This window comes from Pseudomonadota bacterium (assembly GCA_041395565.1).
Classification (GTDB): domain Bacteria; phylum Pseudomonadota; class Gammaproteobacteria; order UBA9214; family UBA9214; genus UBA9214.
This window is the reverse complement of the sequence record JAWLAI010000003.1, coordinates 514,790-564,497: the sequence shown is the minus strand read 5'-3', so window position 1 is coordinate 564,497 and position 49,708 is coordinate 514,790. Positions and strand designations below refer to the sequence as shown.

Here is a 49,708-nt window from a genome sequence, read left to right as displayed (position 1 = left end):
GGCTGCCGTCGCCGCAGCGGCGGACGCCGGTGCCGAGGCCGTGCTGCATTGTGGTGACGTGGTCGCGCCCAGCACGCTGGAGGTGCTCCGTCCGTTCGCCCTCCCGGTGCATGTCATCCACGGCAACAACAGCGGCGACCTCTATATGATGGGCCGCATCGCCGCGCAGCCGGCCAACCGCACGCACTACTACGGCCAGGATGCCGGACTCGAACTGGCCGGACGCCGCATCTTCCTGGTGCACTACCCGCACTATGCCCAGGCCATGGCCGCCACCGGCGACTGGGACCTGGTCTGTTGCGGCCACGACCACCGCGCCGACATCCGCACGGTCGCCAACCTGGCCGGGGGGCGGACCTGGCTGGTGAACCCGGGCACAGTCGGCGGCATCAAGGCGCCGGCCACATGGGTGCTCGGGGACCTCGCCACCCTGACCTTTTCCCTGCATGACATCAGTCTGCCGGCAGGCAGACAACAGGTAGCCGAATGAAAGACGACAATCCGGAACACATGGTACTGGGCGACAAGAGCGGCATCGACCTCTCCGATTCACGCCCCTCGCTCAAGGCCCAGCTCAAGACCCAGCAACAGGCGCTCGCTGCGTTGCCCGCTGACACTGCCCCGCTCGCGCGCGCCCGCCTGCAGCTCGACATCGCCGAGACCCTGCTCGGGCTGCAGCAGTTCGACGACAGCTGGGCACAGGCGCGGGCGGCGTTCGACGTGTTCGCCGGGGGTGCGGCGTGGCAGGACGCCGTGGAGGCCTGCGACATCCTGTTCCAGTGCGACCGGCCGGAGTCGCTGGCCGCACTCGGCAACGGTGTGTGGCTGGCGGTCACCTTTCCGGTGCCGGCGGCACTGACCGTCGCCATGCTCCAGCACATCGTCGACGAAACCCCGGACAACTCCGACGGCGGCGCGGTCGCCGCCATGGCCGCCCACTACATCGCCGATCTGCGCAGTACGGGCGAGGAACACGACAGCCTGACCTTCTTCACCAACCAGTTGGTGGCCGGCGTGGCGAAACGCCATCGCGGCATCGACGACCCCGAGATGATCCGCATGTGGACCGAGATCCTGGGCCTCAACGATGTGCCGGAGCTGTTCGCGCGGCTGGCGGCCATCCTCGACACCATCGTCGGCGGCCGGTGGTGGATCGACCGTGACACCCTGCGCGCGCGGCTGCCGGAATAATGGGTGACTGTAAATTGGTGTCAGAGTAAATTTTTTGCTTATATTCCTGGTAAGGAAAATGTGCTCTGACCCCTGCTACAAGGGGTACCAGTGTCCGGCGCCCGCCGGATTGGAGGCCGTTTATGCGAACCCCTGCCCTGTGTGCGCTCGCGCTGCTGCTCGGCGCGTGCCAGTCACTGCCCGGTTACCAGCGCCCCACCGGACCGACCCCGCAACCGGAGCTGACCGGCGTCACGCTCAACCAGCCGCTGACCATCCGCGCGGATTACGCCAGCGTCTACATCCAGGCCGGCCGGGTCCGGCCGACCAACAGCGCCGCGGAATACCAGCCGCACTGCATTCTCGAGCTGCGCACGGTAGCGCCGGTCGAGCGTACGGTGCAAGCGGACAGATTCAGCGTGACCGGCATCCACCGTGACCGCTTCATGGCCGGCACGGCCGGCCTGCAGCTGGCCGCCCTCACGCTGGACGGCGGGGATTACAACCCCGTGATGTCGACCACCACGCTCATGCTGCACTCCGACCGGCAGCCGGAGGTGGTGCGCCTGAAATGCCAGCAGCTCGACGAGCCCTACTGGGCGCATCACGTGAGCGTGGCGGAAATGCAGCAGGCGCTGGGCCGGATCATGACCCTGGAGTAACCTGGACCCAGCGCGGGGCATTCGCAGGCGCGGGCCGTGTCCACGACCCGCATGCATCACGGCAGCGCCTCAGGTGCCGCTACTCCTGGTAGTAATAGTCGTAACTGGTCAGGATGTCCTGGGTGAACCCCCAGGCCTCGTTATAGGACAGCCCGCTGTCCTTGGGGATAACGACCTTGACGTAGAGCTGACCGGAGTACTCGTCCTTCAGGGCCGCAAGCCGCTTGTCCAGCTCCTGGCGCGTCAGCGTCTGGTACTCCTCGTTCTCCATCTCCTTGAACTCCAGGTGGTACTTGCCGTCATCCTTGCGGTAGCGTACCGATACCAGATACTTGCCGGCCGCGCTGCGTGCCGGCTTGATCAGTTTGTTGTACTTCACGCTGAGCTCGTCGTAACTGCCCTGCAGATTGGTCAGTTGCAGTTCCGAATCGGCGTACTGCGCGCGCAGCGCCTCGAGTTCGTCCTTGCGGACGAGTTCGAGCTGTTCGAGCTCCGACACCCTGGCCTGCTGTCGCGTCAGTTCCTCCTGGCGCTGGCGCAGGGTGTCCTGCGCCTGGCGCAGATCTGCGGCGGACTGCTGCAGGCGCGCCTGGAATCCCTTGCTCTCGCTCTCCAGCGTGCGCACCTGCTGGCGCACCTGGATCAGCTCGCGGCTGGTCGCCTTGTTGATCTCGCTGCTGCGCATCAGCTGCATGCGCAGCTCGGAGATCTCGCTCTGTGCCTGCGCCAGGCGCTCCTCCAGCGTCTCGCTGGTATGCGTCGCGGTCTCGGCCATGGCCTTGGCCTCGCGCTCCGAGGCGATGGTGGCGCGCAGTTCGCGCACCAGCTCCCAGTTGCGGATCATCAGGATGGTGCTGCTGATCATGAAGATCATCACCACCACCATCATGATGTCGGTGAAGGACGGCCAGAAGCTGTCGCTGCCGGACGTGTAGTCGCCGGCCTGGCGGAGATCGATGAAGCCCTCGTCCATAGCTACTTACCAGGGGCCGGCAGCCGGAAGCCCTCGCGCAGCAACTGTTTCATCTGGGCCAGGTCGCTGTTGACCCGACCGACATTCTCGGCGAGACCGCCGATGGTCGCATCCAGGCTGTCGCCGGCGGAGGCGAAATCCTGCTGGATCTGCTTCATGCCGGCGGCCGCTTCGCGTAGGCCGTTGACCAGGCCGGTGACCTCGTGCAGCAGGCTCTCGCTGTCGTGCGAGAAACGGGGCAGCAGGTAGACCGAGGTCAGTTCCTCCACCTTGCCCAGCACGTTGGTCTGCGCGTCACCCAGCTTGAGATAGAAGTAGCCGTAGAACATGTAGCAGAGGATGGCGGTAAAGGTGGTCGACAGCGCCGTGGACATGCCGTGGATCACCATGCCCATGCTGCTGGTGGCCTGGATGTCCTCCAGCAGGTTGGAGGCGCCGGCGAGTGCGATCGACAACGACACGATGGTGCCGAACACGCCGGTCAGGATCAGGATGTTGCTGACATACTTGGCGAAGCTGATGCGGGTGCTTTCGACCGCGAGGAGGGTGGATGCCAGCGCGCTGTGGTTGATCTTCGCGTACTGGTTGCTCAACCGCACCAGCGTCTGGTAGCGGCGCGCGATGATGGAACGCGTGTTGACGCCCTTGAGCGGGTTGTCGTGCCCGTTCTCCAGGTGCGAGCTGACGCGCTCGAGCGCGACCTCCTCGCGCATGTAACGCAGCAGCGACGACACGATCTTCACCAGGCCGAGCAGGAAAATCGCCACGATTCCGCCGTTGATCAGGTAGCCGGCCGCGGTCAGCTGGTGCGTGAAGTACAGCTCGCCGATGAATTTGTAGTTGGCGATCAGCGCGATCACCACGATCGCCCCGAGCACCATCATGCGCAACAGCATGCGGCCGCTGAAGTTGGTCCTGGTCTGGTTCATTGCCTGCCCTGTCTCAACAAGGTGATTCGGAATCCGCGCATCTTACCCGATTTTGCCGGCACCCGGTCACGGCGAATGCAGCGAGCTTGAAAAGCGCATACAACTTAAGCGCTTGAAACGCCGCCCGCGCACCGGCCAGCGGCGCGTCAATTTTTTGAAGGCAGTGCGGGCCGGGATGTATTGCGCGCGCGGCTAGGTCTTGCGGTAGATCTGCGCACCGCCGTCCTTGAACTCGGCGGCCTTCTCGGTCAGCCCCGTCTCGATGGCCTGGCCGATGTCACCGATGCCCTTGCCGGCGGCATAATCGCGCACGTCCTGGCTGATCTTCATGGAACAGAACTTCGGACCGCACATGGAACAGAAGTGCGCCACCTTGGCGGAGTCCTTGGGCAGCGTGGCGTCGTGGAACTCACGCGCCTTTTCCGGGTCGAGTCCGAGGTTGAACTGATCCTCCCAGCGGAACTCGAAGCGCGCCTTGGACAGCGCATTGTCGCGCACCTGTGCGCCGGGATGTCCCTTGGCCAGGTCCGCCGCGTGCGCGGCGATCTTGTAGGTGATGATACCCTCGCGCACATCCTGCTTGTCCGGCAGGCCGAGGTGTTCCTTCGGCGTCACGTAGCACAGCATGGCCGTGCCATACCAGCCGATCTGGGCCGCGCCGATGGCGGACGTGATGTGGTCGTAGCCGGGCGCGATGTCGGTGGTCAGCGGGCCCAGGGTGTAGAACGGCGCCTCGAAGCAATCGCGCAGTTCCTTGTCCATGTTCTCCCGGATGAGCTGCATGGGCACATGGCCGGGGCCCTCGATCATCACCTGCACGTCGTGCTCCCAGGCGATCTGCGTCAGTTCGCCCAGAGTCTCCAGCTCCGCGAACTGGGCGGCGTCGTTGGCATCGGCGATCGAGCCCGGCCGCAGGCCGTCGCCGAGCGAGAACGACACGTCGTAGGCTTTCATGATGTCGCAGATATCGGCGAAGTGGGTGTAGAGGAAGCTCTCCTGGTGATGCGCGAGGCACCACTTCGCCATGATCGAGCCGCCGCGCGAGACGATGCCGGTCACCCGGTTCGCGGTCAGCGGCACCCAGGCCAGGCGCACGCCGGCATGGATGGTGAAGTAGTCCACGCCCTGCTCCGCCTGCTCGATCAGGGTGTCGCGGAAGATATCCCAGGTCAGCTCCTCGGCGCGGCCCTCGACCTTTTCCAGCGCCTGGTAGATCGGCACGGTACCCACCGGCACCGGCGCGTTGCGCAGGATCCACTCGCGCGTCTCGTGGATGTTCCGGCCGGTCGACAGGTCCATCAGCGTGTCGCCGCCCCAGCGCACCGACCACACCATCTTCTCCACTTCCTCGGCGATCGAGGAGGTCACCGCCGAATTGCCTATATTGGTATTGATCTTCACCAGGAAATTGCGGCCGATGATCATCGGCTCCAGTTCCGGGTGATTGATGTTGGCGGGGATGATGGCGCGCCCGCGCGCCACCTCGTCGCGCACGAATTCCGGCGTGACGCGCGCAGGCAGGCTGGCGCCGAAACTGTGCCCCGGGTGCTGCTTCAGCAGGCCGGCGTCGCGCAGCTCGTCCAGGCGCAGGTTCTCGCGGATGGCGACGAATTCCATCTCCGGGGTGATGATGCCGCGGCGCGCGTAATGCATCTGGGTGACGTTATGCCCGGCCAGGGCCCGGCGCGGCGGACGGATGTGCTGGAAACGCAGCGCGGCGAGCGCCGGATCCTGCTGGCGCTGCCGGCCGTACGCGGAGCTCGGCCCGGGCAGCTGCTCGGTGTCGGCACGTCCGGCGATCCAGTTGCTGCGCACCTCGGGCAGCCCCGCGAGCAGGTCGATGCGGGCGTCCGGGTCGGTATAGGGTCCGGAGGTGTCGTACACCGTGATGGGCGGATTGTGCTCGACCCCGAGGCTGGCGGGTGTATCGGCCTGCCGAATCTCGCGCATCGGCACCCGGATGTCGGGACGCGATCCCGGTACGTAGATGCGGCGTGAATTCGGGAACGGCCGGGTGACGTCGGCGGACAGCCGTGCGGTCTGACTGATGAAATCTTCCGGGATAGCACTCATAACGGCCGTCCTCATTGCGATGAACAAAGGCAGTGCGCCGGCGAGTGCTCGAGCTTCCCTACGCCGGCATGACCCGGGTCAGGTTCCAAGGGTATGTCTCAGCCCGCAGCGGGCACCCCCAGCCGGGGATACACGGTAACGAAAGGTTTCCTGCTTTGCAACAACACTGCCGCCGCGGATTTATGCAACATGTTGTTTCCAAAAACATACCGCCCGCCTACCCCAGCCAGATTATTGCCAGCACGGGACAAAGTCCGTACCCTTGGCTGCCGTTGAATGCAACCGGCAGCAGGCATGATGGAACCGGCAGAAATCGAACAGGCACGCTTCAACATGATCGTGCAGCAGATCCGGCCCTGGGAGGTGCTCGACCCCCAGGTCCTGGAGGCCATGGCGCATGTCCCGCGCGAGGCCTTCGTGCCGGAGCGCTATCGCGGGCTGGCCTTTGCCGACACCAACATCCCGCTCGGCCACGACCAGGTCATGATGAAACCCAACGTCGAGGGCCGGCTGCTGCAGGCACTGGCCATCCGGGCGGAGGACAGCGTGCTCGAGATCGGCACCGGCAGCGGCTATCTGACCGCGTGCCTGGCCCGGCTCGGCCGCCATGTCACCAGCTTCGAGATCCTGCCGGAACTCGCCGCTGCGGCCGCTGCAAGCCTGGGCGAGCTCGCTGTCGACAACGTCACCCTGCACACGGGCGACGGCCTGCACGAGATCGGTACGGACCTGCGCTTCGACGTGATCGCCGTTACCGGCTCGCTGCCGTTGCTGGACCGGCAGTACTTCGACAATCTCGAGAACGGCGGCCGGCTGTTTGTCATCACCGGCCAGCTGCCGATCATGGAAGCGCGCCTCATCACCCGCATCAACGCCAACAACTGGATCAGCGAATCCCTGTTCGAGACCTGCATTCCACCCCTGATCAACGCCCCGCTACCCGAATCCTTCGACTTCTGACCGGTCCGGCAGTCCATGCGCGAGATGACCCCCGACGAGTGCAAGGCGTACCTCGAGAGTGCGCCGGCCAGGCCCCTGCTGCTGGATGTGCGGGAACCCTGGGAATACAACATTGTCCACCTCGAGGGCTCCCGGCTTATCCCCATGCGCCAGATCCCCGTCGAGGCCGCCTCGCTTGATGCGAACCAAGAGATCGTCGTAATCTGCCACCATGGCATTCGCAGCCGGCAGGTCGCCCTGTACCTGAAGGCCCAGGGCTTCGACAAGGTCATCAACCTGCGCGGTGGCATCGACGCCTGGGCGCGCCACACGGATACGAGTCTGCCGACCTATTGACCGGAACGCCGGGGGCAGGATCCCGCTACAGCAGGAACAAGGCTATGCTGCGCAAGATGCAATCGATCAAGGTGGTTCTCCTGTCCGGCGTCCTGCTGGGCGCGGGCCCGGCCTGCGCCGACGACCTCGCCACGGTCTATCGGCAGGCGCTGGCGGCCGACCCCCAGTACCTGGCCGCGAGCGCAGAGCACCGGGCCGCACTGGAGGTGAAACCGCAAAGCCGCGCCGGGCTGCTGCCCGAGGTGGGGCTCGGCGGCACCGTGACGCGCGACAGCTACGATCCGCGCTCCGGCGGTCCGACCACCTACGCAACCAACAAGCTCTACACGATCAGCCTGACCCAGCCCCTGTTCCACCGCGAACGCTTCATCCAGCTCAAGCAGGCCGACAGTCGCATCGCACAGGCGGATGCCACCTTCACCGCGGCCCAGCAGGACCTGATCCTGCGCGTGGCGAACGCGTATTTCGATATCCTGGGCTCACGCGACAACCTGGCCTTCGTGCAGGCCGACAAGGCGGCGCTGACGCGCACGCTGGACCAGGCCCAGCAGCGCTTCGAGGTGGGCCTGGCGGCCATCACCGACAAGCTCAAGGCCCAGGCGGCCTACGACATCGCGGTCAGCGACGAGATCACCGCCGAACAGCAGCTGGCCGACGCACACGAGGCGCTGCGCGAACTGACCGGATCGATGCCGGAAACACTGGCCCTGCTCGGCGAGCACATTCCGCTGCAGGCACCGGAGCCGGCCGACCAGGATCAGTGGGTGCGCTCGGCCATCGAGCAGAATCCGCTGATGCTGGCAGCGCAGGCGGCCGCCGAAACCGCCAAGCAGGAAATCCAGGTACAAAACTCCGGACACTTTCCTGCCCTCGACCTGACCGCGGATTACAGTTACAGAGACAGTAATTTCGGTGGACTGACCTCCACCCCGCTGGAGCGCAACGACGGCAGCGTCGGGCTGCAGCTCAACCTGCCGCTCTACCAGGGCGGCGCCGTCACCTCGCGCACGCGCGAACAGCGTCAACGCTACGAACAGGCGCGGGAAGTACAGGAGCAACAGTACCGCGCGACGGAACGGCAGACCCGCGACAACTACCGCGGCGTGGTCAGCGGCATCAGCCGGGTCAATGCCCTGGAGGTCGCGATCGAATCCAACCAGAAGGCCTACGAGGCCGCGAAATCGGGCTTCGATGTCGGTACGCGCGATATCGTCGACGTGCTCGACGCCCAGCGCGAACTGCTGCGCGCCCGCCGCGACCATGCCCGCTCGCGCTACGACTACCTGCTCAGCACGCTGCGCCTGAAACAGGCCGCCGGCATACTCGCCGAGGACGACCTGATGCAGATCAACGCGATGCTCGTGGCGGAGGGGCTTTAATTACCGTCTCGCGCAAAGGCGCCAGGAAAACCTGCATAAGACCAAAGCGAACGCGACAAGTCCAGGGTAGATATTACGGCAGGAGCTGACCGTGTCCGCGAACGTATGACAAATAGTTCGCGCTTGCGCGGCGCAGCTGTAGATATGTCAAGTAGCCGGGTTTCGCCATACATACGCTGTGTTCTCTGTGGCGTTCGTTTTCCTTTATGCCTTTACGCCAGACATTTTGATTCAGGATTCCTGCCATGACGAACAACGGCCTGCCCGAACAGCTGCCCGGTTTCGACGATCCGCTCGGCCTGCTGCGCGCGTGCCACAACAAGATGCTCGTACACTGCGGGCTGCTGGAGTCCCTGCCGGATACGCCGGATCCCGCCGTGGCACAGCAGGTGTTGCGCTATTTCTCCACCAACGCGGTGACCCACCACCGCGATGAGGAACAGGACCTGTTCCCGCGTCTGAACCGCCAGTCCATCAAGCTGGCGGAGCTGATCCATCGGCTCAGGCAGGAGCACACCGAGCTGGACCGGCTCTGGGCCACGATTGCCGCCGTCCTGCGACGTCCGGCAGCGGCCGGCACAGACCCGGATTTCAGGAGCACGGTAGCGCTGTTTTGCGCGCTCGCGCGCGACCACATCGCGCGCGAGAACGGGGAGCTGCTGCCACTGGCCGCCAGCAGCCTGAGCCGTGCGGCGCTGGGCGAGATCGGCGAATCCATGGCGGCGCGCCGCGGCGTTCCCTACTCGGCGCTCTGACAGGAAACCGCGACCTGGCGGTCGATCATCTCCAGCACCGCGGCCAGGGCGCCGCGGTTGCGCTGCACCACCGCCCGGCCCTGCTCGCCCACCTGATGGCGCGCGTTGGCATCGCCGAGCCATTCGCGCACCACGCGCTCCAGCCCGGCCACGCTTTCGACCTTGCGACACGCCCCGGCGACCAGCAGCAGATCGCAGATCTCGGTGAAATTGAAGACATGCGGACCGGTCACCACGGGCACGCCCAGCGCGGCCGGCTCCAGCAGGTTGTGGCCGCCGTGATGCACGAGGCTGCCGCCGACGAAGGCGACATCGGCGGCCGCATAGAACAGCGGCAGCTCGCCCATGGAATCACCGACGAACACCTGGGTCTGTGCCGTGCACGGCTCGCGGGTACTGCGCAGCAGCGTGCTGAAGCCGCGCTGGCGGCACAGGTCGGCGACCGCCTCGAAACGTTCCGGATGCCGGGGCACGAGGACCAGCAGGCAATCGGCAAACTGCCTGCGCAGCTGTCGGAACACGTCGAGGATGAGCTCGTCCTCGCCCTCGTGGGTACTCGCCGCGATCCAGACCGGGCGGCCGCTGCCCCAGTCGCGACGCAGCGCCTCGGCGCGTTCGAGCAGGCTGGGCGCGATACGCTGCTCGAATTTCAGGTTGCCGGTGACGGCCACGCGCGCGGGATCCGCGCCCAGGCTCACGAAACGCTGGGCGTCGGCCTCACCCTGGGCGGCGACCTGCGTCACCGCCGTCAGGGTCTGTCCGATCAGACTGCGCACGCGGCGGTAGCCCCGCAGCGACCTGCCCGACAGCCGCGCATTGAGCAGCAGCAGCGGCACGGACCGGCGCCGGCAGGCGGCGAACAGGTTCGGCCACAGTTCGGTCTCCATGACGATCGCCACGCAGGGTCTGACCCGGTCGAAGAAACGCGCCACCGCGCCGGGCAGGTCGTAGGGCGCGTAGACATGGGCGACCTCGCTGCCGAACAGCGACCGCACCCGTGCCGATCCGGTCGGTGTGACGGTGGTGACGAGCAGTGAGTGATCGGGATAGCGCTCGAGCAGTGCGCGCAGTACCGGTTGCGCTGCCTGCACCTCACCCACCGACACGGCATGCAGCCAGATCACGCGCGCGCCCAGCGGCGGCTCGATGAAGCCGAAACGTTCCGGCCAGCGCCGCAGGTAGGCCGGCGCGCGCAGTCCGCGCCACGCCAGACGCAGCAGCACCAGCGGTGCCAGCAGGTAGAGCAGGACGGTGTAGAACAGTCTCAAGGGTCGCGAATCCTGGCCATGACAGGAGCCGGCAGCACGTTCGCTGGCACGCCTGTCACCGGGTCAGGCCTGGCTGTTGTTCTTGACAGCGGCAAGCATAACACAGCCGCCCGCGCTGCCAGGGCCAACCCGTGCGCGGTGGCCGTGCAGCGGGCATGAACATCACCGCGGCGCGGCGTTACAATGCCAGCCGACAGAACCTGACCGGCAACAGGCATGAACCATCCCCCAGCAGGCAGCCTGCGACTCTTCGCGCCACGCCACTGGCCGACCTGGCTCGGTGTCGCGCTGCTGTGGTGTCTCAACCAGCTGCCGTTCCGGGCACAGCTCGGGGCCGGCCGCGCACTCGGGTACCTGCTGCGGGCCTTCGGCGGACGCCGCAAGCGCATCACCCGGACCAACATCGACCTGTGTTTCCCGGAACTGCCGGCACGGGAACGGGCGCGGATCGTGCGCGAGAATTTCGCCTCCATGGGCATCGCCATCCTGGAAATGGGCCTGAGCTGGTGGGCATCCGACCGCCGTCTGCGCCGGCTGGTCACGATCGAGGGCCTGGAACACCTGGAGGCCGCGCTGCAGGCGGGTCATGGTGCGATCCTGTTGAGCGCCCATTTCACCACCATGGAAATTGGCGGCCGCCTGCTGTCGCTGTATACCCCGTTCCGGGTGCTTTACCGCGAACACAAGAACCCCGCCATGGAATACGTCATCAGCCGCGGTCGCGCCGGCTTCACCCGCGATGCCATCCCGCGCGACAATCTGCTCGCCATGCGCCGCAGCCTGCGCGAGAACGTGCCGGTATGGTATGCGCCGGATCAGGACTTCGGCATCGGCAAGGGGGTGTTCGTGCCGTTCTTCGGCATCCCCGCCGCCACCATCACCGCAACCTCGACCCTGGCGAAGATGGCGCGCTCGCCGGTCGTGCCCTTCTACCAGACCCGCCTGCCCGGCGCCCGCGGCTACCGCCTGACGCTGCTGCCGGCACTGACGGACTATCCCGGCGGCGACGAGGCGGCGGACGCCAGCCGCATCAACGCCCTGCTCGAGTCGCTGATCCGCGCACAGCCTGCGCAGTACCTGTGGGCGCATCGCCGTTTCAAGACGCGCCCCGCGGGAGCGGCGCCGGTCTATGACTGAGCGCCGGAATCCGGAATGGACGGCGGCTGCCGGCGCGCCGGCACGCCTGCGCGTCAAGCTGCTCGGCCGCACCGAGACACGCACCTGGTTGCGCCAGTTCCCCGCCGGCACACCGCGCTGGGGGCGCTGCGACTTCAGCTTCGACCCCGCAGTGCGCGACTACGACTGGCTGGTGGTCTACGACGACCTGCCACCGCTCGGCAGCGAACGCTTTTCGGCCCGGGTCGAGGTGCTGGCATGCCCGCGCCGCCACACGCTGCTGGTCACCACCGAGCCCTCCTCCATCAAGACCTACGGCAGCGCCTACACCCGTCAGTTCGGGCACGTCCTGACCAGCCAGGTCGAGTGGGCGCTGCCGCATCCGCACCGCGTCTATGCACAGCCGGCGCTGCAATGGTTCTACGGCCTCGGCAGCCGGCATGCGGTCGGCTACGACGAGCTGCTGCAGACCCCGCCCTGGACCAAGCACCGCGCCATCGCCACGGTCTGCTCCACCAAGCAGCAAACCCACACCCTGCACAACCGGCGCTATGAATTCACGCTCGCCCTCAAACAGCGACTGCCGGAACTGGACCTGTACGGGCATGGCGTACGGGAAATGGACGACAAGGCCGAGTCGCTGCGCGACTACCGCTACCACATCGCGATTGAGAATCATCGCGGCCTGCATCACTGGACGGAGAAACTCGCCGATCCCTTTCTCGGCCTCGCGCTGCCGTTCTACTACGGCTGCACCAACACGACCGACTATTTCCCCGCGGAGAGTTTCATTGCGATCGACATCGACGACATCGACGGCGCGGCCGCGAGCATCCGGCGCGCGATCCGCGACAACGAATACGAGCGGCGGCTGCCGTACCTGCTCGAGGCCCGGCGGCGGGTGATCGAGGAGTACAACCTGTTCGCCGTGCTGAGCCGGCTGATAGAGGCGCAGCACCGGAACGGCGTCCCGCGGGAGCCGGGCGCGGTCATCGAGTCACGCCGTGCCAGCAACCGGAAGTCCCTGCTGGCCGCGCTGTGCTATGCCGGCGAGAAAGCCCGCAACCGTCTCTATCACCGCTTCAGACGGCGCTGACCTCGACCGCCGCGCCGCGCAGCTCTGCGGCGACCCGGGCCCCGACCTCCGCAGCCGTGATGTCGCCGATCCGTTCGCTGTACAGGCAGGCGAACCTGCCGCGCTGCATGTTGCGCTGGTATTGCTTGCCGCCGGCACCGAACAGCGCCACGCCCGGCGTGCCCAGGAGCGCTGCCAGGTGGGTCGGGCCGGAATCGTTGCCCACCACGAAGGCGGCACCGCGGAGGACGCCCGCAAGCTGAAAATAGTCGAGGTAGGGGCCGGTGCCCGTCAGCATGGTGCCCGGCATGGTCCGGCACAGCGCCAGGTCCGCCGGCCCGGGCACGGTCACCACCGGGTAGCCCGCGGCCAGCAGCTGGCAGCCGAGTTCGGCGTAGTGCGGCCAGCACTTGTGCGCATGGCGTGCCGAGGCGCCCGGCAGCAGCACCACGTAGCGGTCGCCGACACCCGCGGCTGCGAGCACGGCGGCGACATCGTCCACCATCCAGGCGAGGTCGGGGCTGCCGGTGTAGCGTACCGGCACGCCGGCCGCCTCCAGCTGGATGGCATATTCCTCCTGCAGGGTGAGCGGCCGCTCCGGCAGGGTAAAAGGCAGGGCACAGCCGCGCACCCTGCCCGACCAGGCCGCCCGCCGCACGAACAGGCGAAAGTAGAACCCGGTCCGCGCCGACTTCTGCAGGTCGTAGATGATATCGAAGGTGTCGAAGGCGACCGTCCGGTTGAGCCGGTAGAGCCGGTCCAGGCGCCAGCGCGGCGCACGCGGGTCGACCAGCACCTGCTGCACGAGCGGGTGGCGCGCGTACAGCTTGCGGTAGGCGGGCCCGGTCAGGATGGTGATCGCGTCGCCGGCGTGATGCGCGCAGATGTCGCGGATGGCGCCGTCCGCCAGCAGCAGGTCGCCGAACGCGCCCAGCTTGATGATGAGTATGCGCCGGCCCATCCCGTCAGGTGTAGGAGGCGTAGGATTTCTCCTCGACCAGTTCCGATCCCAGCAGGCTGTTGAGCCGCTTTTTCAGCGCGGCACGCTCGTCGTTCGTGTAGTACACCGCGCGCGCCAGCCGGACGAATTCGGCGTCGAAGCGCTGCTCGCGCTCGCAGTTCCTGATGTCGTCCTCGATATCCCAGAGCTTGGCATTGGCGGCACGCAGCGCGTCCATGGCTGCGCGCGCGTCTGCGTCCAGCGGCCCGGCGGCCTGCATTACCGCATCCAGCGCGGCCAGTTCCCGCCGGACGTTCTGCAGCTTGTCGGGATCCCGCATACGCTCGGCCTTGATCTGCAGGATCGTGATCTTGTCGAACAGCTCCCCCCAGGAGACCGGTATCATCACCGCCATCGGCATTCCTCCACTGATAGTCCCTGCGCCGGGCACAGGTTCTGCGCCTGCCGGCAGGGAGGCGGCAATATACATTCAGGCCAGCGGCCAATATACTAGCCGCTTCCCGGAATCAGGCAGCCCCAGGACCGGAATCCTGCATGAAGCGCAGACTGTGTATTGTCCACGCCGCCCGTTTTTATTTCAATCAACGCGGCACCCCTGAACGCTTCACCACGCTGAAATTGCCCTGCTCGCGGCAAGGCAGTCCCGGCAGCGGCAGGCAGCGGCGACCGGCATGAAGGCCGTCATCCTTGCCGGCGGCCTGGGTACGCGCCTCTCCGAGGAAACCCATCTGCGGCCGAAGCCGATGATCGAGATCGGCGGCAAACCCATCCTCTGGCACATCATGAAGCTGTACTCCGCCCACGGCGTCAACGACTTCGTGATCTGCTGCGGCTACCGTGGCTATGTGATCAAGGAATACTTCGCCAACTACTTCCTGCACATGTCCGACGTCACCTTCGACATGGAACACAACCGCATGGAGGTCCATCAGCGCAATGCGGAGCCGTGGCGCGTCACGCTGGTCGACACCGGCGAGGAGACGCTGACCGGGGGGCGCCTGAAACGGGTGGCCGGATTTCTCGCGGGCGAGGAGGCCTTCTGCTTCACCTACGGCGACGGCCTGGCGGATATCGACATCAGCGCGGAGATCGCGTTCCACCGCGCACACGGCCGGCTCGCGACCGTGCTGGCGGTGCGCCCGCCCGGCCGCTACGGCGCGCTGCAGCTGCAGGCCGGCCGGGTCACGGGCTTCACCGAGAAGCCGCGCGGCGACGGCGGCTTCATCAACGGCGGCTTCTTCGTGCTGGCGCCGGCGTGTATCGAGCTGATCGAGGGTGACAGGTCGAGCTGGGAGAGCGAGACACTGACGCGCCTGTGCGCCAGCAACCAGCTCATGGCGTTCGAGCATGCCGGCTTCTGGCAGGCCATGGATACGCTGCGCGACAAGAATCACCTGGAAGCCCTGTGGCAGTCGGGCCAGGCGCCCTGGAAGAACTGGGCATGAACCGGACATTCTGGCGCAACAGGCGGGTATTGCTCACCGGGCACACCGGGTTCAAGGGTGGCTGGCTGTCGCTCTGGCTTTCGGAACTGGGCGCGGAAGTCCATGGCTATGCGCTTGCGCCCCCGACCGATCCGGGTTTCTACCAGGCCTGCAACGTGGCAGAACGGCTGGCCGGCAACACCATCGCCGACATCCGGGATGCCGACACGCTGGAGCGTGCGGTAAGGGATGCACAGCCCGACATCGTCCTGCACCTGGCCGCGCAGTCACTCGTGCGCCGGTCCTACGCGGCACCGGCAGAAACCTACGCGGTCAACGTCATGGGAACGGTCAACCTGTTCGAGGCCGTGCGCCGGACGCCGGGTATCCGCGCCGTCATCAATGTGACCAGCGACAAATGCTACGAGAATCAGGAGTGGGTCTGGCCATACCGCGAGAACGAACCCGTGGGCGGCTTCGATCCCTATTCCAGCAGCAAGGGCTGCGCGGAACTGGTGACCGCCGCCTACCGCCGGTCGTTTCTTGACGAGGCCGGCGTGCCGCTGGCCAGCGCGCGGGCCGGTAATGTCATCGGGGGCGGCGACTGGGCCGCCGACCGGCTGGTGCCCGACTTCCTGCGCGCCCTCGATGCCGGCGAGGTGCTCGGCATCCGTTCTCCCGGTGCGACCCGGCCCTGGCAACACGTGCTGGAACCGCTGTCGGGCTACCTGCTGCTGGCGGAAAAGCTGGTCACCGAAGGCCCGGCCTTCGCCGAAGCCTGGAACCTCGGCCCGGACGCGGCCGATACCTGCACGGTGGAATGGATCGTCGAGCAGCTGTGCAGCCGCCTGCCCGGCGCGCGCTGGCGCAGCGACGCACCGCCGCAGGCGCACGAAGCCAATGCGCTGCAGCTGGACAGTTCCAAGGCCAGGGCACGCCTCGGCTGGCAACCGCGCTGGAACCTGCACACCGCGCTTGATTATACCGTTGCCTGGCACCGGGCCTGGCGGCAGGGCACGGACATGGCGGACGTCAGTCTGCAGCAGATCCGGGACTACCAGTCAGCCGGGCAGGCATGAGCGAGCGCTTCGAGATAATCCCGACCCCGCTCGACGGTCTGCAGGTACTGCAGCGCAAACCGCTCGGTGACGAGCGCGGCTACCTGGAACGCCTGTATTGCGCCGATGAGCTGGCTCCGCTGCTCTCCGGCAGGACCGTCGTGCAGATCAACCATACGCACACCGCACGTCGCGGCACGGTACGCGGCATGCATTTCCAGCACCCGCCCCATGCCGAGACCAAGTTCGTCTGTTGCCTGCGCGGCGAGGTCTTCGATGTGGCGGTGGATGTCCGCGACAGCTCACCCACCTTCCTGCGCTGGCATGCCGAACGCCTGAGCGCCGGAAACCACCGGACGCTCGCCATCCCGGAAGGTTTTGCCCACGGGTTCCAGACCCTGACAGATGATTGCGAGCTGCTGTATCTGCATACCGCGCGTCATCACCCGCAGGCCGAGGCCGGACTGTTGCCGACCGATCCGCGGCTCGGCATACCGTGGCCGCTGCCGGTCACCGGCCTGTCACCGCGCGATGCCGGCCACCCCCCGCTCGGTTCCGGTTTCACCGGAGTCACGCCATGAAGTGCCGGCACTGCGGCGCAGCACTGGATCTGCCGCTCATCGACCTGGGCAGCGCACCGCCCTCGAACGCCTACCTGACCGAACACTCGCTGCACGCACCGGAAGCCTGGTTTCCCCTGCGGGTTCTGGTCTGCCGGAACTGCTGGCTCGTGCAGACCGAGGATTTTTCCAGGGCGCACGAACTGTTCGATGCCGACTACGCCTATTTCAGCGGTTTTTCCAGCAGCTGGCTGGCACATTGCGAACGCTACGTCGAGGACATGGTGACACGCTTCGCCCTGGATGCCGGCAGCCATGTCGTGGAAATCGCCGCCAACGACGGCTACCTGCTGCAGTATGTGAAGGCACGCGGCATCCCCTGCACCGGCGTGGAGCCGACCGCGAGTACGGCGGCGGCGGCACGCGCCCGCGGCATCCCGATCGTGGAGGATTTTTTCGGTACGCGACTGGCGCTGGAACTGGCCGGGCAGAACCGGCAGGCCGACCTGATGACGGCCAACAACGTGCTGGCACACGTACCTGACATCAACGATTTCGTTGCCGGCTTCGCGCTGCTGCTCAAGCCGCAGGGTATTGCGACTTTCGAGTTCCCGCACCTGCTGCGCCTGATCGACGAGTGCCAGTTCGACACCATCTACCACGAACATTTCTCCTATCTGTCGCTGAGCGCGGCAGAAAGCATTTTCACCGCGGCGGGGCTGGACATCTTCGATGTTGAGGAACACCCGACCCATGGCGGCAGCCTGCGCGTGTTCGCGCAACGCCGCGATACCGGCAGGCAGGCGCGCGCGGCTAGTGTCGATGAGATGCTGCAGCGCGAGCGGCAGGCCGGCCTGTGCAGCCCGGACGCCTACCACGGCTTCCAGGCCCGGGCGGAACGGATCAAGTACGACTTCCTGTCCTTCCTCATCGATGCGCGGCGCCAGGGGAAAACGGTGGCTGCCTACGGTGCCGCCGCCAAGGGCAATACCCTGCTGAACTATGCCGGCATCCGCCCCGACCTGATTGCCTTTGTCGTCGACCGCAACCCGGCAAAGCAGGGCAAATTCCTGCCCGGCAGCAGAATCCGGATAGTTGATGAGGAACAGTTACGCGGTGCAAAACCTGAATTTATAGTTATTATGCCCTGGAATCTGAAAACAGAGATCATTGCTCAGCTGGATTATGCAACAGGCTGGGGCGCAAAATTTATTACAGCCATCCCAAGACTTGCAACGTACCAGGATGGACCTGCTGATTCGCCGAATATCAGCCAAACCAAAAAATAGAGCAGGATATGGAAAAAATACCGGTATTCAAGCCACTCCTTGAAGAGCATGAGATAGATGCTGCGGTTTCTTCTCTCAGGCAAGGATGGCTGGGAATGGGCGCATCCGTCGGTGAATTTGAACTAGCGCTGCAGGAGTATATCGGATGCACGGATCGCCATGTTGTCGCGGTAAATACAGGACATTCCGCATTACATTTATCCATGCTGCTGATTGATCTGAAACCGGGTGACGAAGTAATTACCCCCTCGTTTAATAACATTGCAGACTTCCAGGCGATACTGGCAACAGGAGCACAACCGGTATTTTGCGATATTCGCCCAGACACGCTTTGCATTGATCTGGAGAAAGCCGAGCAACTGATCAGCCCCAAAACGAGAGCAGTCATCGTGATGGATTATGACTGCTGCATGGCAGACCACAATGCGGCCGCCACGCTTGCAAAGCGCCATGGTTTACGTGTAATCCATGATGCCGCACATTCTTTCGGCTCATACTATGAAGGGAAGAAAGTAGGTACTTTTTCCGACATCTGCATGTTCAGTTTCGATCCTGTAAAAACGATTACATGTATAGATGGCGGCGCACTTATTGTAAAAAGCGACTCTGAAGTCGAACTACTACATCAAATGCGCCTTATCGGGATGGGGCAGCCTGCAAAAGTCATGTATACCAACCAACGCGCCTGGACCTACGACGTAAATCGGCTTGGATTCCGCTATCACATGGCAAACCTGCATGCCGCGATCGGACTCGCCCAGCTGGCGAAAATGGACAGGATATCCGAAACTCGAAGATCCGCCTGCATCCTCTACAACAAGCTGCTGGAACCCATCCGGCAGGTAACTACACCGAAATCAACTTTTACCGGCATCACCCCGTTTTTATACTACATAAGGGTACCCGGGAATCACCGCCAGAAACTGCGCGATTACCTGCTTGAACATGGCATTGATACGGGAATTCACTGGCAGCCCGGCCACTGGTTCAGCCTGCTGAAGAGCTGCCGCCGTGGAGAACTGGCTGTAACCGAACAAATCGCCAATGAAATCCTTTCGCTGCCATTACACTCTTGCATGGAAAACACGACAATCGAGTATATCTGCTCCCGGATACAACTCTATTTTCAAGAGCACGGCAATGACTGACATTAATACGGGTCAGCAAGTTCTTAATATCATCAAGGAAACCGCCAACCGCGCCGGGCCGGCGGTTGTGATTCGCGTATCCAATCCCGCCACAGCATACCTGAGGCCGGTTGCAACACGTCCTGACTGTCTGAACCACGAGGATGTCGAGCTACTGACGCGCTGGCGAAACAACCACCCCAGGGCATTTCTGACAGAGTTTACGGCAACAACTGATAGAACGGAAAAGTGGCTGTCAAACACCGTACACCATGATAGTGGAAGAATATTATTCATGGTGGAAGACAGTACTGGTGACACAATTGGCTATATGGGATTAGCCTATATAGACTGGGACCGTCGTTACGGGGAAGCCGATGCGGTAGTTCGAGGGAAACCTGCCCCGGGCGGGCTCATGAAGCAGTCTCTACTGACCTTGCTGGACTGGGCCAGGCATGGACTCGGGCTCGAGGAGATAGGAGTACGGGTCCTTTCCGACAACCCGGCCATCGAGTTTTACAAAAAGTGCGGTTTCGTCGAAACGAAACGCATTGCACTCAGCTCCAGACGACAAGATGGCGAGGTTAGCTGGTATGAGAATTCAGACAATGCCACGCCAGAGCGCTCACTCGTATACCATACACTAGATAACCGCGACTAATACACATGTACAAACAATTCAAAGCCGAATGCCTGGCCAACATCGAAAAGCAATCCGCCGACACTCGGTATCAGGCACTCACCCGGGAATGGCAAATAAAATCCTTCCAGCATAAATATATGTACAATTTCGAGTCGCTTGGGCGCCCGATAATCCAGTATCCACAGGATATGGCAGCAATTCAGGAATTGATCTGGGAAACCAAGCCCGATCTGATTATCGAAACGGGTATCGCCCATGGCGGCTCGCTCATCCTGAATGCCTCGATGCTGGCCCTACTGGACTTGACCGACGCGATAACGGAAGGAAGAACGCTGAATCCGAGCGTATCCGGACGCAAGGTACTCGGCATAGATATCGATATCCGGAAACACAATCGCGATGCCATCGAGGCACACCCGCTGTTCAACAGGATCCAGATGATAGAAGGATCAAGTATCGACAAAAACACCATTGAGACCGCCAAGCTGATAGCCGCCGGCTATCAGAAAGTCATGGTATGCCTGGATTCAAATCACACACACGAGCACGTGCTGGCAGAACTTGAAGCATATGGTTCACTGACTTCGGCGGGCTGCTACTGCGTTGTATTCGACACACTGGTTAACGACCTGCCGGCCGACACGTTCCCGAACCGCCCATGGGATCCGGACAACAACCCCAAAACTGCCGTACACGAATTTCTGAATCATCATCCCGAATTCGAAATCGACAGAACCATCCATAACAAACTCCTGATAACTGCCGCACCGGATGGATATCTGAAAAGAATCAGCTGAGCCTGATCGGTCTCGCGCGAGACTGCCGGAAGTCACACGAGATCTGTATTTAAAAAATACAATGAAAACCCAATTGACTATCGGAATACCGGTTTATAACGAAGAACAACGCATTGAAATAGCAATTCGCAGCGCAGCACCGCAGTGCGGAAAACTCATTGTCTCGGACAATGCATCATCCGACGGCACCAGCGCAATATGCCAGACACTGCTTCGGGAGTATCCAAACATGGAATACTTCCGCCACGGGAAAAATATCGGCGCAGGAAGCAACTGGAGATTCATTCTTGAAAAAACTGCCACGCCTTTCATCATGTTCCTGGGCAGTCATGACTATATCGATTCAAACTATGTTGGCACGGTATTGCCAGCACTGCTTGAAGACACGAGTGTCGCAGCTGCAACAGGCGAACTATGCTTTGACTACGGCACTCGCGAAGAACAAGTTCGCGTATTCGGCGACTGGCAGGGCGGCTTGCATCAAGACGCTTATCACAGGGTCCATTCCTTCCTGTTCGAGCGGGCGCATCTGGCGTGGTGTGTCTATGGCATTTTCAGGACCGATCTCTTCAGGAGATATTTCAGAACGACCTGCCTGCGTACGGCGTTGATATTATTTTTCTCACGAGAATACTAAAGTCCGGCCGGCTTACAGTCATGAAAGGTGCATGCTTTCATGCATGGATGCAGGATAACGCCACACCGAAAACCGAATATCTTGAACGCGTCACTGCAAAAAAACACTCGGCACAAAAAAGACTGGAGCTGCGCAATGAATTCAGGGTCGCGCAGCACGACGCCATCGCGGAATTTTTCCCCGCGGCGGGAACCTGGAAGAAACTGGCGTTGCGGTACGGCTCCATGATCCGCTTCGGCACCTTTCGCCGGCCGGGACCGGATCCGCTGTTCTACCTGCTGTACCTGCCGGTCAAGCTCGCCCGCAAGCTGGAGCGCATAACGAGACGGGCGACCGGCGGCGGCTGAACCGCCGCACGCTCAGTCCTGCTGCGCCAGGTGGGTTTCCAGCGGCCAGGCGTAGGGATGCGAGAACGGCAGTCCGAGCGTGGCCTCGATCATGTACTGGGACACCAGCCGCTCGTTGAACTCGCGGTGCGCGCGCTCGTACCCGGCCCTGGCGACCGCCTGCCGTTCGGCATCGTTGTCCACGTAGAAGCGCAGCCGGTCGATGAAATCGTCATCCCCGTCTACCTCGACCAGCGCATCGGACCCGTACAGCTCGCCGAGACTGAAGGCACGCGTGGAAAACACCAGCAGCCCGTTGCCGAGAAAGAGGCCGATGCGGTCCGAGGAATAGAGATACAGCGCGCCGCCCGGACCGCTGCCGGCATCAGCCGGGCGCATGCTGAAATTCAGGCCGATCTTCGCGTCGCCCAGCGCCCTGATGAATGCGCTGCCGAACAGGGACGGGCGCGAGTCGTGACCGTACACCGCGCAGCGCACACCGGGAAGCCGCTCCCCGATCAGGCGCGTGGCGCGTGCGCGCAGGTCCTGCGGATCCAGCCAGGCCGGCATGTGCCCGGCGAAAAACACGTCGTGGCCCTGGTCCGCGCGCTCGTGACAGCGGTGGATGTCGATGCTGCCGTCGACCGGGTTGGGGATGAATGCCGCCGGCGAACCGGTCCCGGCGATGCGGGACAGATACGGCCCCGCCGTGGTCGCGAAGGTCCGGTCCACCACGTCGCGCCTGAGCCTCACATCCCGGTAGTTCTCCCGTATATAGAGGGCGTCCATGTAGTACTGGAACAGCGCCGCGTTGGGCAGTATCCGGCGCGCCTCGCGCAGGGTCTCCGGGCGGATGATGTCGGCCGAGCACAGGGCGATGACATCGGGCTCAAGGTTGCGGCATACCTCGAGGAAACGCCGGTTGCAGCCGCGCACACCGAGCTTGCGGCTGCGGAATACCGTCGAGTAGCGCGCCATGTCACGGTCGCTGAACCAGTAGACCTCGTGATTGTTGCGGATGAAGCCGTTGTTGATACGCACCGGCAGGAAGTAGTTGCGCGCGCCCAGGTACTTCATCTGCTGGTGCGATACATGCAGGATTCTCATGGCGCGCTCCGGGCCGGCATATCCGTGTCGTCGTGCGCGGATGTTAACCCCTGCAGTGCGGCACGCAACTGCCGGCGCACGATCGCGGTGGAAAAGTATTCCTCACTGCTTCCCGCAGCCGCCTCTCCCAGCGCTTGCAGGCGCTCCGGTGCGGCCGCCAGCTGCGCCACCTGCCCGGCCAGCGCGGCCGCATCGCCCGCCGCCACCCAGAGCAGGCCGCTCTCGCCCGCCGCGGCCAGCGCCTCGGGATAGGCCGTCGCGGTGCGCGTAATGACGGGCCGGCCGCAGGCCAGCGCCTGGAACACCTTGTTGGGTATGACGCGCCCGGCCTTGGGCGTCGTGCCGAAGATGCCGAGCAGGATGTCGGCCCGGCGAATGCGTGCCGGCAGCTCCGTATAGGGCAGCCAGTCCTCGAAACGGACATGGTCTAGCCCAGCCGCGGCTGCCTCGCAGGCGGCACGCAGCGGTCCCTGGCCGAGCAGTGTCCAGCTGACCGGCGCTCCCGCGTACAGGCGCGCCGCCTCGACCACGACCTGCGGCCCCTGCAACGGGATGAAGCTGCCGTAAAACAGCCCTTCCGGCCGACGTCCCTGCTCCGGCGCAGAGGCAGCCGCGGGCCGGAACAGTGCCGCCTCGGCACCGACATACACCACCGCCACCCGCGCCGGGTCCGTATCGAGCACATCCGCGAAATACCTGGCATGCGCGGGTGTATCGGCCAGCACCCGGTCGGCGCGCTGGAACAGGGCGCGCTCGCGCGCGAGCAGCCGCCGGGCGCGTGCGCTCCCGGTCGTGATCTTGCCACGCTCGTCCACCTGCTTGTCATAGGCGGAGATCAGCGGATCGAAGACCAGCGGCACGCCCCGGTTACGGGCCCAGCGACTCGCGGCGGCCAGGTCACGCTGGCGGAAACAGGGAACCCACACCAGGTCGGGGCGCGGGATCCGCGCGAGCGCGGCCTGCAGACCGGCGAGCGCGCTGCAGCGGGGATGGAAGTCTTGCACCTGCCAGCCCAGCTCGCCCAGCAGCCGGCGCAGGATCCGGTTGCGGGAATAGTCGGGATCGAACCGGCCCCACCACAGCACGGTGCGCATCAGGCCGTCCCCGCCAGATCCCGGTACAGCGCCAGCGTCGTGTCCAGCATGGCCCCGAGGGTGAAGGGCGACTCCCGCGGCACCGGCGGCGGGTCGGCGAGCAGCCGTGCGGCCGCGGCGGCCAGGGCGGCGCCATCTCCCGGCGCCACCCGGCCGGCCGGATAGAGCGCGGCGAGGATCTCGCCCACGCCCCCGTGATCGTATCCGAGCACCGGCACGCCGAGGCAGAGCGGCTCCAGCACCGTCCTGCCGAAGGACTCCGGCCGGTTCGACAGCGACAGGACGAGATCCGAAACGGCATAGATCTCGCGGATATCGCTGCGCTGACCGGTGAAGATGATGCGGTCCTGCAGCCCGGCATCCTTGACCAGCCGCTGCAGCTCCCCGACATAGGCCTGCCGGCGCGGGTCGAGATGCCCCACGATCAGGCCGTGGACGTCGATCCCCCGCGCCACCAGGGTCGCGACCAGGTCGATGAAATCGGCATGCCCCTTCAAGCGCGTCAGCCGCCCGGCCAGGGTCAGGACCCGGCACCCCTGCAGCGACGGGTACTGGCCGTGCCAGGCAGCCAGCCAGTCCGGCGCCGGCCGGAAGCCGTATGGGAACGCCGCCGGGTCCACGCCGCGGTAGATCGTGACCACGCGCTGCGGATCCACGCCGGGATAGTGATCGAGGATATAGCGGCGTACCGTATCCGATACCGCGATCACCCGCTCGCCGCGGGTCATGATCGCGCTGTAGCGGTTGACCGAGTAGAGGCCGTGCACGGTGGTGACGAAACGCGGCCGCGTCGCCGGCGGCAGCCCGCGCCAGGCCAGCCAGGCGATCCAGGCCGGCAGCCGCGAGCGTACGTGCAGGATGTCCACGCCTTCCGCGTCCAGCAGGCGCCGCAACGGTCGTACCTCGGCCAGTACCCGCAGGGACTTGCGGCCCACCGCCATGGCCACGTGCGCGGAACCGGCCGCGGTCAGATCGGCGACCAGCCGGCCGCCGGCCGAGACCACCAGCGAACGATGGCCGGCCCGGACCAGCGCGGCCGCCACTTCCAGCGTGCCGCGCTCCACCCCCCCGCTCTCCAGCGCCGGGAGCACCTGCAGCACGGTCAGCCGACGTCCGGCCATTGTTCCAGGATCCAGGCCGCGACCCGCGCGGCCTCGTCGAACGGCACGGCCGGCGGCTGCGGCGCGGTGCCGCCCTGCCAGGCAGGGAATGCCGTCACCAGTCCCTCCCGCACCAGCTGCACGACGCCCTGCGCCACCCGGTCCCGGGGATTGCGCCAGGGCACGTCGATCAGGCCGACCGCGGCACCCGAGGTCAGGGCCTCGAAGATCATGGACACGCTGTCCTGCGTGACCCACACCTGCGCCGCGCCCGCCAGCTGCGCCGGCAACCAGTCCGGCCCGGTGCGGTCGCAGGGCACGATGGTGAGCCCCGGAACGGCACCGAGCCGTTCCAGGAAGCCGGCGGGGGTACGCCGCGAGGTGGTCAACGTCCACTGCAGTGCGGTGGAGCGCGCCGGCAGCTGTGCGATCTGGGCGGCGACCGCGTCCCCGGTCCAGCTCACGTGCGCGGAAGGCCCGCCGACCAGGATCAGTCCCCGGCAACCGTCCCGCTGCGCCGCGGGACGCACCCGATTCAGGACACCGCGCGTCAGCAGGATGTTCTCCCTGCGCCGCGGCCGGTCGTGCATGGGGATGACACAGAGGTCGAACCACCCCGTCGGCAGGGTCGGCTTCATCAGCACCACCACCCGCCCGCCGCGCACGCGCCGGGCGTTGAGCATGGGCAGGTGGGTGGCATGGCCGGCGCCGATCAGCAGCGCCGGATCGGGCAGGTCCTGGCCGAAGGTGATGCGACCGCTCAGGCAGGCCGCCAGGCCGGCCCGGCAATCCGCGACATGAATGCTGTGCTCCTCGACCACGCACTGCGCACGCAGGGCCTCGACCAGACCCTGCGACTGGCTGTCGTGACCAGGCTTGCCGTCGGTGAAGCGCCATACCACCAGCGGCCCGGCGCGGGTGTTCGGGGTGCGGGCCGCCCCGCCGACCGTACCGGCTTCAGGATCGCGGCCGGCCAAAACCGTACCTAGCCGGCATCAACCAGGGTGTATTCCGCACCGCAGTAGGGGCACTTGGCCCGGCCGGTGGCTTCGATGGGCAGATAGACGCGCGGGTGGGAATTCCACAGGCTCATACCGGCCAGCGGACAGTGCAGGGGCAGGTCCGCCCGGGTCACGTTGTAGTGGTTCTGCGCGTTCGGCTCGCGGGCGCTGCCGCCGGCGTCCGCCTCGGCGCTGTAGGGATTTGGCACTGTGCCCTCCTGCTGCCCGGCATCCGGGCATTCGCAAACCGTGATTATGGCATGATAGCGCGGCCCGAAGCATCCGTGCACGAGCGGCCGGCAGGGGGCGGAACCGGCCTGTATAATCGCCACCTGCAACCACCCGGATGCGCGCGCACCCCGGACATCGAGATGAACCGACCAGCGACAACGAAAGAGCTGTACCTGCGCCTGCTGCGCTATGTCATACCCTACTGGAAGATCTTCGTGCTGGCCATCGCCAGTATCGTGGTGGTGGCGCTCACCGAGCCGGCCATCCCGGCGCTGATGAAGCCGCTGCTCGACGGCAGCTTCATCCACAAGGATCCGGTCACCATCCGGCTCATGCCGGTGCTGCTGATCCTGCTGTTCCTGGTGCGCGGCATCGCCAATTACTCCAGCACCGTCGCGCTCAACTGGGTCTCCGGCAAGGTGATCCACGACATGCGTGCGCAGCTGTTCGCGCGGCTGCTGAGCCTCCCGAGCCGCTTCTACGACAACAACCCGACCGGCACGCTGATCTCCAAGATCACCTTCAACGTGAACCAGGTGGCTGCCGCTGCGAGTGACGCACTGCTGATCCTGGTCCGCGACACCCTGTCGGTCATCGGCCTGCTGGCGCTGATGGCCTGGATCAACTGGAAGCTCTCGGTCATCTTTTTCGTCGTCGCCCCGGCCATCGGCATCGTGGTGAAACTGGTCAGCGGCCGACTGCGCCGGCTCAGTACCCACCTGCAGCAGTCCATGGGCGAGATGACCGGCGTGATCGAGGAAGCGGTCAAGGGACAGCGCGTGGTCAAGCTGTTCGGCGGCCAGCACTACGAGAGCAGCCGTTTCGGCACGCTCTCCAACCGGGTGCGGCATATGAACCTGAAGATCATCGCCACCTCGGCCGCCAACGTGCCGGCGGTGCAGCTGATCGCAGTCATCGCGCTCGCGGTCATGATCTACATCGCCTCATCCCAGGCGCACACGGAGGAGTTCACCGTCGGCAGCTTCATCTCCTTTTTCGGTGCCATGGGGCTGCTGTTCGCGCCGCTCAAACGGCTGACCAAGGTCAACGAACAGCTGCAGCGCGGCCTGGCCGCATCACAGTCCATCTTCGATCTGCTGGAAGAACCGCCGGAACCGGAAACGGGCAGCCGCCGCCTGGCGCATGCGCGCGGCGAGCTGGTCCTGCGCCATGTCAGCCTGCGCTACGACAGCGGCGACGTCGCCGCCCTGGAAGACATCAATCTGGAGATCGCCGCCGGCGAGACGATTGCGTTGGTCGGCAAGTCCGGCAGCGGCAAGACCAGCCTGGCCGCACTGGTGCCGCGCTTCTACCAGCCGACTGCCGGGCAAATCCTGCTGGACGGCGTCGACCTGCAGGAGGTGCAGCTGGCCGACCTGCGCACCGCCATTGCGCTGGTGAACCAGGACATCGTGCTGTTCAACGATACCATCGCCGCCAACATCGCCTACGGCAGCATGCGCGGGGCGACGCGTGCGGCGATCGAGGCCGCGGCCGAGGCGGCGCATGCCATGGAATTCATCCGCACCCTGCCGCAAGGCATGGACACGTTGATCGGCGAGAACGGCGCCCGCCTCTCCGGCGGGCAGCGCCAGCGGCTGGCGATCGCACGCGCACTGCTCAAGGATGCGCCGATCCTGATCCTGGACGAGGCCACCTCCGCGCTGGATACCGAGTCGGAACGCCACGTGCAGGTCGCGCTGCGCACCCTGATGCAGGGTCGCACCTCGATCATCATCGCGCACCGGCTGTCCACCATCGAACATGCCGATCGCATCGTGGTGCTGGAACAGGGGCGGATCGTCGAATGCGGCACGCACGGCGAACTGCTCGACGGGGGCGGTGCTTACTGGCGGCTGTACAACTCGCAGCTCAGCCAGAACTAGGGAAAGTCTGATCTATTCGTCATTCCGGCGGAAGCCGGAAGCCATGGGTTTAAATTGCCCGGATCCCGGCATTCGCCGGGAAGACAAAAAGGGAATAAATCAGGGCATCCCCAGAACATCATGCGTGAATTCGATCCGCTCCTGCAGCAGCGCGGTGGCGCATGAATTACGGCGATAGCATCATTCGCGGACGCGGTCCGCGCCTACACTTTTGTCAACCAGTCGGTGTACTTGTCGACACGGCCGTGCACCACATCGAAATACAGGGCCTGCAGCCGCGTCGTCACCGGACCGCGCGCGCCGCGCCCGATGGTGCGGCCGTCCACCTCGCGGATCGGCGTGACCTCCGCCGCCGTACCGGTGAAGAAGGCTTCGTCGGCCAGGTAGACCTCGTCGCGCGTGATGCGCTTCTCGCGCAGCACATAGCCTTCGTCGGCCGCCAGCCGGGCAATGGTGTCGCGGGTGATGCCTTCCAGCGCCGAGGTAAGGTCGGGCGTGTAGATGACGCCATCGCGCACGATGAAAATGTTCTCGCCACTGCCTTCGGCCACGAAGCCGTCCACATCGAGCAGCATGGCCTCGTCATAACCGTCGCTGAGCGCCTCGTTCAGCGCGAGCATGGAATTGATGTAGTGTCCGTTGGCCTTGGCCTTGCACATGGTGATGTTGACATGATGGCGCGTGTAGGAGGAAGTCTTGATGCGGATGCCCTTCTCCATGTTCTCGGCACCGAGGTAGGCGCCCCATTCCCAGGCGGCGACGATCGCATGCACCTTGAGGTTGTCTGCGCGCAGGCCCATGCCCTCCGAGCCGTAGAAAAACATGGGCCGGATATAGGCGGACTCCAGGCCGTTCTCGCGCACCACGGCGCGATGCGCACCGGCCAGCGTCGGCTGATCCCAGGGGACCTGCATCTTCATGATGTGCGCGGAACCGTACAGGCGCTTGAGGTGCTCAGACAGACGGAAGATCGCGGTACCCTGCTCGGCACGGTAGGCACGCACGCCCTCGAACACGCCCATGCCATAGTGCAGGGTGTGGGTCAGCACATGCACCTGCGCCTCACGCCAGGGCACCAGCTGCCCGTCCATCCAGATGACGCCGTCGCGGTCAGACATTGACATACAAAACTCTCTCCAGCACTGGGGTCGCGACGTCTGCAACAGCGGCGCTCACCCCGGATTGATACACGCCTCGCCCATCACCTGCTGCCAGACCCGGCACACCGCCGCGCGCTCGGCCAGCAGCTCGTCCTGGCCGATCAGGGCCGGCGCACCCGCCAGGACCCGGTGGTTGATCCGCTCGCGCAGTGCGCGGTAGGCGTTCGACAGGGCCTCGGCATCCGGCGCCGGCAGCACGCCGATCTCGCCGCTGGCCTGCAACAGGGCCAGCGTTGCGGTCGGGTGCAACAGACGCTCGTGTTCGCCAGACCAGCGCAGGACCATAAATTGAACCATAAATTCGATGTCAACGATACCGCCGGCCCCGTGCTTGAGGTCGAAGCGTTCGGAGGTGCCCTGGTCCAGCTCCGTGCGCATGCGCCGGCGCATGTCGGCCACCTCGGTCTGCAGCTGCCGGACGTCCCTGGGGCGGGTCAGGACCTCGCGCCGGATCTGCCCGAAGCGGCGGCTGATCGCCGCGTTGCCGACCACGACCCGTGCCCGGATCAGCGCCTGGTTCTCCCAGGTCCAGGCACTGGCCCGCTGGTATTCCTCGAAGGCATCCACACTGCTGACCAGCAGGCCGGAATTGCCGTTCGGCCGCAGCCGCATGTCGACCTCGTACAGTACCCCGGCCGCGGTAAAGGTATTGAGGATATGGATGATGCGCTGGCTGAGCCGGGTAAAGAACTCGACGTTGTCGATCACCCGGGGACCTGCGGTGTGCTGTTCGTTTCCGGTACTGTCGTGCAGGAAGACGATATCCAGGTCCGAACCGTACCCCAGTTCGTATCCTCCCAGTTTGCCGTATCCGACGATGGCAAAGCCCGCCTCGCACACCTGGCCATGGCGCAGGTAGGCAGGCGGCCCATGGCGCGCCACCTGGTGCGCCCAGGCCAGCCGCAGGACCGTCTCGAGCACCACCTCGGCGATATCGGTCAGGTGATCCGCCACGCGTGTGACAGGCAGCCCGGCGACGATGTCGGTTGCCGCCACGTGCAATGCGGCCGCCTGCCGGTACTGCCGCAACTGGTCCATCTGCTGCTCGAGGTCACCCGGCGGGATACCTGCCATGCGCGCCTGGAGCGACTGCCGCAGGCCATCCCGGTCGAGCGGTTCGAACAGCGCCCGCGGATCGAGCAGTTCATCGAGCAGGATCGGATGCAGGGCGAGCTGATTCGCGATCCAGCTGCTGGCGGCACAGAGCCGGGCCAGCAGGCCGAGCGCGGCCGGATGCTCGACCAGCAGCGACAGGTAGGTGGTGCGGCCGGCAATCGCCTCCAGCAGCGCCCCCATGCGCTTGAGCACCTCCGTTGCATGCGCGCTGCCGGCGGCGGCATGCAGCACCTGCGGCATCAGTTCATCCAGGCGGCGCTTGCCCTGCTCGCCGAGGAAGCGCGAAACCGGCCCCTGGCGAAACTGGGCCAACCACCGCAACACCTCCTCGCCCTCCTGATAACCGGCATTTTCCAGCAGCGTGACCGCCCGGGCAGCGCCGGTCGTGCCCCGCCACACATCGTCCATGCCACGCGTCCGGTCGCGCTCCTGCGCATCGACGCGATCGCGCGGTGCGGCGAACACCTGTTCGAAATGCTGCGCTACCAGGCCGCGGTGCCGTGCCAGTTCCCGGGCGAAACGCTCCCAGTCAGGGTAGCCCATGGCGAAGGCCAGCCTGGCCCGCCCCGGCTCATCCTCCGGCAGGGTATGCACCTGGCGGTCCTCCCATGCCTGCAGGCGGTTCTCGGTACGGCGCAGAAAGACGTAGGCCGCGGTCAGCTGCGCGGCAGCGGTTTCCGGCAGATAGCCGAGTTCGACGAGCGCAGCGAGAATCGCCAGCACACCGCGCTGCTGCAGCACGGGTTCGCGCCCGCCGCGCACCAGCTGGAACGCCTGGGCGATGAACTCGATCTCGCGGATGCCGCCCGGTCCGAGCTTGATGTTGTCCTGCATGCCCCTGCGTTCAACCTCGCGGATGATCTGTTCCTTGAGGCTGCGCAATGACTCGAAGGCGCCGAAGTCCAGATAACGGCGGTAGACGAAGGGATGCAGCAGCGCCATCAGGCGGGCAGCCGCCGGTGCCGGCCCGGCCACCGGCCGGGCCTTGATCATGGCGTAGCGCTCCCACTCGCGGCCCTGCAGCTGGTAGTAGTCCGCCATCGCGTCGAAACTCGCGACCAGCGACCCGCTGTCACCATAGGGACGCAGCCGCATGTCGACACGGAACACGAATCCCTGCGCCGTTTGCGCATCCAGCACCTGGACCAGTTGCCGCGCAATGCGGAGATAGAATTCATCCGCGCTGAGATGCCGGTCATGCCAGGCCGCGTTCGCATCCGGATAGGCGAAGATCAGATCAATGTCGGAGGAAAAATTCAGCTCGTGCGCCCCGAGCTTGCCCATGCCGAGCACCACCAGCGCAGGCCGGAGCTGTTTCGGCGCGGCGCCGGCCTGTGCTACCGCCCAACCGGAAATCCGGTCGAGACTGCTGCCGATGCAGGCGTCGGCCAGTGCGGAGAGGTCGTACAACACCTCGTCGAGCGGCGCCCAGCCGGCCAGGTCGCGCCAGGCGATCCGCAGCATTTCCTGCCGGCGGAATTCCCGCAGTCTGCGTGACAGCTCCGCCTCGGTGCCAACGCCCCGCAGCGCCAGTTCCAGCTTGTCCGCCACCTCGCCGGGTGCGTAATCCCCCAGCAGACAGCCGTCATCCAGCAAGCGGCACAGGACTTCCGGCTCGCGCACACAGGTCTGCGCCACGAAATCGCTGCACGCCCATACCCGCTGCAGGGCGGCGACGAATTCCGGCTGCGCGGGCGGCTCGCGGCCAAGACCCGCCATGGCCTGGACGAAGGCTTCCCAGGCCGATGCCACCGGTTCGCGCAGCGCAGCGGGCAGCCCGGCGGCCGCCGACCCTGCCGAAGTTGCCGCCTTGCTCTTCCTGCCCGTCATACCCGCCATTCAAGATTGCCGCGCTGACCGCCGACTTCACCGATTCGGGACGATTATATACAAGCCGGGGTGAAAGAAATGGAATTCAAGACCTATCTGGGCAAGATGGTGGAGCAGGACGCTTCCGACCTGTATCTCAGCAGCGGCGCGCCGCCCAGCGCCAAGATCAACGGCACGCTGACGCCGCTCGAGGAACAGCCGCTGACATCGGAACAGATACAGGCCGTCGCCTGGTCGGTGATGGACGCGGAGCAGCGCGCGGCATTCAGCGGGCGCCCCGAGATGAACCTCGCCATATCCGAACCGGGTATCGGCAGGTTCCGCGTCAATATCTTCCGCCAGCGCAATACCGTTTCCATGGTGGTACGCAACATCAAGACCGCCATTCCGGATTGGCAGCAACTCGGCCTGCCCGAGGTCCTGACCCGTGTCATCATGGAAAAGCGCGGCCTCGTGCTGTTCGTCGGCGCCACGGGCTCGGGCAAGTCGACCTCGCTGGCCTCGCTGATCGACTACCGCAACCGTAACAGCGCCGGACATATCATCACCATCGAGGACCCGATCGAGTTCGTGCACCCGCACAAGCGCTCCATCGTCAACCAGCGCGAGGTCGGCGTGGACACGGAAAGCTACGAGGATGCACTGAAGAACACGCTGCGCCAGGCACCGGATGTCATCCTGATCGGCGAGATCCGCGACCGCGAGACCATGGAGCATGCACTGGCATTTGCCGAAACCGGGCATCTGGCCATTTCCACGCTGCACGCCAACAATGCCGACCAGGCGCTCGACCGCATCGTCAACTTCTTTCCCGAGGACAGGCGCAACCAGCTGCTGCTCGACCTGTCGCTGAACCTGCGCGCCTTCGTCTCGCAACGGCTGGTCAGGACGGTCGCCGGCGGCCGTGCGGCCGCGGTGGAGATCCTGCTCGGCACCCCGCTGGTGCAGGACATGATCCGGCGTGGGGATGTTCACGAAATCAAGGAAATCATGGAGAAATCGGAGAATGCCGGCATGCAGACCTTTGACGGGGCATTATTCCGCCTGGTCGAGAACGGCGCGATATCCGTCGACGAAGCCCTGAAGAACGCAGACTCCCCGAACAACCTGCGCCTGCGGCTCAGCCTGGGCACGGGCGACAGCGCGGAACAGCGCAGGCCGGCCGGTCTCAGCCTGATCGAACACGACGAAGCGCACGAGGAACTCAACGAATTCGACACGGCCCTGTGCAAGCCTCGTGGAAACGGGCAAGCTGTCCCTGGAACAGGCACTGGCGGACGCGGACCGGCCGGAGTCGCTGCGCCGCAAACTGGAACAGGCCGGTGCAGGCATGCACGGCAACCCGGCCGCGCGCGCGTGAGTGCCCTGGCAGCATACGGGATCTTGCCGCGCGCCGCACGGCGTTCCATGCCATGTGTCGCATATTCCCAGCGCGACCCTTGACCTGCATCCCGGCAAGCAATCACTATATCGGTACTCAATCGCAGCCGGTTTGTGACTATGAAATATCTGGTAACGGGAGGCGCCGGCTTCATCGGCTCGCACATTGCGGAACACCTGCTCAACGACGGACACCAGGTCCGTATTCTCGATAATTTCTCCACCGGCAAGCGCGACAACATCCCGGTTTCGGACGCGGTATCGGTCATCGAGGGTGATGTTGGCGATTACCGCACGGTGCGCGAGTGGATGGACGGTATCGGTGTCGTATTCCACCAGGCCGCGATTGCCTCGGTACCCGAGACCGTCGGCGACCCGCTGGGCAGCGAGCTCACCAATTACCGGGGCACACTGAACGTCCTGGAGGCCGCCCGTCAGTGCGGGGTACAGCGCGTCGTGTTCGCCTGTTCGGCCGCCGTCTACGGTGACCTGCCGGAACTGCCCAAGACCGAGGCGATGCCGGTGCGGCCGCTCTCGCCCTACGCGGTCGACAAGCTGGCATCGGAACACGCCTGCCAGGTCTATTACAGGCTGTATGGACTGGAGACGGTGGCGTTGCGTTATTTCAACGTCTTCGGGCCGCGCCAGGACCCGACATCGCCGTATTCCGGTGTCATCTCGATCTTCGCGAACCGCGTCCGCCAGGGTGCGCAACCGGTCATCTACGGCGACGGGGAGCAGACCCGGGACTTCGTCTACGTCGCCGACGTGGTCGAGGCCAACCTGCGCGCCGCGCAGGCGCCGGACGCCGCCGGGCAGGCCATCAATATCGCGACCGGCACCACGATCACCATCAACGAACTGCTGCACAGCGTGTGCCGCATCCAGGGACAGCCGTTCGAACCGGTCTACCGCGCGGCTCGCGAAGGCGACATCCGGCATTCCTGCGCCGATATCAGCCGGGCCCGGGAATTGCTCGACTGGGCGCCGCGCGTGGATTTCGATACCGGCCTGCGCAACCTGCTCGAGCACGGATAAAGCGGCCGCCGGGACTGTAGGCGGCCGGGTTTGCGGCTATAATCGCCGCCATGCACGCTACCGGCAAAGCACACCGCGGCACCCTCTTCGTCGAGGACGCCCGCATACTCACGCACGCGGCGCATCCCGGCGAACAGCACCTGCTCCGGGTCGCGGCGCCCCGCTGCGCTGCCAGTGCGCAGCCAGGCCAGTTTGCCCATATCCAGTGCGATCCCGCCCTGCCCATGCGCCGGCCGCTGTCCATCATGCGCGTCGATGCCGCCGGCGGCTGGGTGGAATTTCTGTACAAGACTGTCGGTAACGGTACGCGCGCCCTGGCCAAGCGTCGCACGGGGGAGACGCTCAGCATGATCGGCCCCATCGGTATGCCGTTCACCCCAGAGCGCACGCGCCCGCGGATCCTCCTGCTGGGCGGCGGCGTGGGCATCCCGCCGATGATTTTTCTTGCTGACCGCCTGCGCAGCGATCGGCACTGGCGGCCACTGGTGCTGATGGGATCCGAGGTCCCGTTCCCGTTCCGCGCCCAGCCTTCGCGCATCATGATCCCCGCCATGCCGGACGGCGTCATCGCCGCCATGCCGCTGCTGGATGACTGGGGCGTCCCCAGCCGTCTCGCCAGCCGGCAGGACTACGCCGGCTGTTACGCCGGCTACATCACCGACCTGGCACGCATCTGGCTGCAGGGCCTGGATGCGGCGGCCCGTGCCGAGGTCGGCATCTGCGCCTGCGGCCCGCATCCGATGCTGGCAGCGACGGCCCGGCTGGCAAGCGAGTTCGAGCTGCCCTGCCAGGTCTCGCTGGAGGAATACATGGCCTGCGCCGTGGGCGGTTGCGCCGGCTGTGCCGTGGAACTCGTGACCCCCGCCGGCCCCGCCATGAAGCGCGTGTGCGTCGATGGGCCGGTATTCGACGCCCGCGCGGTGCAGTGGGGATAACGCGCAATTTGTAAGATACACCCGTGGGAGCGGGCCGCTTCCGCGCACAGATGGCCAAAAAAACGGGCGCCAGGCGCCCGTTTTCGATCGTGGACAGACGCTGTTCGCCGTCAGTCCTTCTCCTGCAGGAACACGTTGTCCATGGCCACGGAGTACTTCTCCACGTCGCCCTCTTCCAGCTTGACCATGAGGCGCACCTCGTTGGCGGAGTCGGCGTAGTGCAGTGCGTCGTCGTAGCTGATCTCTCCCGCCTTATAGAGGTTGAACAGCGCCTGGTCGAAGGTCACCATGCCCTGCTGACCGGATTGCTTCATCAGTTCCTTGAGCTTGTGGATCTCACCCTTGCGGATAAGATCCTGCGCCAGGGGCGTGCCGAGCAGGATTTCCACGCACACGACCCGGCCGTTGCCGTCCTTGCGCGGGATCAGCTGCTGGGCGAGGAACGCCTTCAGGTTCATGGACAAGTCCATGAACAGCTGCGGGCGACGATCCTCGGGGAAGAAGTTGATGATACGGTCCATCGCCTGGTTCGCGTTATTGGCATGCAGGGTCGCCAGGCAGAGGTGGCCGGTCTCGGCGAACGCGATGGCATGATTCATGGTTTCGCGGTCGCGGATCTCGCCGATCAGGATGACATCCGGCGCCTGGCGCAGTGTGTTCTTCAGGGCCGTCTCGTATGACTCGGTATCGATGCCGACCTCGCGCTGGGTGATGATGCAACCCTGGTGCTTGTGCACGAACTCGATCGGGTCCTCGATGGTGATGATATGCCCGGTGCCGTTCTTGTTGCGGTAGTCCAGCATGGAAGCCAGCGATGTGGATTTACCGGTACCGGTGGCGCCGATAAACACGATCAGACCGCGCTTGGTCATGGCGAGATTCTTCAGGATCGGCGGCAGCTGCAGCTCCTCGATGGAGGGGATATAGGTCTCGATGCGACGCAACACCGCCCCGGCGTGGTTACGCTGGATGAACGCACTGGCACGAAAGCGCCCGACGTCTGGTTCGGAGATGGCGAAGTTACACTCGTGCGTGGCCTCGAACTCGTCGCGCTGCGCCGGCGTCATCATGTTGGTCACCATGCGCATCGCCGTCTCCGGGGTCAGCGCCTCACTCCCGATCGGCACCGTCTTGCCGTTCAGCTTGACCGTCGGCGGCAGGCCGGCCGTCAGGAACAGGTCGGAAGCCTGCTTTTCCTTCATCAACTTCAACAGCGGCAACAGATCCATATCAGCACCCTTACCCGCGAACTAGCGGAAGTTTTCCTTGATGGCCGCCTTCGCGCGGGCATCCTGCTTGGTGATCAGCCCCTTGGTCAGGATATCGGTCAGGTACTGGTCGAGCGTGGTCATGCCGACCGCATGACCGGTCTGGATCGCCGAGTACATCTGCGCCACCTTGTCCTCGCGGATCAGGTTGCGGATGGCCGGCGTGCCGATCATGATCTCCCAGGCCGCGATACGCCCGCCGCCGATCTTCTTCAGCAGGGTCTGCGAAATGACCGCACGCAGCGACTCCGACAGCATGGAGCGCACCATGGTCTTCTCGGCGGCCGGGAACACGTCGATCACACGGTCGATGGTCTTGGCCGCGGACGTGGTATGCAGGGTTCCGAACACCAGGTGACCGGTCTCGGCCGCGGTAAGCGCCAGCCGGATGGTTTCCAGGTCACGCATTTCGCCGACCAGGATGATGTCCGGGTCCTCACGCAGCGCCGAACGCAGGGCCTCGTTGAACCCCTTCGTGTCGCGGTGCACCTCGCGCTGGTTGATGAGGCATTTCTTGCTCTCGTGCACGAACTCGATCGGATCCTCGATGGTGAGGATGTGGTGGTAGGCCTTCTTGTTGATGTAATCGATCATCGCGGCCAGCGTGGTGGACTTGCCCGAACCGGTCGGCCCGGTCACCAGCACCAGACCGCGCGGCGTGTCCGAGATGTCCTTGAAGATCCCGGGCGTACCCAGGTCCTCGAGGCTGAGAATCTCGGAGGGAATGGTACGGAACACCGCGCCGGCGCCGCGATTCTGATTGAATGCATTGACACGGAAGCGCGCCAGATTGGGGATCTCGAAGGAAAAGTCGGTCTCGAGAAACTCCTCGTAATCCTTGCGCTGCTTGTCGTTCATGATGTCATAGACAAGTCCGTGTACCGTCTTGTGATCCAGCACGGGCACGTTGATCTTGCGCATGTCGCCGTCGACACGGATCATCGGCGGCATGCCGGCAGAGAGATGCAGGTCGGATGCACCGTTGTTGACACTGAAGGTAAGTAGCTCGGCAATATCCATGCGCGTTCCCTTGATAGATCAATTTCCGAAAAACGTTATCGACGTCAGCAGGGGATACTTGAACATGCGCCGAGCGGCGCACACGACCCGTTGGGGCACCATGCCCGGCCGACGCATCCGCCGGCAACTCGCCAGCTGCGACAGCGCCCGTTGCCTAGAGTATGCCGCATTGAAGCGAATTCTCAAGACAGCCGGCGACCCCCGTTAACGCAATGAAAGCATTGAATAATTACAGCCCTGCACGCGAACGCCCGGCGCCCGTGGAACGACCGCGCGCGCGCCATGCAAGCTTGTCGTTGCCAGCGTGCATCCTGTATTGTCGAGCACCATGACCGACACCAACCTGACCTTCATCGGCGGCGGCAACATGGCCAGCAGTCTCATCGGCGGACTGATCGCCGATGGCTGGAATCCGGCCACCATCCGGGCCAGCGATCACGATCCGCAGCAACAACAGCGACTGGCATCCCGCTTCGGCATCGCCACGACCATGGACAACCGGGCGGCCGCGACAGGTGCGCATGTCGTCGTCCTCGCAGTCAAGCCGCAGGTCATGCAGAGCGTCGCCATCGAGCTGGCCACGACCGTCGCGCAGGGTGGCCCGCTGGTGATATCCATCGCTGCCGGCGTACGCGAACGGTCGCTGCGTGACTGGCTCGGCGCGGGCGTCGCCATCGTGCGCACCATGCCGAATACCCCCGCGCTGGTACAGAGCGGCGCAACCGCGCTCTACGCCAATCCCAACGTCAGCGAGGACCAGCGCAATATCGCCGAATCGATCATGCGCGCGGTCGGCATCGCGCTCTGGGTCAGCGACGAGGCGCAACTGGATGCCGTCACCGCCCTGTCCGGCAGCGGCCCGGCCTATTTCTTCCTGCTCATGGAGGCGCTGCAGGCCGGAGGCTGCAGGCTCGGCCTGGCGGAAGACCCGGCCCGCCTGCTGGCGCTGCAAACCGCGTTCGGGGCTGCTAAAATGGCGCTGGAGAGCCCGGAAGACGCGGCCGCCCTGCGCCGCCGCGTGACCTCGCCGGGCGGTACCACCGAACGCGCAATCAGCGTCTTTCAGCAGCACGGCTTCGAGGAGATCGTCGGCAAGGCCATGCAGGCCGCCGTCGTTCGCGCGCGCGAACTGGCGGAAGAATTCGGGAACCGGACATGAACGACTATCTGACCAACCCGCTGGAGTTCCTGATCACCACGCTGATCAGCCTGTACATCCTGGCCGTGATGCTGCGCTTCCTGCTCGGCGTGGTGCGCGCGGATTTCTACAACCCGGTCAGCCAGTTTCTGGTACGCATCACCAATCCGCTACTGGTGCCCCTGCGCAAGGTCATTCCCGTCATCGGCAAATTCGATACAGCGGCGATTTTCCTGATGCTGGTGCTGCAGTTCATCTCTGTCCTCATCGTCGTCACATTGCGCGGCGCCAGCGTACCGTTCATCACCCTGCTACTGGTCACCATCGGCGAGCTGTTCCTGCTGCTCATCAACATCTTTCTGATCTCGATCGTCGTTCAGGTCATCCTGAGCTGGGTCAATCCCGGCACCTACACCCCGGTCAACTCCTTGCTGTACAGCCTCACCAACCCCATCCTCAAGCCGATCCAGCGCGTCATCCCGCCGCTGTCCGGTATTGACCTGTCGCCACTGTTCGCCATCATCGGGCTACAGGTTGTGCGCATGCTGATCATGCCGCTGCTGCACTGAGCCCTTGCCCGCATCCTGGTACCAGTGGGACGGAACAGACCTGTTGCTCGACCTGCATGTCCAGCCCCGGGCCAGCCGGGACCAGATCGGCGGCGTCCACGGCGAGCGCCTCAAGATCCGGATCACCGCCCCGCCGGTCGAGGGCCAGGCCAACGAGCATCTGCTGACCTTGCTCGCGCATGAATTCGGCGTTGCGCGCCGGCAGGTGGTCCTGCTCGGCGGCGCGACCGGGCGTGCCAAACGCGTCCGTATCGAACGCCCCGCACGGATACCCGACGGCCTGCTTCTTGCACCCCCGCATTCCAGCCAGTAGACTGAAACGCGTTACCAAACAATGTCTTACATAATAACATCCCCGCACCTGCCCGCCAGACCAGAGTGCGAGCGGGGCACACTCCGCCACGCCGTTCCCGGTCCGACAACGTGCCCACGCACCCTGGCCAGCCTGACAGCCCCAGGGTACGTGGATGACGACCCGCAGCATGGCGGCTGACGGTCGCGGCATGGATACGGTCGCACGCCCCACGTTCCGGGAGGCGGTCCTCAACCGGCGCATGCTGATCTGCGTCTTCACCGGTTTTACCTCCGGCCTGCCCCTCTATATCCTGATACAGCTGGTACCCGCCTGGCTGCGCACGGAGGGAATCGGCCTTGCAGAGATCGGCTTTTTCACGCTGGTGCAGATGCCCTACACCTGGAAGTTCCTGTGGGCGCCGGTCATGGACCGCTACACGCTGCCGTTCCTGGGCCGCCGCCGCGGCTGGATGCTGGTCACCCAACTGCTGCTCGCCGGATCGATTGCCGCGATTGGTTTGCTCGATCCGCAACTGTCGATATGGGCAATCGCCTATCTGGCCGCCACCCTGGCATTTTTCAGCGCCAGTCAGGACATCGTGCTCGATGCTTACCGGCGCGAGTTGCTGCCCGACCAGGAACTCGGGTTGGGCAATTCAATTCACGTGCAGGCGTACCGTCTATCGGGCCTCGTTCCCGGCTCGCTGGCCCTGATCCTCGCCGATCACCTGCCATGGCATTCGGTTTTCTTCATCGTCGCGGGTTTCATGGTGGTCGGCATCGCGCTGACCCTGAGCATTTCCGAACCGGCACGGGACCCGGACGCGCCGCGGTCGATTCGGCAGGCGGTGATTGAGCCTTTCCGGGAATTCATCGGCCGCCGCGGAATTGGCACGGCAGCGCTCGTGCTGGCATTCCTGTTCCTATATAAGCTCGGCGACAACATGGCGACCGCGCTGCAATCACCGTTTTTCATCGATGTCGGGTTTTCGCTGACGCAGATCGGCACGATCGCCAAGGCAGCATCGCTGATAGCGGCAATCGTCGGCGGACTGCTTGGCGGCCTGATCATGGTCAAGCTATCGATCAACCGCGCATTGTGGCTGTTCGGCGTCGTGCAGGTCATCAGCATCCTCGGGTTTGCGCTGCTGTCTGAAATCGGCGCCAACCCGTGGATGCTCGGATTCGCCGTCGCATTCGAATATCTCGGTGTCGGTCTCGGCACCGCGGCACTGACGGCCTTCATCGCACGTGCGACGAACAAGGCGTTCGCGGCAACGCAGTTCGCATTGTTTACGGCATTTGCAGCAACCCCGCGCACACTGGCGAATGCGGTGACCGGCATCATCGTCGAACACGTCGGCTGGACGAATTTTTTCCTGCTCTGCACGGTGCTCGCGATACCGGGCATGCTACTGCTGCTCAAGGTGGCGCCGTGGCACGATCGCGCCAGCGGATAGCGTGCCCCGTATCGACGTTGCCGCGCCGACGGTGCGCCAGCCGGCGCCGATCCCGCTGCGGTGCGGCAGCATCCCGGTCGTCCGCGGCAAGCGCCTTTTGGTCCGGCTGCTACAGTGACTCGGACTGCGCCACGCTGGCCGCCACCAGCGCCGATAATCTGTCGGGGGTATGCGTGATACCGGCCGCAGCAACCGGCGCTCGAACCTGGCGCACAGGACAACCGCGACCCTGCTTGCGATGTTCCCGCCGCTGCCACCCCTGCCCGCCGAGTACAAGGCGGTTGTTCCGGCGCCGCGGTCGACAGTATCCGCATCGGACCGACCTCCTCTCCGCCCACCTGCCGGGATTGACCGTCATCCTGCCGCTGCTGATCCGCATGGACCGGCAACCGGTACACAGCGGTTAGTACAGAAGTATTAGCCACCCGGTCTATTGCATTGCGTGCGCTCGCGGGGAAAATGTGGCGCTCTATAACCGGCAAGAAAAGCAGGGTTATACCGCCATGAAGTCCGAATTATCGACTACGCTTGAAATCATGAGACGAAGCATCCCGGAACGCAGGAATCTGGGGCAGCGCCGTTGGGGGCTGGCCAGTGACTTCCCGCTTAAGGACAGCTGCGGTGCACTGGTCATCGCCGAGCGGCGGCGGCTGTCCGACCGACGCCTCGAAAACACCACGTTCGAGGACCGCCTGCTGATGTTCAGCGGGCTGGTACAGATCGACCAGGATCTGCCCTCTTCCAGATAGACCGGCGCGGCGCGCTCGCCAGGCCGCCGCGCAAATCAACTTCAGATCACGCCTAGGCGCACCGGGATGAATACTGCGTTGCAGCGAGGACCGCTCTGCAGGCGGGTAATTGGCCTGCTTGTTAGGCGCTGCCGGGAAGCGAGAATCTGCGCTCAACAGCTGCGGTCCGCATCCTGGCAATGAGTTCCAGCGACAGAGAATTCTGCCAGGCTTTGTGCACGCCGCATCTGTGCCTGCGGCCGGCCGGCAGCATGCGTGGCGACTTTGCGTCGGTGCAGCGCACGGCGCCGGAAGTCACAACTCATAGTCGTAATCCATGATCAGCGGCGCATGATCGGAGAAGCGCTTGTCCTTGTAGATCCTCGCGCCCCGCACCGCCGCGCCGATACCCGGCGTGGTGATCTGGTAATCGATGCGCCAGCCGACGTTCTTTGCCCATGCCTGGCCACGGTTTGACCACCAGGTAAACTGCTCCGCTGCCTGGTTGACGGCACGGAAGGCGTCGACGAAACCGGCCGGTCCGAACAGTTCGTCCATCCAGGCGCGTTCCTCGGGCAGAAAACCGGAGTTCTTCTGGTTGCCGCGCCAGTTTTTCAGGTCGATCTCGCGATGTGCGATATTCCAGTCGCCGCACAGGATATACTCACGACGCTTGCGCTTGACCTCGCGCAGCCAGGGCATGAATCGCTCCAGGAAGGCGAATTTCACCTGCTGGCGCTCCTCGCTCGAGGAGCCGGACGGCAGGTAGAGCGACACGACGCTGAGTGATCCGAAGCGCGCCTCGAGGTAGCGCCCCTCGGCATCTACGTCCGGCCAGCCCAGCCCGGCGATCACGCGGTCCGGGCGGCGCCGACTATAGATCGCCACCCCACTGTAGCCCTTTTTCTCGGCGTCATGGAAATGGACATGCCAGCCGCGCGGCCGGAACACCGGATCGGCGAGTTGCCCGACCTGGGCCTTGGTTTCCTGCAAACAGACCACATCCGCCTGCTGGCGCACCAGCCACGGGAAAAACCCCTTGCGCGCCGCCGAGCGGATACCGTTGACGTTGACTGTTATGATGCGCATGCGGCCCCACCCGTGGCTGTGGGTGTGTATGATAACGGCCTTCCACAGTCATAACGACCCTGTTCACCATGAAAGGCTACCAGCACGAATTCATCGATTTCGCCATCCGCGCCGGGGTGCTTCGCTTCGGCGAGTTCACCCTGAAATCCGGCCGCGTCAGCCCCTATTTCTTCAATGCCGGCCTGTTCAACACCGGCGCGCACCTGGCCCGGCTCGGACGTTGTTATGCACAGGCTATCGTCGACAGCGCCATCGACTTCGACGTGCTGTTCGGACCGGCCTACAAGGGCATTCCATTGGCCGCGGCCGCCAGTATCGCGCTGGCCGACCGGCACGGGCGCGACGTGCCCTGGTGTTTCAACCGCAAGGAATCCAAGGATCACGGCGAGGGCGGCAACCTGGTGGGCGCGGCCCTCGCCGGGCGGGTGCTGGTCATCGACGACGTCATCACGGCCGGTACGGCCATCCGCGAGTCGGTCGACATTATCCGGGGTGCCGGCGCCACGCTGGCCGGTGTCGTCATCGCGCTCGATCGCCAGGAGCGCGGCCGCGGGGAGCGCTCGGCAATCCAGGAAGTCGAGGATACACTGGGCGTACCGGTGGTCAGCATCGTGCGCCTCGAGCACTTGCTCGAATACCTCGCGACCCAGCCGGGCCATGACGTGGACATCGCCCGCATCGAGGCCTACCGGGCGGAATACGGGGTTTGAAACGCAGTCTCTGCGCGAAACGTTTTCAGATTTTCTTGGCGCCTTTGCGTCTTGGCGCGAGCCTGCTACCCGACGATAAGTTTGATCCCCACCAGCAAGGTCACCAGCTCGAAGGCGCGCTTGATCCAGCGATTGCTGGAACGGATCGCGAGGTGTGCGCCGAGATAACCACCCAGCAGCGAACCCAGCAGCAGCGCGGGCAACCAGCTCCAGCGAATATCGCCGAGGATGCCGAGGGTCAGTGCGCCGGTCCCGTTCCAGAACACGCCGACCAGGATCAGGGTATAGGCAATGGCCCGGCGGTAGTCGAGCCCGAACCAACGGACCAGCCACAGCGTGACGAACAGGCCGGTGCCAGAGGTCAGCGACCCGTTCAGTGCACCGATGGCAAACAGGACCAGGCCACCCCACAAGCGCCCGCGGCGGCCGTGGTTGACCGGGATAACGTTCTGGCCCAGTTGCGGGTGCAGCCAGGAATAGATGCCGAGACCTGCCGTCAGCAGACCCAGCGCCACCTCGGCGTGACGCCCGTCGACGCCGAGGATGACGTTGGCACCGAGAACGACGCCGGGCAAGCCGGCAAGCAGGATTGTCGTCGCCAGACGACGCTCCAGCGCCCCTTCTCTCAAGTGCCTGATTGTAGCGCCGATACCCAAGGCAACGCTGGCGACCTTGTGCGTGGCAAGCGCAATTGCGAACGGCAGTCCGAGGAAGATGAGGACGGGTAGCTGTATGAGTCCGGCACCACCACCCGAGAATGCCGAGAAGGCGTTGGCCAGCAGGGATAGCAGGAAAAGCAGGAGTTGTTCGGCAAGGCTCACATTTTTCCCCGCTTCCTGATTACGGTATATTTTCCAGCCAGCAGAGTTGCAGAAAACCGCATGCGCAACAAGAGCGACAGACTGATCCGGCAATGATGAACATCACCCGTACACTGCGCTGCCTGCTGGCCATGCCTGTGCTGCTGGCTGCGGGCGCCGTGCATGCCGAACGCGCCTACAAATGGGTCGATGCCGACGGCAATATCCAGTACAGCAACCGGCTCCCGCCCGAGGCGGCATACTCCGAACGCAAGGAGCTCAACGAGCAGGGCCGGGTGCTGAAGGTCTACAAGGCCCCGTTGACGCCGGAAGAGAAAGCCGAGGCCGAACGGCTCGCCGAACTCGAGGCAAAGCAGAAGGAACGCGCCGAGAAGCGCGCCATTCACGATCGCAGCCTGCTCGCCACCTACGCCAGCAAGGAAGACATGCTGAAGGCGCAGCAGGACAAGATCTCAATGGTGCAGGGCCTGGTGCAGCTCACGCACAGCCGTATCCGCGCCATGCAGGAACGCCTGCTGGCGCTGACCGAGGAGGCCGCCAGCTACGAGCGCAGCGGCAAGGAGCTGCCGTTCACGCTGCAGCACCAGATCAAGAACCTGCGCGACCAGATCAACCACAACAAGGAATTCTCGCTCGACAAGCAGGCCGAGATCGAGGAGATCAAACAGCAGTTCGCCTTCGATATGAAGCGCTACGAGGAATTGACCTCCGCCGGCGTCTCGCCCAAACCGGACAAGCGTCGCTCGGCCCTGGACCTTGCCATGGACAATCCGGAACTCAAGCTGGACCGGCACGACCGGACGCTGCTGGGCACATTCAGCAGCGAGGATGATCTGGTGTTCGCCCGCAACGAGGAGCTCGAGGTGATGGACCGGGAGATCAAGCAGGGCTATTACGATATCGACGGCCTGCAGCGACGCCTGGAAGAGCTGTCCGACAACGCGGACGAGTACGAGCGTCGCGGCGAGGTGCTGCCGAACGACCTGGTCAACCAGATGAAGGACGTGATGTCGGAGATTTCCATCAGCGAAGCCAAGCTGCAGGCAAAGCGGCACGAAAAGCTCGAGGCGGAAACCAGATACAACGATGACATCGAGCGTTTCCGCTACCTGATGTCGAGCATCAACCGCTAGCGCGGCATCAGGACGAAATCAGCGTCCCCACACCCTCGTCGGTGAACAGTTCCACCAGCACTGCATGCGCCACCCGGCCATCGATGATATGTGCCGCACGCACCCCGCTGCCGAGCGCCGACATGACACAACCGATTTTCGGCAGCATGCCGCCGGACACCGTGCCGTCATCGATCAGCCGCCGCACGTCCGCGAGCTTGAGGCCGGTCAGCAACTCGCCTTGCTTGTTCAGCAGCCCGGGGGTGTTGGTCAGCAGGATCAGCTTCTCGGCCTTGAGCACCTCGGCCATGTGACCCGCGACCAGATCGGCATTGATATTGTAGGAGTGCCCGTCCTCGCCCACCCCGATCGGTGCGATCACCGGTATGAAATCGCCGCCGATCAGCATGTCGACCACACTGGTGTCGATGCTTTGCACTTCGCCGACGTGGCCGATATCGATGATCTCCGGCGCATCCAGTTCCGGGGTATGGCGCCGGATCGTCAGCTTGCGCGCGCGGATCAGATCCCCGTCCTTGCCGGTCAGGCCGACCGCGTGCCCGCCGTGACGCGTGATCAGGTTGACGATCTCCTTGTTGACCAGGCCGCCCAGCACCATCTCCACTACGTCCATGGTTTCGCTGTCGGTCACGCGCATGCCGTCGACGAAACGGCTCTCCTTGCCCAGCCGCTCCAGTAGACGGCCTATCTGGGGGCCGCCGCCGTGCACCACGACCGGATTGATGCCCACCAGCTTCATCAGCACCACGTCGCGGGCAAAACCGCTTTTGAGATCCTCGTCGACCATGGCGTTACCGCCGTACTTGATGACCACGGTCTTGCCGCGGAAGCGGCGGATATAGGGCAGCGCCTCGGTGAGAACATGGGCGACGTTCTGGGCGGATGCGGGAGTCAGGGACATGCTGCGGCCAACCTGTGCGGTAACGATTCGTGTACGAAGTGTACGCGTGTGCGCCACCGGCTCACAAGTGCCGCACGGACGCGTTACCGCTGCTAGAACGGCAGTGCCAGGTCGCCCCGCACCTGCAGCATGGCGCGCCGGAATTCATCCATGATCCGCTGCAGGGCGTTATCGGTGTCGGCCTCGAAGCGCAGCACCAGAACCGGCGTGGTATTCGAGGCACGCACCAGTCCCCAGCCATCCTCGAAGTCGACGCGCAGGCCGTCGATGGTCGACACCGTGGCGCCCTCGAAATGCGCGGTCTCGAGCAGGCGCCGCATGAATTTCGGCGGCTCGCCCTCGCGCATGTGCACGTTGAGCTCCGGCGTATTCACGCTGTCCGGCAGCTCGGCGAAGATCTCGGTGCTGTTGCGGGTATCCTTGGCGATGATCTCCAACAGCCTGGCCGCGGCATAGAGTCCGTCGTCGAATCCGTACCAGCGCTCCTTGATGAAGATGTGCCCGCTCATCTCGCCGGCCAGCAGCGCCCCGGTGTCACGAATCTTGGCCTTGATGAAGGAATGACCGGTCTTCCACATCAACGGTTCGCCGCCATGCTCGCGGATGATCCGGTCGAGATAGCGGGTACATTTCACGTCGTAGATGATCATACCGCCCGGATTGCGCTCCAGGATATCCATTGCATACAGCATGAGTACCCGGTCCGGCCAGATGATGGTGCCGTCGGCCGCAACTACGCCGAGGCGGTCGCCGTCGCCATCGAAGGCCAGGCCGATATCGGCATGTCCGGTGCGCACCTTGTTGATCAGGTCGGTGAGATTGGCCGTCTTGCTGGGATCGGGGTGGTGGTTCGGGAAATTGCCGTCCACGTCGCAGTACAGTTCCGTCAGCGTGCAACCCAGCGAGCGCAGCAGGTCGGGCGCCACGGCACCCGCCACACCGTTGCCGCAATCGATCACCACCCGCAGCGGGCGGGCCAGGGTGACATCGCTGCGGATGCGTTCGATATAGTCGGGTATGACGTTGATGGTTTCGACGCTGCCGTTGCCGGAGATGAAGTTACCGGCCTTGATCCGCTCACGCAGGTCCTGGATACCCTCGCCGGACAGGGTCTCGCCGTCGATCACGATCTTCAGGCCGTTGTATTCGGGCGGGTTGTGGCTGCCCGTCACCATGACACCGCTCTGCGTATCGAGGTAGAAGGTCGCGAAATACAGCACCGGCGTCGGTACGCATCCGATGTCCTTGACGTCGCAGCCCGTCGCGACGATGCCCTCGATCAGCGCCTCGACCAGTCGCGGACCCGACAGCCGCCCGTCCCGTGCGACCACGATCTCGTTGCGGCCGCGCTGCAGCGCCTCGCTACCGATCGCCTGGCCGATGAAGCGCACGGCGTCTTCGGTCAGGGTCTGGTCCACGATGCCACGGATATCGTAGGCACGAAATATCGACGGGTCGATTCCGGTCATGATCGCATCGACGTCCCGGGTAGTTTCTTCCACGATTAGGCTGCCGGCCGGCACCGCCGTGGTGAAATCAGTGACCGCGGCCGGCGCGGCGTCCGCGGGAACAGCGGCGGCTGCGGACGCTGCTGCCTGTGTGCCGCCGGTCTCGCGGTCGCGCTCGCGCGGCGCGGCCCGGCGCTGCGCGCCGGTCTCTCTGGCACTGGCGGCGAGCTGGATCATGAACTCGATGGTTGGATGCAACTCGGCAAGCCCGCCACCCTCCTCGCGGCGCAGCCGTCCATCGCGGAAGTCCTTCATCAGGGTGACGATGGTGACCTCGTCCTGGCGCAGGGCCCGGAACAGGCGCCGGAACAGGACGAAGACCAGCGCGGCGAACAGCGCCGCGCAGACGCCCAGCGCCGCCAGTACCCACATGCTGATTCCCGCGAGCGCGGCCAGTGCGCCGCTCTCGGGCCACCAGGCGATCTGCCAGCGGGTGTGCTCGATCGGGACCACGCGTTCCGGCGCGCCTGATTTCAGTCCCGCAGCGCCGCGCACTGCCACGACCACCGGTTCGCCCTTCTCACCGTCCTGGCGTAACTCGATGTAGCCATGCAATTCCTTCAGGTCGTCGAGGATACCCTGCAGCACATCATTGGACAGGGACAGCATGATATGGCCGACCACGCCCGTACCGGCCGGATCCATGACCTTGCGCACGATGTTCACGTGCTGCTGCGGGGTGTTGAACAGATGCACCTCGACCGGTGGCGGCTCGACATTCTTCTCGGCGCTGGCCATCTGCGCCAGTGCCGCATAGCTCAGTGGCGGCGAGGCATTGGGGTCGACCATGGTGATACCCGGCGGCAGCAGGCGCACGTTGATCGCAGTCGGAAACACGTAGCGCAGCGACTCCTCGCGCGCAGCGCGGTCGGCCGCGGTCCCGACCATCAGGATGTCAGCGATCTCCGGATCCTTGGCCAGCAGGGCGGCACTGGCACCGTAGTAATCCGCCATCGCGGCAACCCTGGCAGCCAGCAGATCGGTGGTGGTGGTGGTTTCGCGCTCCTTGGCGGCGACGATGTAGATCGCCGTCAACTGGAACAGAAAATAGGCCAGGACGGTGAGCAGGATGATCCCGGCGAATAACAGCTGGGTTCTTACCCGGGCCAGGCTGGCGGAATGCAACTTTTCCGGCACCGACTTGGCCTTGTTCGCGGCCGGCCGAGCGCGCTTGCTGGAACCGGGTAACGGAAATTTCATGGCTGTCCTTCGGCTGACTGCAACATCCTGAGCAAAATGGGTTTTTTCAGACTAGACGGGTATCGGCAGACGCGCGGCATGATTGAATTCAATGCCGCCCGGTATGACCAAAGCCGCCCGCACCCCGGTCGCTGGCGGCGAATTCCTCCACCAGCTCGAATTCGGCATGTACCACGGGGACGATGACCATCTGCGCGATGCGTTCGCCAGGCATCACCATGAACGGCTCGCTGCCGCGGTTCCAGCAGGACACGAAGACCTGACCCTGGTAGTCGGAATCGATGAGCCCGACCAGGTTTCCCAACACGATCCCGTGCTTGTGGCCCAGGCCGGAACGCGGCAGCAGGATGGCAGCCAAGCCGGCTTCCTCGAGGTGGATCGCCAGTCCGGTGGGTATCAGATGGGTCGCGCCCGGCGCGATCTCCAGGGGAGCATCGACGCAGGCACGCATGTCCATGCCGGCGGAACCCGCG

The 49,708-nt window shown here is 64.6% G+C and carries 48 protein-coding genes, 1 pseudogene and 1 riboswitch (1 of these 50 only partly in view); of the genes and pseudogenes, 29 read left to right on the top strand and 20 right to left on the bottom strand.

Going from position 1 to position 49,708, the window contains the following annotated elements; genetic code table 11:
- The 3 genes from R3F42_05830 to R3F42_05820 form a co-directional block, all read left to right on the top strand.
- Window positions 1-490 (top strand): metallophosphoesterase family protein (locus R3F42_05830; protein MEZ5541547.1); only part of this gene is annotated, 490 nt, incomplete at its 5' end.
- Window positions 487-1,191, top strand: coding sequence for a hypothetical protein (locus R3F42_05825; GenBank protein ID MEZ5541546.1), 705 nt, complete (start codon window positions 487-489; stop codon window positions 1,189-1,191). The genes R3F42_05830 and R3F42_05825, both read left to right, overlap by 4 nt.
- A 122-nt stretch (window positions 1,192-1,313) precedes the next feature.
- Window positions 1,314-1,832: a hypothetical protein gene (locus tag R3F42_05820; protein ID MEZ5541545.1), complete on the top strand. Its 519-nt coding sequence runs from the start codon at window positions 1,314-1,316 to the stop codon at window positions 1,830-1,832.
- 79 nt (window positions 1,833-1,911) lie between these two features.
- Here R3F42_05820 and R3F42_05815 read toward each other — a convergent pair whose 3' ends face one another.
- From R3F42_05815 to thiC, 3 genes are all read right to left on the bottom strand, one after another.
- Window positions 1,912-2,805, bottom strand: a complete 894-nt coding sequence (locus R3F42_05815) for a hypothetical protein (protein ID MEZ5541544.1) — start codon at window positions 2,803-2,805, stop codon at window positions 1,912-1,914.
- Between the two features lie 2 nt (window positions 2,806-2,807).
- Window positions 2,808-3,734: a MotA/TolQ/ExbB proton channel family protein gene (locus tag R3F42_05810; protein ID MEZ5541543.1), complete on the bottom strand. Its 927-nt coding sequence runs from the start codon at window positions 3,732-3,734 to the stop codon at window positions 2,808-2,810.
- A gap of 192 nt (window positions 3,735-3,926) precedes the next feature.
- Window positions 3,927-5,807 carry a phosphomethylpyrimidine synthase ThiC gene (gene thiC / locus R3F42_05805; protein MEZ5541542.1) on the bottom strand — a complete coding sequence of 627 codons (1,881 nt, stop codon included), beginning with the start codon at window positions 5,805-5,807 and terminating at the stop codon, window positions 3,927-3,929.
- A 38-nt stretch (window positions 5,808-5,845) separates the two neighbouring features.
- Window positions 5,846-5,937: riboswitch (TPP riboswitch) on the bottom strand.
- Window positions 5,938-6,101: 164 nt separating this feature from the next.
- Between thiC and R3F42_05800 the strand changes: the two genes are divergently transcribed.
- From R3F42_05800 to R3F42_05785, 4 genes are all read left to right on the top strand, one after another.
- Entirely contained in the window at window positions 6,102-6,767 is a 666-nt protein-coding gene (locus tag R3F42_05800) for a protein-L-isoaspartate O-methyltransferase (GenBank protein MEZ5541541.1), read from the top strand.
- A gap of 15 nt (window positions 6,768-6,782) precedes the next feature.
- Window positions 6,783-7,103 (top strand): rhodanese-like domain-containing protein, encoded by a 321-nt coding sequence (locus R3F42_05795; protein ID MEZ5541540.1) that lies wholly within the window; start codon window positions 6,783-6,785, stop codon window positions 7,101-7,103.
- 44 nt (window positions 7,104-7,147) lie between these two features.
- A complete protein-coding gene (locus tag R3F42_05790; protein MEZ5541539.1) occupies window positions 7,148-8,482 on the top strand; it encodes a TolC family outer membrane protein in 1,335 nt (444 codons plus the stop codon).
- A gap of 245 nt (window positions 8,483-8,727) precedes the next feature.
- Window positions 8,728-9,237, top strand: a complete 510-nt coding sequence (locus R3F42_05785) for a hemerythrin domain-containing protein (protein MEZ5541538.1) — start codon at window positions 8,728-8,730, stop codon at window positions 9,235-9,237.
- Here the strand turns inward: R3F42_05785 and waaA are convergent.
- A complete protein-coding gene (gene waaA / locus R3F42_05780) occupies window positions 9,222-10,505 on the bottom strand; it encodes a lipid IV(A) 3-deoxy-D-manno-octulosonic acid transferase (protein MEZ5541537.1) in 1,284 nt (427 codons plus the stop codon). The genes R3F42_05785 and waaA overlap by 16 nt on opposite strands.
- Window positions 10,506-10,721: 216 nt before the next feature.
- Here waaA and lpxL point away from each other — a divergent pair, with 216 nt between their 5' ends.
- Window positions 10,722-11,642 carry an LpxL/LpxP family Kdo(2)-lipid IV(A) lauroyl/palmitoleoyl acyltransferase gene (gene lpxL / locus R3F42_05775; protein ID MEZ5541536.1) on the top strand — a complete coding sequence of 307 codons (921 nt, stop codon included), beginning with the start codon at window positions 10,722-10,724 and terminating at the stop codon, window positions 11,640-11,642.
- Entirely contained in the window at window positions 11,635-12,717 is a 1,083-nt protein-coding gene (locus tag R3F42_05770) for a glycosyltransferase family 10 (protein ID MEZ5541535.1), read from the top strand. Before lpxL ends, R3F42_05770 begins: the two co-directional genes overlap by 8 nt.
- On the opposite strand, the gene R3F42_05765 is transcribed toward R3F42_05770, so the two are convergent.
- Both R3F42_05765 and R3F42_05760 read right to left on the bottom strand, forming a co-directional pair.
- Window positions 12,704-13,657, bottom strand: a complete 954-nt coding sequence (locus tag R3F42_05765) for a glycosyltransferase family 9 protein (protein ID MEZ5541534.1) — start codon at window positions 13,655-13,657, stop codon at window positions 12,704-12,706. The genes R3F42_05770 and R3F42_05765 overlap by 14 nt on opposite strands.
- Before the next feature lie 4 nt (window positions 13,658-13,661).
- Entirely contained in the window at window positions 13,662-14,051 is a 390-nt protein-coding gene (locus R3F42_05760) for a DUF6165 family protein (protein MEZ5541533.1), read from the bottom strand.
- A gap of 277 nt (window positions 14,052-14,328) precedes the next feature.
- Here R3F42_05760 and rfbF point away from each other — a divergent pair, with 277 nt between their 5' ends.
- From rfbF to R3F42_05715, 9 genes are all read left to right on the top strand, one after another.
- Window positions 14,329-15,102: a glucose-1-phosphate cytidylyltransferase gene (gene rfbF, locus R3F42_05755; protein ID MEZ5541532.1), complete on the top strand. Its 774-nt coding sequence runs from the start codon at window positions 14,329-14,331 to the stop codon at window positions 15,100-15,102.
- Window positions 15,099-16,160 carry a CDP-glucose 4,6-dehydratase gene (gene rfbG / locus R3F42_05750; GenBank protein MEZ5541531.1) on the top strand — a complete coding sequence of 354 codons (1,062 nt, stop codon included), beginning with the start codon at window positions 15,099-15,101 and terminating at the stop codon, window positions 16,158-16,160. Before rfbF ends, rfbG begins: the two co-directional genes overlap by 4 nt.
- Window positions 16,157-16,720 carry a dTDP-4-dehydrorhamnose 3,5-epimerase family protein gene (locus R3F42_05745; protein MEZ5541530.1) on the top strand — a complete coding sequence of 188 codons (564 nt, stop codon included), beginning with the start codon at window positions 16,157-16,159 and terminating at the stop codon, window positions 16,718-16,720. The genes rfbG and R3F42_05745 overlap by 4 nt, the downstream gene beginning before the upstream one ends.
- Window positions 16,717-17,988, top strand: a complete 1,272-nt coding sequence (locus tag R3F42_05740; protein ID MEZ5541529.1) for a class I SAM-dependent methyltransferase — start codon at window positions 16,717-16,719, stop codon at window positions 17,986-17,988. The genes R3F42_05745 and R3F42_05740 overlap by 4 nt, the downstream gene beginning before the upstream one ends.
- 8 nt (window positions 17,989-17,996) lie before the next feature.
- Window positions 17,997-19,136 (top strand): DegT/DnrJ/EryC1/StrS family aminotransferase, encoded by a 1,140-nt coding sequence (locus R3F42_05735; protein ID MEZ5541528.1) that lies wholly within the window; start codon window positions 17,997-17,999, stop codon window positions 19,134-19,136.
- Window positions 19,129-19,776 carry a GNAT family N-acetyltransferase gene (locus R3F42_05730; GenBank protein MEZ5541527.1) on the top strand — a complete coding sequence of 216 codons (648 nt, stop codon included), beginning with the start codon at window positions 19,129-19,131 and terminating at the stop codon, window positions 19,774-19,776. The genes R3F42_05735 and R3F42_05730 overlap by 8 nt, the downstream gene beginning before the upstream one ends.
- A complete protein-coding gene (locus R3F42_05725; protein ID MEZ5541526.1) occupies window positions 19,776-20,555 on the top strand; it encodes a cephalosporin hydroxylase family protein in 780 nt (259 codons plus the stop codon). The genes R3F42_05730 and R3F42_05725 overlap by 1 nt, the downstream gene beginning before the upstream one ends.
- 61 nt (window positions 20,556-20,616) lie before the next feature.
- Window positions 20,617-21,192 (top strand): glycosyltransferase family 2 protein, encoded by a 576-nt coding sequence (locus R3F42_05720; protein ID MEZ5541525.1) that lies wholly within the window; start codon window positions 20,617-20,619, stop codon window positions 21,190-21,192.
- A 20-nt stretch (window positions 21,193-21,212) separates the two neighbouring features.
- Entirely contained in the window at window positions 21,213-21,539 is a 327-nt protein-coding gene (locus tag R3F42_05715; GenBank protein ID MEZ5541524.1) for a hypothetical protein, read from the top strand.
- Between the two features lie 12 nt (window positions 21,540-21,551).
- On the opposite strand, the gene R3F42_05710 is transcribed toward R3F42_05715, so the two are convergent.
- Genes R3F42_05710 through R3F42_05690 form a run of 5 tightly spaced genes read right to left on the bottom strand, consistent with a single transcriptional unit; the run spans window position 21,552 to window position 26,029 of the window.
- Window positions 21,552-22,625, bottom strand: a complete 1,074-nt coding sequence (locus tag R3F42_05710) for a glycosyltransferase (protein ID MEZ5541523.1) — start codon at window positions 22,623-22,625, stop codon at window positions 21,552-21,554.
- The gene (locus R3F42_05705; protein MEZ5541522.1) at window positions 22,622-23,719 is read right to left on the bottom strand and encodes a glycosyltransferase; all 1,098 of its coding nucleotides are present in this window, start codon (window positions 23,717-23,719) and stop codon (window positions 22,622-22,624) included. The genes R3F42_05710 and R3F42_05705 overlap by 4 nt, the downstream gene beginning before the upstream one ends.
- A complete protein-coding gene (locus R3F42_05700; protein MEZ5541521.1) occupies window positions 23,719-24,840 on the bottom strand; it encodes a glycosyltransferase family 4 protein in 1,122 nt (373 codons plus the stop codon). The genes R3F42_05705 and R3F42_05700 overlap by 1 nt, the downstream gene beginning before the upstream one ends.
- Window positions 24,822-25,796, bottom strand: coding sequence for a mitochondrial fission ELM1 family protein (locus R3F42_05695; GenBank protein MEZ5541520.1), 975 nt, complete (start codon window positions 25,794-25,796; stop codon window positions 24,822-24,824). The genes R3F42_05700 and R3F42_05695 overlap by 19 nt, the downstream gene beginning before the upstream one ends.
- A gap of 8 nt (window positions 25,797-25,804) precedes the next feature.
- Window positions 25,805-26,029 (bottom strand): zinc-finger domain-containing protein, encoded by a 225-nt coding sequence (locus R3F42_05690; protein ID MEZ5541519.1) that lies wholly within the window; start codon window positions 26,027-26,029, stop codon window positions 25,805-25,807.
- 162 nt (window positions 26,030-26,191) lie between these two features.
- On the opposite strand from R3F42_05690, the gene msbA reads away from it, so the two are divergent.
- A complete protein-coding gene (gene msbA / locus R3F42_05685) occupies window positions 26,192-27,937 on the top strand; it encodes a lipid A export permease/ATP-binding protein MsbA (protein MEZ5541518.1) in 1,746 nt (581 codons plus the stop codon).
- Between the two features lie 203 nt (window positions 27,938-28,140).
- On the opposite strand, the gene R3F42_05680 is transcribed toward msbA, so the two are convergent.
- Both R3F42_05680 and glnE read right to left on the bottom strand, forming a co-directional pair.
- Window positions 28,141-29,061, bottom strand: a complete 921-nt coding sequence (locus R3F42_05680) for a branched-chain amino acid transaminase (GenBank protein MEZ5541517.1) — start codon at window positions 29,059-29,061, stop codon at window positions 28,141-28,143.
- A 48-nt stretch (window positions 29,062-29,109) separates the two neighbouring features.
- Entirely contained in the window at window positions 29,110-32,043 is a 2,934-nt protein-coding gene (gene glnE, locus R3F42_05675) for a bifunctional [glutamate--ammonia ligase]-adenylyl-L-tyrosine phosphorylase/[glutamate--ammonia-ligase] adenylyltransferase (GenBank protein MEZ5541516.1), read from the bottom strand.
- A 78-nt stretch (window positions 32,044-32,121) separates the two neighbouring features.
- On the opposite strand from glnE, the pseudogene R3F42_05670 reads away from it, so the two are divergent.
- The 3 genes and pseudogenes from R3F42_05670 to R3F42_05660 all read left to right on the top strand — a co-directional run bounded on the left by R3F42_05670 (window position 32,122) and on the right by R3F42_05660 (window position 35,396).
- Window positions 32,122-33,171, top strand: a pseudogene (locus R3F42_05670) (PilT/PilU family type 4a pilus ATPase).
- A gap of 372 nt (window positions 33,172-33,543) precedes the next feature.
- On the top strand, window positions 33,544-34,461 hold the full coding sequence (locus tag R3F42_05665; protein MEZ5541515.1) for an SDR family oxidoreductase: 918 nt from the start codon (window positions 33,544-33,546) through the stop codon (window positions 34,459-34,461).
- Window positions 34,462-34,511: 50 nt separating this feature from the next.
- Window positions 34,512-35,396, top strand: a complete 885-nt coding sequence (locus R3F42_05660) for a dihydroorotate dehydrogenase electron transfer subunit (protein ID MEZ5541514.1) — start codon at window positions 34,512-34,514, stop codon at window positions 35,394-35,396.
- 110 nt (window positions 35,397-35,506) lie between these two features.
- On the opposite strand, the gene R3F42_05655 is transcribed toward R3F42_05660, so the two are convergent.
- Entirely contained in the window at window positions 35,507-36,625 is a 1,119-nt protein-coding gene (locus R3F42_05655) for a PilT/PilU family type 4a pilus ATPase (protein MEZ5541513.1), read from the bottom strand.
- Between the two features lie 21 nt (window positions 36,626-36,646).
- Window positions 36,647-37,684, bottom strand: coding sequence for a type IV pilus twitching motility protein PilT (locus R3F42_05650; GenBank protein MEZ5541512.1), 1,038 nt, complete (start codon window positions 37,682-37,684; stop codon window positions 36,647-36,649).
- 328 nt (window positions 37,685-38,012) lie between these two features.
- Here R3F42_05650 and proC point away from each other — a divergent pair, with 328 nt between their 5' ends.
- The 5 genes from proC to R3F42_05625 all read left to right on the top strand — a co-directional run bounded on the left by proC (window position 38,013) and on the right by R3F42_05625 (window position 41,894).
- Window positions 38,013-38,843, top strand: a complete 831-nt coding sequence (gene proC, locus R3F42_05645; GenBank protein MEZ5541511.1) for a pyrroline-5-carboxylate reductase — start codon at window positions 38,013-38,015, stop codon at window positions 38,841-38,843.
- Window positions 38,840-39,391 carry a YggT family protein gene (locus R3F42_05640; protein MEZ5541510.1) on the top strand — a complete coding sequence of 184 codons (552 nt, stop codon included), beginning with the start codon at window positions 38,840-38,842 and terminating at the stop codon, window positions 39,389-39,391. Before proC ends, R3F42_05640 begins: the two co-directional genes overlap by 4 nt.
- A 4-nt stretch (window positions 39,392-39,395) precedes the next feature.
- Window positions 39,396-39,704 carry a DUF167 family protein gene (locus tag R3F42_05635; GenBank protein MEZ5541509.1) on the top strand — a complete coding sequence of 103 codons (309 nt, stop codon included), beginning with the start codon at window positions 39,396-39,398 and terminating at the stop codon, window positions 39,702-39,704.
- A gap of 154 nt (window positions 39,705-39,858) precedes the next feature.
- Window positions 39,859-41,145 (top strand): AmpG family muropeptide MFS transporter, encoded by a 1,287-nt coding sequence (locus R3F42_05630; protein MEZ5541508.1) that lies wholly within the window; start codon window positions 39,859-39,861, stop codon window positions 41,143-41,145.
- 536 nt (window positions 41,146-41,681) lie between these two features.
- A complete protein-coding gene (locus tag R3F42_05625) occupies window positions 41,682-41,894 on the top strand; it encodes a hypothetical protein (GenBank protein ID MEZ5541507.1) in 213 nt (70 codons plus the stop codon).
- A 294-nt stretch (window positions 41,895-42,188) separates the two neighbouring features.
- On the opposite strand, the gene R3F42_05620 is transcribed toward R3F42_05625, so the two are convergent.
- Window positions 42,189-42,962, bottom strand: coding sequence for an exodeoxyribonuclease III (locus R3F42_05620; GenBank protein MEZ5541506.1), 774 nt, complete (start codon window positions 42,960-42,962; stop codon window positions 42,189-42,191).
- 68 nt (window positions 42,963-43,030) lie between these two features.
- Here R3F42_05620 and pyrE point away from each other — a divergent pair, with 68 nt between their 5' ends.
- A complete protein-coding gene (pyrE, locus tag R3F42_05615) occupies window positions 43,031-43,672 on the top strand; it encodes an orotate phosphoribosyltransferase (GenBank protein MEZ5541505.1) in 642 nt (213 codons plus the stop codon).
- Window positions 43,673-43,737: 65 nt separating this feature from the next.
- On the opposite strand, the gene R3F42_05610 is transcribed toward pyrE, so the two are convergent.
- Window positions 43,738-44,493, bottom strand: a complete 756-nt coding sequence (locus R3F42_05610; protein ID MEZ5541504.1) for a sulfite exporter TauE/SafE family protein — start codon at window positions 44,491-44,493, stop codon at window positions 43,738-43,740.
- A 92-nt stretch (window positions 44,494-44,585) separates the two neighbouring features.
- On the opposite strand from R3F42_05610, the gene R3F42_05605 reads away from it, so the two are divergent.
- Window positions 44,586-45,626 (top strand): DUF4124 domain-containing protein, encoded by a 1,041-nt coding sequence (locus R3F42_05605; protein ID MEZ5541503.1) that lies wholly within the window; start codon window positions 44,586-44,588, stop codon window positions 45,624-45,626.
- Window positions 45,627-45,633: 7 nt separating this feature from the next.
- On the opposite strand, the gene argB is transcribed toward R3F42_05605, so the two are convergent.
- The 3 genes from argB to dut all read right to left on the bottom strand — a co-directional run.
- A complete protein-coding gene (gene argB / locus R3F42_05600) occupies window positions 45,634-46,527 on the bottom strand; it encodes an acetylglutamate kinase (protein ID MEZ5541502.1) in 894 nt (297 codons plus the stop codon).
- 92 nt (window positions 46,528-46,619) lie between these two features.
- The gene (locus R3F42_05595; GenBank protein ID MEZ5541501.1) at window positions 46,620-49,235 is read right to left on the bottom strand and encodes a phosphomannomutase/phosphoglucomutase; all 2,616 of its coding nucleotides are present in this window, start codon (window positions 49,233-49,235) and stop codon (window positions 46,620-46,622) included.
- Window positions 49,236-49,323: 88 nt separating this feature from the next.
- Window positions 49,324-49,708, bottom strand: partial view of a dUTP diphosphatase gene (gene dut / locus R3F42_05590; GenBank protein ID MEZ5541500.1) — the 3' portion only. 71 nt of this gene lie beyond the right edge of the window; only the last 385 of its 456 coding nucleotides appear in the window; its start codon lies off the right edge, out of view; it ends in the stop codon at window positions 49,324-49,326.

What these genes read in the sequence shown, in the direction of transcription:
- R3F42_05710 (MEZ5541523.1), bottom strand. Translation starts at nt 22,625, where the DNA reads ATGAGAATCCTGCATGTATCGCACCAGCAGATGAAGTACCTGGGCGCG.
- thiC (MEZ5541542.1), bottom strand. Translation starts at nt 5,807, where the DNA reads ATGAGTGCTATCCCGGAAGATTTCATCAGTCAGACCGCACGGCTGTCC.
- R3F42_05680 (MEZ5541517.1), bottom strand. Translation starts at nt 29,061, where the DNA reads ATGTCAATGTCTGACCGCGACGGCGTCATCTGGATGGACGGGCAGCTG.
- R3F42_05660 (MEZ5541514.1), top strand. Translation starts at nt 34,512, where the DNA reads ATGCACGCTACCGGCAAAGCACACCGCGGCACCCTCTTCGTCGAGGAC.
- R3F42_05810 (MEZ5541543.1), bottom strand. Translation starts at nt 3,734, where the DNA reads ATGAACCAGACCAGGACCAACTTCAGCGGCCGCATGCTGTTGCGCATG.
- R3F42_05720 (MEZ5541525.1), top strand. Translation starts at nt 20,617, where the DNA reads ATGAAAACCCAATTGACTATCGGAATACCGGTTTATAACGAAGAACAA.
- R3F42_05665 (MEZ5541515.1), top strand. Translation starts at nt 33,544, where the DNA reads ATGAAATATCTGGTAACGGGAGGCGCCGGCTTCATCGGCTCGCACATT.
- R3F42_05745 (MEZ5541530.1), top strand. Translation starts at nt 16,157, where the DNA reads ATGAGCGAGCGCTTCGAGATAATCCCGACCCCGCTCGACGGTCTGCAG.
- R3F42_05620 (MEZ5541506.1), bottom strand. Translation starts at nt 42,962, where the DNA reads ATGCGCATCATAACAGTCAACGTCAACGGTATCCGCTCGGCGGCGCGC.
- R3F42_05790 (MEZ5541539.1), top strand. Translation starts at nt 7,148, where the DNA reads ATGCTGCGCAAGATGCAATCGATCAAGGTGGTTCTCCTGTCCGGCGTC.
- R3F42_05715 (MEZ5541524.1), top strand. Translation starts at nt 21,213, where the DNA reads ATGAAAGGTGCATGCTTTCATGCATGGATGCAGGATAACGCCACACCG.
- R3F42_05730 (MEZ5541527.1), top strand. Translation starts at nt 19,129, where the DNA reads ATGACTGACATTAATACGGGTCAGCAAGTTCTTAATATCATCAAGGAA.
- R3F42_05735 (MEZ5541528.1), top strand. Translation starts at nt 17,997, where the DNA reads ATGGAAAAAATACCGGTATTCAAGCCACTCCTTGAAGAGCATGAGATA.
- R3F42_05785 (MEZ5541538.1), top strand. Translation starts at nt 8,728, where the DNA reads ATGACGAACAACGGCCTGCCCGAACAGCTGCCCGGTTTCGACGATCCG.
- R3F42_05595 (MEZ5541501.1), bottom strand. Translation starts at nt 49,235, where the DNA reads ATGAAATTTCCGTTACCCGGTTCCAGCAAGCGCGCTCGGCCGGCCGCG.
- R3F42_05740 (MEZ5541529.1), top strand. Translation starts at nt 16,717, where the DNA reads ATGAAGTGCCGGCACTGCGGCGCAGCACTGGATCTGCCGCTCATCGAC.
- argB (MEZ5541502.1), bottom strand. Translation starts at nt 46,527, where the DNA reads ATGTCCCTGACTCCCGCATCCGCCCAGAACGTCGCCCATGTTCTCACC.
- lpxL (MEZ5541536.1), top strand. Translation starts at nt 10,722, where the DNA reads ATGAACCATCCCCCAGCAGGCAGCCTGCGACTCTTCGCGCCACGCCAC.
- R3F42_05820 (MEZ5541545.1), top strand. Translation starts at nt 1,314, where the DNA reads ATGCGAACCCCTGCCCTGTGTGCGCTCGCGCTGCTGCTCGGCGCGTGC.
- R3F42_05700 (MEZ5541521.1), bottom strand. Translation starts at nt 24,840, where the DNA reads ATGGCCGGACGTCGGCTGACCGTGCTGCAGGTGCTCCCGGCGCTGGAG.
- msbA (MEZ5541518.1), top strand. Translation starts at nt 26,192, where the DNA reads ATGAACCGACCAGCGACAACGAAAGAGCTGTACCTGCGCCTGCTGCGC.
- R3F42_05795 (MEZ5541540.1), top strand. Translation starts at nt 6,783, where the DNA reads ATGCGCGAGATGACCCCCGACGAGTGCAAGGCGTACCTCGAGAGTGCG.
- R3F42_05650 (MEZ5541512.1), bottom strand. Translation starts at nt 37,684, where the DNA reads ATGGATATTGCCGAGCTACTTACCTTCAGTGTCAACAACGGTGCATCC.
- R3F42_05815 (MEZ5541544.1), bottom strand. Translation starts at nt 2,805, where the DNA reads ATGGACGAGGGCTTCATCGATCTCCGCCAGGCCGGCGACTACACGTCC.
- R3F42_05825 (MEZ5541546.1), top strand. Translation starts at nt 487, where the DNA reads ATGAAAGACGACAATCCGGAACACATGGTACTGGGCGACAAGAGCGGC.
- rfbG (MEZ5541531.1), top strand. Translation starts at nt 15,099, where the DNA reads ATGAACCGGACATTCTGGCGCAACAGGCGGGTATTGCTCACCGGGCAC.
- glnE (MEZ5541516.1), bottom strand. Translation starts at nt 32,043, where the DNA reads ATGACGGGCAGGAAGAGCAAGGCGGCAACTTCGGCAGGGTCGGCGGCC.
- R3F42_05705 (MEZ5541522.1), bottom strand. Translation starts at nt 23,719, where the DNA reads ATGCGCACCGTGCTGTGGTGGGGCCGGTTCGATCCCGACTATTCCCGC.
- R3F42_05655 (MEZ5541513.1), bottom strand. Translation starts at nt 36,625, where the DNA reads ATGGATCTGTTGCCGCTGTTGAAGTTGATGAAGGAAAAGCAGGCTTCC.
- R3F42_05760 (MEZ5541533.1), bottom strand. Translation starts at nt 14,051, where the DNA reads ATGGCGGTGATGATACCGGTCTCCTGGGGGGAGCTGTTCGACAAGATC.
- R3F42_05605 (MEZ5541503.1), top strand. Translation starts at nt 44,586, where the DNA reads ATGATGAACATCACCCGTACACTGCGCTGCCTGCTGGCCATGCCTGTG.
- proC (MEZ5541511.1), top strand. Translation starts at nt 38,013, where the DNA reads ATGACCGACACCAACCTGACCTTCATCGGCGGCGGCAACATGGCCAGC.
- pyrE (MEZ5541505.1), top strand. Translation starts at nt 43,031, where the DNA reads ATGAAAGGCTACCAGCACGAATTCATCGATTTCGCCATCCGCGCCGGG.
- R3F42_05625 (MEZ5541507.1), top strand. Translation starts at nt 41,682, where the DNA reads ATGAGACGAAGCATCCCGGAACGCAGGAATCTGGGGCAGCGCCGTTGG.
- R3F42_05630 (MEZ5541508.1), top strand. Translation starts at nt 39,859, where the DNA reads ATGACGACCCGCAGCATGGCGGCTGACGGTCGCGGCATGGATACGGTC.
- R3F42_05765 (MEZ5541534.1), bottom strand. Translation starts at nt 13,657, where the DNA reads ATGGGCCGGCGCATACTCATCATCAAGCTGGGCGCGTTCGGCGACCTG.
- R3F42_05640 (MEZ5541510.1), top strand. Translation starts at nt 38,840, where the DNA reads ATGAACGACTATCTGACCAACCCGCTGGAGTTCCTGATCACCACGCTG.
- R3F42_05770 (MEZ5541535.1), top strand. Translation starts at nt 11,635, where the DNA reads ATGACTGAGCGCCGGAATCCGGAATGGACGGCGGCTGCCGGCGCGCCG.
- R3F42_05800 (MEZ5541541.1), top strand. Translation starts at nt 6,102, where the DNA reads ATGATGGAACCGGCAGAAATCGAACAGGCACGCTTCAACATGATCGTG.
- rfbF (MEZ5541532.1), top strand. Translation starts at nt 14,329, where the DNA reads ATGAAGGCCGTCATCCTTGCCGGCGGCCTGGGTACGCGCCTCTCCGAG.